The 56,862-nt window shown below is 68.7% G+C and carries 54 protein-coding genes and 2 pseudogenes (2 of these 56 cut by a window edge); 12 read left to right on the top strand and 44 right to left on the bottom strand.

What is annotated here, in order from left to right; all coding sequences use genetic code 11:
• Window positions 1–417, top strand: the 3' portion of a protein-coding gene (locus OH735_RS32140) for a DedA family protein (protein ID WP_406385172.1). The gene continues 204 nt to the left of window position 1, outside the view; only the last 417 of its 621 coding nucleotides appear in the window; its start codon lies off the left edge, out of view; it ends in the stop codon at window positions 415–417.
• Here OH735_RS32140 and OH735_RS32135 read toward each other — a convergent pair.
• Together OH735_RS32135 and OH735_RS32130 are read right to left on the bottom strand one after the other, a co-directional pair.
• Window positions 407–1,465 carry an MBL fold metallo-hydrolase gene (locus OH735_RS32135; RefSeq protein ID WP_406385171.1) on the bottom strand — a complete coding sequence of 353 codons (1,059 nt, stop codon included), beginning with the start codon at window positions 1,463–1,465 and terminating at the stop codon, window positions 407–409. The genes OH735_RS32140 and OH735_RS32135 overlap by 11 nt on opposite strands.
• A 25-nt stretch (window positions 1,466–1,490) precedes the next feature.
• Window positions 1,491–2,768, bottom strand: a complete 1,278-nt coding sequence (locus OH735_RS32130; RefSeq protein ID WP_406385170.1) for an aminotransferase class I/II-fold pyridoxal phosphate-dependent enzyme — start codon at window positions 2,766–2,768, stop codon at window positions 1,491–1,493.
• 507 nt (window positions 2,769–3,275) lie between these two features.
• Here OH735_RS32130 and OH735_RS32125 point away from each other — a divergent pair.
• Entirely contained in the window at window positions 3,276–4,085 is an 810-nt protein-coding gene (locus OH735_RS32125; RefSeq protein WP_406385169.1) for a methyltransferase domain-containing protein, read from the top strand.
• A gap of 24 nt (window positions 4,086–4,109) precedes the next feature.
• Window positions 4,110–4,463, top strand: coding sequence for a VOC family protein (locus OH735_RS32120; protein WP_406385168.1), 354 nt, complete (start codon window positions 4,110–4,112; stop codon window positions 4,461–4,463).
• A gap of 127 nt (window positions 4,464–4,590) precedes the next feature.
• Here OH735_RS32120 and OH735_RS32115 read toward each other — a convergent pair whose 3' ends face one another.
• Window positions 4,591–6,618 (bottom strand): DUF5107 domain-containing protein, encoded by a 2,028-nt coding sequence (locus OH735_RS32115; RefSeq protein ID WP_406385167.1) that lies wholly within the window; start codon window positions 6,616–6,618, stop codon window positions 4,591–4,593.
• Window positions 6,619–6,889: 271 nt separating this feature from the next.
• Here OH735_RS32115 and OH735_RS32110 point away from each other — a divergent pair, with 271 nt between their 5' ends.
• Window positions 6,890–7,225 carry a DUF6204 family protein gene (locus OH735_RS32110; RefSeq protein WP_406385166.1) on the top strand — a complete coding sequence of 112 codons (336 nt, stop codon included), beginning with the start codon at window positions 6,890–6,892 and terminating at the stop codon, window positions 7,223–7,225.
• Window positions 7,226–7,267: 42 nt separating this feature from the next.
• Here OH735_RS32110 and asnB read toward each other — a convergent pair whose 3' ends face one another.
• Window positions 7,268–9,115, bottom strand: coding sequence for an asparagine synthase (glutamine-hydrolyzing) (asnB, locus tag OH735_RS32105; RefSeq protein ID WP_406385165.1), 1,848 nt, complete (start codon window positions 9,113–9,115; stop codon window positions 7,268–7,270).
• 690 nt (window positions 9,116–9,805) lie between these two features.
• On the opposite strand from asnB, the gene OH735_RS32100 reads away from it, so the two are divergent.
• Window positions 9,806–11,197, top strand: a complete 1,392-nt coding sequence (locus tag OH735_RS32100) for a hypothetical protein (RefSeq protein WP_406385164.1) — start codon at window positions 9,806–9,808, stop codon at window positions 11,195–11,197.
• Here OH735_RS32100 and OH735_RS32095 read toward each other — a convergent pair.
• From OH735_RS32095 to OH735_RS32055, 9 genes are all read right to left on the bottom strand, one after another.
• Complete coding sequence (locus tag OH735_RS32095; RefSeq protein WP_406385163.1) at window positions 11,194–11,784, bottom strand: GNAT family N-acetyltransferase; 591 nt, start codon at window positions 11,782–11,784, stop codon at window positions 11,194–11,196. The genes OH735_RS32100 and OH735_RS32095 overlap by 4 nt on opposite strands.
• A gap of 167 nt (window positions 11,785–11,951) precedes the next feature.
• Entirely contained in the window at window positions 11,952–12,311 is a 360-nt protein-coding gene (locus OH735_RS32090; protein WP_406385162.1) for a hypothetical protein, read from the bottom strand.
• Between the two features lie 90 nt (window positions 12,312–12,401).
• Complete coding sequence (fdxA, locus tag OH735_RS32085; RefSeq protein ID WP_406385161.1) at window positions 12,402–12,734, bottom strand: ferredoxin; 333 nt, start codon at window positions 12,732–12,734, stop codon at window positions 12,402–12,404.
• Window positions 12,731–14,074: an FAD-dependent oxidoreductase gene (locus OH735_RS32080; RefSeq protein WP_406385160.1), complete on the bottom strand. Its 1,344-nt coding sequence runs from the start codon at window positions 14,072–14,074 to the stop codon at window positions 12,731–12,733. The genes fdxA and OH735_RS32080 overlap by 4 nt, the downstream gene beginning before the upstream one ends.
• Window positions 14,067–15,269 (bottom strand): NAD(P)/FAD-dependent oxidoreductase, encoded by a 1,203-nt coding sequence (locus tag OH735_RS32075; protein ID WP_406385159.1) that lies wholly within the window; start codon window positions 15,267–15,269, stop codon window positions 14,067–14,069. Before OH735_RS32075 ends, OH735_RS32080 begins: the two co-directional genes overlap by 8 nt.
• The gene (locus tag OH735_RS32070) at window positions 15,266–15,454 is read right to left on the bottom strand and encodes a ferredoxin (RefSeq protein ID WP_406385158.1); all 189 of its coding nucleotides are present in this window, start codon (window positions 15,452–15,454) and stop codon (window positions 15,266–15,268) included. The genes OH735_RS32075 and OH735_RS32070 overlap by 4 nt, the downstream gene beginning before the upstream one ends.
• A gap of 36 nt (window positions 15,455–15,490) precedes the next feature.
• A complete protein-coding gene (locus OH735_RS32065; RefSeq protein WP_406385157.1) occupies window positions 15,491–16,675 on the bottom strand; it encodes a cytochrome P450 in 1,185 nt (394 codons plus the stop codon).
• A 186-nt stretch (window positions 16,676–16,861) separates the two neighbouring features.
• Window positions 16,862–17,104 (bottom strand): hypothetical protein, encoded by a 243-nt coding sequence (locus OH735_RS32060; protein WP_406385156.1) that lies wholly within the window; start codon window positions 17,102–17,104, stop codon window positions 16,862–16,864.
• Complete coding sequence (locus OH735_RS32055; protein WP_406385155.1) at window positions 17,043–17,510, bottom strand: aminotransferase class I/II-fold pyridoxal phosphate-dependent enzyme; 468 nt, start codon at window positions 17,508–17,510, stop codon at window positions 17,043–17,045. Before OH735_RS32055 ends, OH735_RS32060 begins: the two co-directional genes overlap by 62 nt.
• 192 nt (window positions 17,511–17,702) lie before the next feature.
• Here OH735_RS32055 and OH735_RS32050 point away from each other — a divergent pair, with 192 nt between their 5' ends.
• Complete coding sequence (locus tag OH735_RS32050; protein ID WP_406385154.1) at window positions 17,703–18,341, top strand: transposase; 639 nt, start codon at window positions 17,703–17,705, stop codon at window positions 18,339–18,341.
• Between the two features lie 96 nt (window positions 18,342–18,437).
• On the opposite strand, the gene OH735_RS32045 is transcribed toward OH735_RS32050, so the two are convergent.
• The 17 genes and pseudogenes from OH735_RS32045 to OH735_RS31965 form a co-directional block, all read right to left on the bottom strand.
• Window positions 18,438–19,229, bottom strand: coding sequence for an SDR family oxidoreductase (locus tag OH735_RS32045; protein ID WP_406385153.1), 792 nt, complete (start codon window positions 19,227–19,229; stop codon window positions 18,438–18,440).
• Window positions 19,226–20,896, bottom strand: a complete 1,671-nt coding sequence (locus tag OH735_RS32040; protein WP_406385152.1) for a thiamine pyrophosphate-binding protein — start codon at window positions 20,894–20,896, stop codon at window positions 19,226–19,228. Before OH735_RS32040 ends, OH735_RS32045 begins: the two co-directional genes overlap by 4 nt.
• A 296-nt stretch (window positions 20,897–21,192) precedes the next feature.
• Window positions 21,193–21,315 carry a hypothetical protein gene (locus OH735_RS32035; protein WP_406385151.1) on the bottom strand — a complete coding sequence of 41 codons (123 nt, stop codon included), beginning with the start codon at window positions 21,313–21,315 and terminating at the stop codon, window positions 21,193–21,195.
• A gap of 773 nt (window positions 21,316–22,088) precedes the next feature.
• Entirely contained in the window at window positions 22,089–22,310 is a 222-nt protein-coding gene (locus tag OH735_RS32030; protein WP_406385150.1) for a transposase domain-containing protein, read from the bottom strand.
• A gap of 69 nt (window positions 22,311–22,379) precedes the next feature.
• Window positions 22,380–23,274: pseudogene (locus tag OH735_RS32025) on the bottom strand (ISAzo13 family transposase); the annotation flags it as partial.
• Between the two features lie 85 nt (window positions 23,275–23,359).
• Window positions 23,360–24,007: a GntR family transcriptional regulator gene (locus OH735_RS32020; RefSeq protein WP_406385149.1), complete on the bottom strand. Its 648-nt coding sequence runs from the start codon at window positions 24,005–24,007 to the stop codon at window positions 23,360–23,362.
• A gap of 93 nt (window positions 24,008–24,100) precedes the next feature.
• Window positions 24,101–24,793 carry a hypothetical protein gene (locus OH735_RS32015; RefSeq protein WP_406385148.1) on the bottom strand — a complete coding sequence of 231 codons (693 nt, stop codon included), beginning with the start codon at window positions 24,791–24,793 and terminating at the stop codon, window positions 24,101–24,103.
• Window positions 24,790–25,644: an alpha/beta fold hydrolase gene (locus OH735_RS32010; RefSeq protein ID WP_406385147.1), complete on the bottom strand. Its 855-nt coding sequence runs from the start codon at window positions 25,642–25,644 to the stop codon at window positions 24,790–24,792. Before OH735_RS32010 ends, OH735_RS32015 begins: the two co-directional genes overlap by 4 nt.
• 8 nt (window positions 25,645–25,652) lie before the next feature.
• Window positions 25,653–26,300, bottom strand: coding sequence for a cyclase family protein (locus tag OH735_RS32005; protein WP_406385146.1), 648 nt, complete (start codon window positions 26,298–26,300; stop codon window positions 25,653–25,655).
• Window positions 26,297–28,225, bottom strand: a complete 1,929-nt coding sequence (locus OH735_RS32000; RefSeq protein ID WP_406385145.1) for a flavin-containing monooxygenase — start codon at window positions 28,223–28,225, stop codon at window positions 26,297–26,299. Before OH735_RS32000 ends, OH735_RS32005 begins: the two co-directional genes overlap by 4 nt.
• Window positions 28,226–28,394: 169 nt before the next feature.
• Window positions 28,395–28,643, bottom strand: a complete 249-nt coding sequence (locus tag OH735_RS31995) for a hypothetical protein (protein ID WP_406385144.1) — start codon at window positions 28,641–28,643, stop codon at window positions 28,395–28,397.
• On the bottom strand, window positions 28,598–29,278 hold the full coding sequence (locus OH735_RS31990) for an ABC transporter substrate-binding protein (RefSeq protein WP_406385143.1): 681 nt from the start codon (window positions 29,276–29,278) through the stop codon (window positions 28,598–28,600). Before OH735_RS31990 ends, OH735_RS31995 begins: the two co-directional genes overlap by 46 nt.
• Before the next feature lie 58 nt (window positions 29,279–29,336).
• A complete protein-coding gene (locus OH735_RS31985; protein WP_406385142.1) occupies window positions 29,337–29,972 on the bottom strand; it encodes an isochorismatase family protein in 636 nt (211 codons plus the stop codon).
• A 17-nt stretch (window positions 29,973–29,989) separates the two neighbouring features.
• Window positions 29,990–31,006 carry an ABC transporter substrate-binding protein gene (locus OH735_RS31980; RefSeq protein ID WP_406385141.1) on the bottom strand — a complete coding sequence of 339 codons (1,017 nt, stop codon included), beginning with the start codon at window positions 31,004–31,006 and terminating at the stop codon, window positions 29,990–29,992.
• A gap of 66 nt (window positions 31,007–31,072) precedes the next feature.
• A complete protein-coding gene (locus tag OH735_RS31975) occupies window positions 31,073–31,936 on the bottom strand; it encodes an ABC transporter permease (protein ID WP_406385140.1) in 864 nt (287 codons plus the stop codon).
• Window positions 31,929–32,759 (bottom strand): ABC transporter ATP-binding protein, encoded by an 831-nt coding sequence (locus OH735_RS31970; protein ID WP_406385139.1) that lies wholly within the window; start codon window positions 32,757–32,759, stop codon window positions 31,929–31,931. Before OH735_RS31970 ends, OH735_RS31975 begins: the two co-directional genes overlap by 8 nt.
• Window positions 32,760–32,789: 30 nt before the next feature.
• Window positions 32,790–34,286 carry an aldehyde dehydrogenase gene (locus OH735_RS31965; RefSeq protein WP_406385138.1) on the bottom strand — a complete coding sequence of 499 codons (1,497 nt, stop codon included), beginning with the start codon at window positions 34,284–34,286 and terminating at the stop codon, window positions 32,790–32,792.
• 172 nt (window positions 34,287–34,458) lie between these two features.
• On the opposite strand from OH735_RS31965, the gene OH735_RS31960 reads away from it, so the two are divergent.
• Window positions 34,459–35,598 carry a zinc-binding dehydrogenase gene (locus OH735_RS31960; protein WP_406385137.1) on the top strand — a complete coding sequence of 380 codons (1,140 nt, stop codon included), beginning with the start codon at window positions 34,459–34,461 and terminating at the stop codon, window positions 35,596–35,598.
• A gap of 312 nt (window positions 35,599–35,910) precedes the next feature.
• Here OH735_RS31960 and OH735_RS31955 read toward each other — a convergent pair whose 3' ends face one another.
• The 5 genes from OH735_RS31955 to OH735_RS31935 form a co-directional block, all read right to left on the bottom strand.
• On the bottom strand, window positions 35,911–36,855 hold the full coding sequence (locus OH735_RS31955; RefSeq protein ID WP_406385136.1) for an LD-carboxypeptidase: 945 nt from the start codon (window positions 36,853–36,855) through the stop codon (window positions 35,911–35,913).
• Window positions 36,852–38,840, bottom strand: a complete 1,989-nt coding sequence (locus tag OH735_RS31950) for a prolyl oligopeptidase family serine peptidase (protein WP_406385135.1) — start codon at window positions 38,838–38,840, stop codon at window positions 36,852–36,854. Before OH735_RS31950 ends, OH735_RS31955 begins: the two co-directional genes overlap by 4 nt.
• Window positions 38,841–38,862: 22 nt before the next feature.
• A complete protein-coding gene (locus tag OH735_RS31945) occupies window positions 38,863–40,260 on the bottom strand; it encodes a M20/M25/M40 family metallo-hydrolase (protein WP_406385134.1) in 1,398 nt (465 codons plus the stop codon).
• Entirely contained in the window at window positions 40,253–41,086 is an 834-nt protein-coding gene (locus OH735_RS31940) for a M55 family metallopeptidase (protein WP_406385133.1), read from the bottom strand. The genes OH735_RS31945 and OH735_RS31940 overlap by 8 nt, the downstream gene beginning before the upstream one ends.
• Before the next feature lie 558 nt (window positions 41,087–41,644).
• Window positions 41,645–42,484, bottom strand: coding sequence for a PucR family transcriptional regulator (locus tag OH735_RS31935; protein WP_406385132.1), 840 nt, complete (start codon window positions 42,482–42,484; stop codon window positions 41,645–41,647).
• Window positions 42,485–42,498: 14 nt separating this feature from the next.
• On the opposite strand from OH735_RS31935, the pseudogene OH735_RS31930 reads away from it, so the two are divergent.
• A pseudogene (locus OH735_RS31930) lies at window positions 42,499–42,726 on the top strand (transposase); the annotation flags it as partial.
• Window positions 42,727–43,643: 917 nt separating this feature from the next.
• Window positions 43,644–43,811 carry a hypothetical protein gene (locus OH735_RS31925; protein WP_406385131.1) on the top strand — a complete coding sequence of 56 codons (168 nt, stop codon included), beginning with the start codon at window positions 43,644–43,646 and terminating at the stop codon, window positions 43,809–43,811.
• A 52-nt stretch (window positions 43,812–43,863) separates the two neighbouring features.
• Here the strand turns inward: OH735_RS31925 and OH735_RS31920 are convergent, their stop codons facing one another.
• The 8 genes from OH735_RS31920 to OH735_RS31885 form a co-directional block, all read right to left on the bottom strand.
• Window positions 43,864–44,670: a carbohydrate ABC transporter permease gene (locus OH735_RS31920; protein WP_406385130.1), complete on the bottom strand. Its 807-nt coding sequence runs from the start codon at window positions 44,668–44,670 to the stop codon at window positions 43,864–43,866.
• 125 nt (window positions 44,671–44,795) lie between these two features.
• On the bottom strand, window positions 44,796–45,818 hold the full coding sequence (locus OH735_RS31915; protein WP_406385129.1) for an ABC transporter ATP-binding protein: 1,023 nt from the start codon (window positions 45,816–45,818) through the stop codon (window positions 44,796–44,798).
• A 2-nt stretch (window positions 45,819–45,820) separates the two neighbouring features.
• Complete coding sequence (locus tag OH735_RS31910; protein WP_406385128.1) at window positions 45,821–46,582, bottom strand: carbohydrate ABC transporter permease; 762 nt, start codon at window positions 46,580–46,582, stop codon at window positions 45,821–45,823.
• 89 nt (window positions 46,583–46,671) lie between these two features.
• Window positions 46,672–47,097, bottom strand: a complete 426-nt coding sequence (locus tag OH735_RS31905; protein ID WP_406385127.1) for a hypothetical protein — start codon at window positions 47,095–47,097, stop codon at window positions 46,672–46,674.
• A 14-nt stretch (window positions 47,098–47,111) separates the two neighbouring features.
• Window positions 47,112–48,383, bottom strand: a complete 1,272-nt coding sequence (locus tag OH735_RS31900) for an ABC transporter substrate-binding protein (RefSeq protein WP_406385126.1) — start codon at window positions 48,381–48,383, stop codon at window positions 47,112–47,114.
• Between the two features lie 119 nt (window positions 48,384–48,502).
• Window positions 48,503–51,322 carry a hypothetical protein gene (locus tag OH735_RS31895; RefSeq protein WP_406385125.1) on the bottom strand — a complete coding sequence of 940 codons (2,820 nt, stop codon included), beginning with the start codon at window positions 51,320–51,322 and terminating at the stop codon, window positions 48,503–48,505.
• A 441-nt stretch (window positions 51,323–51,763) separates the two neighbouring features.
• Window positions 51,764–53,743: a DUF4838 domain-containing protein gene (locus OH735_RS31890; protein WP_406385124.1), complete on the bottom strand. Its 1,980-nt coding sequence runs from the start codon at window positions 53,741–53,743 to the stop codon at window positions 51,764–51,766.
• Window positions 53,744–53,784: 41 nt separating this feature from the next.
• Window positions 53,785–53,940: a hypothetical protein gene (locus tag OH735_RS31885; protein WP_406385123.1), complete on the bottom strand. Its 156-nt coding sequence runs from the start codon at window positions 53,938–53,940 to the stop codon at window positions 53,785–53,787.
• 409 nt (window positions 53,941–54,349) lie between these two features.
• On the opposite strand from OH735_RS31885, the gene OH735_RS31880 reads away from it, so the two are divergent.
• From OH735_RS31880 to OH735_RS31870, 3 genes are all read left to right on the top strand, one after another.
• A complete protein-coding gene (locus OH735_RS31880) occupies window positions 54,350–55,303 on the top strand; it encodes a glycoside hydrolase family 16 protein (RefSeq protein ID WP_406385122.1) in 954 nt (317 codons plus the stop codon).
• 252 nt (window positions 55,304–55,555) lie between these two features.
• Window positions 55,556–55,957 carry a hypothetical protein gene (locus OH735_RS31875; protein WP_406385121.1) on the top strand — a complete coding sequence of 134 codons (402 nt, stop codon included), beginning with the start codon at window positions 55,556–55,558 and terminating at the stop codon, window positions 55,955–55,957.
• 44 nt (window positions 55,958–56,001) lie between these two features.
• Entirely contained in the window at window positions 56,002–56,406 is a 405-nt protein-coding gene (locus OH735_RS31870; protein WP_406385120.1) for a GntR family transcriptional regulator, read from the top strand.
• Window positions 56,407–56,475: 69 nt separating this feature from the next.
• On the opposite strand, the gene OH735_RS31865 is transcribed toward OH735_RS31870, so the two are convergent.
• Window positions 56,476–56,862 carry the 3' portion of a DinB family protein gene (locus OH735_RS31865; RefSeq protein WP_406385119.1) on the bottom strand. It continues 171 nt past the right edge of the window, so only the last 387 of its 558 coding nucleotides appear in the window; the start codon falls outside the window, past its right edge; the stop codon is at window positions 56,476–56,478.

The following is a 56,862-nucleotide window of genomic DNA, read 5'->3' as shown; positions in this document are numbered from 1 at the left end:
GCGCTCCTCGGTGACATCTGTCTGTACTGGCTCGGTCAGCGCGGGGTGCGGTCGAAGAACGGTTCGAAGTGGCTGCGGGCGATCAGCGACCGGGCCGCTCCGGAGCGGTTGGCGCAGGCACAGCGGAAGCTGGACGAGCACGGTGCGGTGGTGCTCGTGCTGTCGAGGCTGGTACCGGCGGGCCGGATTCCGGTGATGCTGGCCTGTCTGCTGGGCCGGATGCCGCTGCGCCGGTTCGCCCGCGGGGATGTGCCGGCCTGTCTGGCGTGGGCGGCGACGTACCAGCTGATCGGCGTTCTGGGCGGTTCGCTCTTCCCCGAGCCTTGGCAGGGCGTGGTGGCGGCGGTGGGTCTGACACTGCTGATCAGCGGGGCTCCCGCGGTGTGGCGCAGGATGCGGGCGCGGTTCAGCCACTGACCGTGCGGGGTACCGGGTCGAGCAGGCGGGAGCCGCCGATCGGCAGGTCCCAGAGCCGTGTCCGAGGGTGTCCGGCCCGCTGCCAGGCGGTACGCAGCCGGGCCAGCGGTTCCAGTACGGGCTCCGCGGAGAGCAGGAAGGTCGCCCAGTGCATCGGCGCCATCGCGCGGGCGCCGAGGTCCTCGTACGCCTGCACGGCCTCTTCCGGATCGGTGTGTACGTCACCGAGCCACCAGCGCGGTTCGTACGCCCCGATCGGCATCAGGGTCAGATCGATGCCGGGGTACCGGCGGCCGATCTCGCCGAACCAGTGCCCGTACCCGCTGTCCCCCGCGAAGTGGATCCGCTGCCCGTCGCTGCCCTCGGTGCCGATGATCCAGCCACCCCACAGGGAGCGGCAGGTGTCGGTGAGGGTCCGCTTGGACCAGTGGTGGGCGGGCACGAAGTCGAAGCGGACGCCGTCCAGCCGGGCCGATTCCCACCAGTCGAGTTCGGTGACGCAGGTGAAGCCTCGGCGGCGGCACCAGTGGCCGAGTCCGGCGGGGACGAACAGTGGGGTGTTCCGGGGCAGTCGACGCAGAGTGGGGGCGTCGAGGTGGTCGTAGTGGTTGTGGCTGATGACGACGGCGTCGACGGGTGGCAGGTCCTCCCAGCGGACGCCGACCGGCGTGATCCTGGCCGGGGTGCCGAGGATGCGCCGTGACCAGACGGGGTCGGTGAGGACGGTGAGACCACCGGTGCGGACGATCCAGCTGGCGTGCCCGGCCCAGGTGACGGCGGTGGCGCCGGTGGGGATGACGGGCAGGGGTTCGGGGGCGTACGGGAGCCGGTGGATGCCGCGCAGCCCTTCCGGGTTGGGCCGCAGGGCGTGTTCACGGGCCAGTCGGGACATGCTCATGACCCTCGGGAGCGGCGTGGTGAGCCGGTCGGCGAAGGTTCTGGGCCAGACTCGGACCTCGCCGAGCGGACGCGGTTCGACGACCTCGCCGCGAGAGACCTGGTGCGGGTGCGCGGTCCCGGTGCGGGAGCGCTCGGTGGGTTCCGTCATCGAGAGACTCCCGTCTCGCTGTTCCTCATCGGAGTTCGTCGAGTGCCGTCCCGAAAATGCTCAGCGCTTCGGCCACATGCGGCAATTCCAGGGGCTCCACAGCGGTGAGGGACTCCATCTGCTGTTCCGGGGTCGACCCGAGCAGCGTCCCGGTGCCCAGCCTTACGCGCAGCGCCCCCAGTTCGTCGCCGAACCGGTGGCCGCCCGGCGTCGGTGTGCCGAGACGTTCCGTCAGGTACTCCTCCAGCTCCAGGGAGTCCGTGACACCGCGGTTCGCCAGCCGCGATCGGAGCGGCCCGAGGTCGGCGTACAGATGGCGCCCCGCCTGCGGGGGCCTGGCCAGCGCGCCCGACGCGAGGACCGCCCGGTGGGCCGCCGCGGCGACCTTCGCCTGGAGCGCGGCGGCCCGGCGGACCCGGTCGGTGACGGATTCCGGTTCGCGCAGCGCGTGGGCGGCGGCCATGGCGACGGGCCCCGCGACGAGTGCGCCGAGCGCGGTGAGGATGTCGAGGGTACGGGCATGGCGCGCCGACGCCCGCTCGGTGTCCGGGAACCGGGCGACCGCGACCGGCCAGGCGGACGGGGTCAGCGCGCCGGCGAGATCGCTGACGACCGTGACGTCGTCGGGGCACATCTCGGCCGGACTGAGCAGGACCGTGTCGTGCGGCCGGTGCAGGGTGTCGCGCCACGTCTCGTCGCTGACGATGTGCATCCCCTCGGCGACCGCGGCCTCGCAGGCCTCGCGCACCAGTTCCGGCGGGGCGACGGTGGCGGTCGGGTCGTCGACGACGGAGATCAGCAGCAGCCGGGGCCGGCCGCCCTCGGCGCGCACCCGGCGCACGGTCTCCAGCAGCGCGTACGGATCGGGCACGCCGCCGCACTCGGCCGGGGTCGGCACGTGGTAGGCGGGCCGGCCCAGCAGCCGGGCCTGCGGGATCCAGGTGGCCGTGCAGGGGCGGGGCATGAGCACGTCGCCGCCGTGCGCAGCGATCAGTGCGAGCAGCAGCGGCGACGCGCCCGGGGCGGCAGCGACGTGCTCCGGGCCGCCGTGCAGTCCGCGTCGCGCCCAGTAGCCGGTCGCGGCCTCGCGCAGGGCCTCACCGCCGCCGGTCGGTTCGGGTTCGCCGCGTCCGGCCGCGGCGGCGAGCACCTCGGCCAGTTCGGGCAGGACGGGCAGACCGGGATCGAGGGCGGGCGGCCCGTACCGGACCGGTCCGCGGTCCTCCCGTACGGACCGCACACCGCCCCCGCCCTGCCGGCCGCGCCCCGCCAGTCCGGTCCGCCCGGTCCGCTTCCGCGCCATCGAGCCTCCTTCGCCGCCACCGCGTCGCCCTGTCCTGTGCGTCTCGCACCCAGGACCCGTCGGCACCCAGGACCCGTTGGCCGCTCAGGGCCCTTTGGTGCTCAGGGCCCTTTGGTGCTCAGGGCCCTTTATACGAGGGTTCGACCGACGGCGCCCGCCCGGCGGAGCATTCATCGGTACCGGGCGAGGGGCGGGCTCAGCCCGCGAAGGCCGTCCCGGACATCCCGTGCCCCGCGTCCGGCAGCACCAGCAGCGAACCGGACAGCGGGTGCGGGGCGGCAAGGCCCGTCCGGGCCGTGGAGATGTAGAGGTCGCGCAGGTCTGGGCGAACCAGGGGCGGCCGACGGCGAGTCGGCCGCCCTTCCGTGTACCGATCAACTCGAAAAAATGTCCACATATCAAGACGCGTATCTCAATATTCGACATAAGCGCGTACGGTGTCGCTGACGATCAGCCCTTCGCGCGGCTCGCGTTCGGGCTCCGCGCCCCGAGGAAGGATCCACCGCCATGCCGAAAGAGACCGCCGTCTACACCCACGGCCACCACGAGTCGGTGCTGCGCTCGCACCGCTGGCGCACCGCCGCCAACTCCGCCGCGTATCTGATCGACGAGCTCCGCCCCGGCATGAGCGTGCTGGACGTCGGCTGCGGGCCCGGCACCATCACCGCGGACCTGGCCGCACTGGTCGCCCCCGGCCGGGTAACCGCCGTCGACACCACCGGGGAGATCCTGGCCCAGGCGGCCCAGGTCGCGGCCGAACGCGGCCTGGACAACGTGGAGTTCACCACCACGGACGTGCATGCCCTGGACTTCCCCGACGACTCCTTCGACGTGGTCCATGCCCATCAGGTGCTCCAGCACGTGGGCGACCCGGTGCAGGCGCTGCGCGAAATGCGGCGCGTCTGCCGCCCCGGCGGCATCGTCGCGGCCCGCGACAGCGACTACTCGGCGATGACCTGGTACCCCGAGGTGCCGGGCATGGACGCCTGGCAGGAGCTGTACGGCCGGGTCGCCCGCGCCAACGGCGGGGAGCCGGACGCGGGCCGACGGCTGCTGTCCTGGGCGCGGCAGGCCGGCTTCACCGACATCGCACCGACCGCCGCCAACTGGTGCTTCGCCACCTCGGAGAGCCGCGCCTGGTGGAGCGGTCTGTGGGCGGATCGCACGGTCGGTTCGGTCTACGCGCAGCTGGCCGTGGACGGCGGCCACGCGAGCACCGAGGAGCTCGCCGCGATCTCCGCGGCCTGGCACGAGTGGGGCGCACGGGACGACGCCTGGTTCATGGTCCCGCACGGCGAGATCCTCTGCCGCGTCTGATCACGGCCAACTACCCTTGTCCGCATGGACATTCTGGGAACCACGCTGCGTATCTGCGTCGACGACCTGGAGGCCGCGGTGGCCTTCTACGAGGACCTCACGGCCAGTTCCGCGCTGCGCTTCGAGCGCGGCGGAGTCTCGGTCGCCGCGATCAGCTGCTTCTTGCTGATGAGCGGACCGGAGTCGGAGCTGGAGATCCTGCGCAAGGTGACGGCGACGATCGCGGTCAAGGATGTCGACGAAGCCCACGCCTCCCTCACCCGCGTCGGCGCCCGGATCCTCGCAGGTCCGGTACCGACGCCGGTCGGCCGCAATCTGATCGCGGTGCATCCGGACGGCTCGGTCTTCGAGTACGTCGACCGGACCCCGGCCGGCTGAGCCGCGGGACTCCCCACCCGACGGATCGGTCTCGCGGCCGTCCGGCCCGCGCCGGTATACGGCCGTCCGGCCCGCGCCGGTGAAGGTGGGCCCGGGGCGGACGGCCGTCGGCGTCAAGTCGTCGGCGTCAAGTCGCTGGCCGCATCCGGTAGTTGTACGTGTCCGGCAGTGGCTCGTCGGTGAGTTCGGCCCATACCTCGCCCAGGATCTCCGCGCCCTCGCGCAGATCCGCGACCTCGAAGCCCTCGTCGAACACGGCCCGGGCGGCGACCCGGTCGCCCTCGGCGATCAGCAGTCGGGCCTCCAACAGACGGAAACGGCCGCGCTGTCGGACCGCCGGAGGCAGGCCGGCCCACACCGTCCGGGCCGCTCCGGGACGTCCTACTGCCAGCATGGCCTCCATCGCCTCGCGGCCGAGCGCCGTCGCGGCGGGCGTCCAGGCGTCGTCACCGCCTTCGTCACCGCCTTCGTCACCGCCTTCGTCACCGCCTTCGTCACCGCCTTCGCCGACGGGGCGTTGCGCACACAGGTCGTCGAACGCCTCGGCGTGGAGATCGGCGGCCCGGTCCCCCTGTCCGCTCCCCTCCGCGGCGACGGCGAGGCAGCGCAACAGCGGCCACCGGGACGGGGCGAGAGCCAGTCCGCGTTCCCAGCTGCGGACCGCCTGGGCGCGGTCGCCGGCGTGCCACTGGGCGACGCCGAGGTGGTATTCGGTGAGGGGTTCGGCGACGGCCGTCTCCAGCATGTCGCGCCAGTGCGGCGAGACCAGGGAGGGGCCCGGCGGGGTCGCCCGGCGGGGTGCGGGGAAGGTGCCCTGGTCCAGCAACTCAAGCCAGGGTTCCTGCTGTTCACCCAGGGTGGACTCGGCGAACGGTGTACCGGGGAGCCGGTATTTTCCGCGCCGGACTTCCAGGGCGCCCCAGCCCGAGCCGGTGGCGAGCGACTCGCCGGGCTCGGTGTCGGCGCAGGGGCGCCAGGCGGCGTACGCGGCGTCGACATCGGCGCGCGGCAGCACCTCGGCGAGCCGTCGCTCCGTCTCGGCGCGAGCTGCCGCCCAGTCGTCGCCGTGCACGGCCCCGGGTTCCGCGGACAGCGGTCCGTACGACTCCAGCCAGCTGAACTCGGCGCCCGGTTCGAGCGGAATGTGTTCCAGCTGGGTACGGGCGAGTCCGGCCTGGATCTCGACGTAGCCGACGGTGCCGGGCTCGGTGAGCCACTTCTGCCAGCGCCGCCCGCCCGGGCCGCTGCCCCACAGGAACAGCTTCCGGCCCCGCAGCAGATCGGTCGACGTATGGACGAGTCCGTGCCCGTCCTCGTCGAGGGAGGCGATCCAGCGGCGCGCGCCGTCGGGCACCTCGTAGAAGTAGTCGGCGGGGAAGTCGCCACGCATTGGATACGTACGGTCGACGGAACCCGACTCGGGGACCGGGACCCGGGTCAGGGCGCGCTCGTAACCGAAGTGCCACGCCTCCTCGGCCGGGGCCAGGACGCGGGTGCGTTCGCCCTCGGGCACGGCGATGTTGGACCACCAGTAGACGGGTGCGGTGTGCTCGTGCGGATTGCGTATCCGCACGCCGACGTGCAGGAAGTCGGAGTCCTCGGGCAGCCAGAGGTCCACCTGGAACGGCAGGTCGCGCAGCCGCTCCCACTCCCAGAGGCGGACCATGTCACCGCCGTCGGGTGCGGGCACCCGGGCCGCGTGCACCGGGGCGCAGGACAGCGTGGTGTGGCCCGTGGCGCCGATGTTCCACTCGATGCCGCCGGAGAACCAGGCGCCGTTGAGCGCGAAGTCGGCGGGCTGGAGCACGGGGTTGGTGTAGAGGAGTTCGCGGCCGGTCGGCTTGTGGTGGAGGGAGTGGACGCGGCCGCCGAGCCCGGGCAGGACGGTGGCCCGCAGCCGGGCGTTCTCGATGATGATCGCGTCGAGCCCGGTGGGGACGCGCTCGCGCCCGTACCCGTCGAGGATGCGCACCGGCAGCACGGTGGCCAGTGGTTCGTAGCCGATCTGGCGTGCCATGTCACGTGGCAGTCCGGCCCGGTCGCGGTCATCGACGACATGCATCTCGTCGAGCGGCCGCAGTGCGGGCAGCGGGTTCTCCGGGCCCAGTGGTGCGGCGGGCAGAGTCAGTACGGCACGTCGTACGGTCGTGGCCAAGGCAACCTCGCTCCCTCGCGCGGGCCGCCGCAGGTCCGGGCGCCCCCGATGACCATGGAACACGCTGGACTGCGGCCCGGCCAGGGGCGTTGCCGTCAGACTTCGGCAAAAGACCGAAAGATCACGGAAGCGGCGCCGGAAACCGCCATCCCGGAGCCCCGGACCCGGTGGCCCCGAACCCGGTGGCCCGGATAATTCGTGTGCGTCCCACCCCCACCGCCGTAACCTTGCCCCTCGACGGTTCACGAGCGAAAAGCGGAGCGGGAAACAGATGAGCACGCAGCACACCTACCGAGTGATCGTGCGCGGCACCTGGGACGACCTGACGGAAGAGGCACGCGCCCGGCTCCTGTCCGAGGTGGACGAGCACGGCCTGAGCGCAATGCAGTTCACCGAGGAGGGCTCGCTGACGTACGACCGCGTACTCAAGCACTTCAGCTTCCGGTTCGTGGTCGTGTCGGACGCCGAGGACGGCGAGGAGATGGCATCCGCGATCGCCGAGGAACGGGCCGAGACCCTGTTGCGGGACCAGGGTTATGGTCATGGCGAACTCCGTTCCAAGGCAACGGACATGGACACCATGAAGATCAATTACAAGGGTCGGTGAGCGGCGGGGCGGCCGCCGCACGCCCTGCCGACCGCAGCCCGCTCAGCCGAGGTCCAGCTCCGGCTCGTACATGTCCAGCCACATCGCGAGGTCCAGGGTGCGTTCCAGCCCGCGCCGGGACGCCGAGGTGATCCCGGGCGCGTCGTGTTCGGCCACCCTGCGCAGCCGGTCGCGGTCGACGAGGTCGAAGACCCGGTGTCCGGGGCTCGCGAGCAGGGTGCGGGCGTGCTCCTGGAGGGCGACGGCGTACTTGGGGTCCTGGGTCGACGGATAGGGGCTCTTGGTCCGCTCGTACACGGAACGGGGCAGCAGATCGGCGGTGGCCTCGCGCAGCAGGCTCTTCTCCCTGCCGTCGAAGGACTTCACGTCCCAGGGGGTGTTGTAGACGTACTCGACGAGCCGGTGGTCGCAGAACGGCACCCGGACCTCCAGACCGACGGCCATGCTCGCGCGGTCCTTGCGATCCAGCAGGACGCGTACGAACCGGGTCAGGTGGAGGTGGCAGATCCGGCGCATGCGGTACTCGAAGTCGCTCTCGCCGGTGAGCCGTTCGATGCCGGCGACCGCGGAGTCGTAGCTCTCGCGGATGTACTTCTCCAGGCCGAGGGCCTGGTTCACGTCGGCGCGGAGCACGCCCGCGTCCTCGCCGAAGTGCTCGGTGAACCGGACCAGCCAGGGGAAGGTGTCGGCGCTCCGGGCCTCCTCGTCGAAGAACTGGAGGTAGCCGCCGAAGACCTCGTCGGCGGATTCGCCGGACAGGGCGACCGTCGAGTGTTCGCGGATGGCGCGGAAGAGCAGGTAGAGCGAGGCGTCCATGTCGCCGAGGCCCATGGGGATGTCCCGGGCCCGGATCATCCGGGCGCGCACATCGGGGTCGGCGAGGGCGTCCGGGTCGAGCACGATGTCGCGGTGGATGGTGCCGGCCCGCTCGGCCACGGCGTGGACGAACGGTGTGTCGGGGGTGGTGCGCAGCTCGTCGGCGACGAAGTTCTCGGTGCGTCCGACGAAGTCGACGGCGAAGGTGCGGACCTTCTCGCCGGTCTCGGCGAGCTGCCGGGCGGCGAGGGAGGTGACCGCGGAGGAGTCGAGGCCGCCGGAGAGCAGGATGCACCGGGGCACGTCGGAGATCAGCTGGCGGCGCACGATGTCGTCGAGCAGTGACCGTACGGTGGCGATCGAGGTGTCCCGGTCGTCGGGGTGCGGACGGGTCTCCAGCCGCCAGTAGACGTCTCGGCGCAGGCCGTCGCGGTCGACGGTGAGTACGGTGCCGGGCTCCACCTCGTACATGCCGTCCCAGACGGCGTGACCGGGGTTCTTGACGAAGCTGAAGAGCTCCCGGAGCCCGTCCAGGGTCACCCGGGGCCGGGACAGCGGGTTGGCGAGGATGGCCTTGGGTTCCGAGCCGAAGAGCACTCCGTCGGGCGTCGGCCAGTAGTAGAAGGGCTTGACGCCCATCCGGTCGCGGATCATGACGAGCCTGTCGTGGCGGCTGTCCCAGAGGGCGAAGGCGTACATGCCGTTGAGCCGTTCGGCGACGGACTCGCCCCACTCCAGATAGCCGTGCAGCACGACCTCGGTGTCCGAGTCGGTGAGGAAGCGGTGCCCGCGGGTGGTCAGTTCGGTGCGGAGTTCGGTGAAGTTGTACGCCTCACCGGAGTAGACGAGGGCGATGTCGCCCTCGGGGGTGGAGACGGTCATGGGCTGGCGTCCGCCGGGCAGGTCGATGATCGCGAGCCGGCGGTGTCCGAGCCCCGCGTGCTCGACGGTCCAGGTCCCCCGGTCGTCCGGGCCCCGGCAGGCCATGGTCTCCGTCATCGCGTCCAGCGTCGCGGCCTCCGCGGCGCCCCGCAGATCGCGGTCGAAGGAGACCCAGCCGACGATGCCACACATACGCGTCCTCCCGATTTCGGTCCCGGCCGGGAAGCGGTCGTACGCACGGTGCCGTCGCTCGGGCGGCTGCCGAAGGCGAAGGCCCGGCAGAACCAGTTGTATTTAGCAGCTATGTGTCGAGCCTGTGCCTGCGATTGCGTACGGTCAACACGATCGTCATCCCGCCGGGGGCGGACTCCCGATACTTTCGGCCGCTGCATTTCCCCCTTCCTGTACGGAGTACAGAGCTCCGCATCCCGTAGCGAGCGGGCCCGCGCGTCGGGGAGGCAGCCCGAATCGGCCACGGGCAAAGACTTGCCCGATCCGGCTTCGGCCAGTGGGGTGCACCCGGCGACTCGACACACGGGCCGATACGCCGGATCGGGCAGTTGCGCCTGCCATTCGTCCTCGCGGGTCCGCCCTCGAACGGAATTGATGGGCGCCGCCTGCCAGAGCTGCCCAGCAACACGGCGGACGATCGACTGAGCGAGAGACCCCCTCAGGACGGAGCACGTCATCTCTCTCATCCAGCACCCCGCACCCGCCGTCGATTCGGCAACGGAACATCGCCGGCCATCGCCCGCGACCCTGCCCCGGAGCGCGCTGAGCCGGGCGGTCCCGTGGGCCCCCGGTCTCGTCGCCCTGCTCGTCGGGTTCTGGGGAATCCGTCGCCAGGGCACCCTGTGGGGAGACGAGGCGGTCACCTACGCCATGTCACACCGGAGTGTGCCGCAGATATGGCACACCCTGCGCCACATCGACGTCGTGCACGGCCTGTACTACCTGATGATGCGCGGCGTGTTCGGCCTCTGGGACGGCGGGCTCGTGGCACTGCGGCTGCCCTCGGTACTGGCGGTCGCCGCGGCCGCGGTCGGCATCGTACGGCTCGGACAACGGCTCGGCGGGACCTGGACCGGGCTGCCGGCGGGCCTCGTCTTCCCGCTGCTCCCGCCGGTGCAGCGGTATGCGCAGGAGGGCCGGTCCTATGCGCTGGTCTGCGCGCTGATCACCTGGGCCAGTTGTCTCCTCGTCAGCAACCTCTCCCGGCCGGAGGGACCGGACGGGGCCCGGGGGCGAATGCGGGGGCGGGCATGGGGATGGGTGACATATGGCGTTGTCATGCTGACGGCCTGCCTGCTCCACGAGTTCGCCGTACTGATACTCCTGGCCCACGGTGTGACCGTCCTCGGGGCGCGTTCGGCGCGGCCCATGAGACGGGCGTGGAGCATCACGGCGGGCGGGGTCCTCGCCGGGCTCCTCCCGCTCGCCGTCTTCAGCACCACGCAGTCGGCGCAGGTGGACTGGATCGGTCCGCCGGACGCCGGGGAGGTGCTGGCCTTCGTCGTGACGGCCCTGCTGGGCATCGCCCTCGCCCGCTCCACCGGCCGTTCGCGCGGACCGGTCGCCCTGCCCGCACTCGCGCTCCCACTGCTGGTCCTGCCCACCACGCTGCTCATGCTGACGAGCCCGCTGCATCCGTTGTACGTGGACAGATACGTCCTGGCCTCCGCCATCGGCTTCGCGCTCCTGGCGGGCGCGGCGCTCGACCGGGTCCGGTTACTCCTGTCGGCAGGCGACGCGGGAACGATGAAACGTGTGACGTGTGCGGTGGCACTGGTCGCGGTGCTCGCCGCCCTCGTACCCGTGAGCACCGCACTGCGGAAGCCGGGGAGCCGCAGGAACGACGCGGTCGCGATCGCCCGGGCGGTCCAGGACATCGCCGAGCCCGGGGACGGGCTGCTGTTCATGCCGTCCCGCAGGCGCGTATGGACACTCGCCCGGCCGGACTCTTTTGCGGCGCTGTCCGACCTCGCCCTGGAGCGGACCCCCGTGGCGTCGAACACGCTGTTCGGCCGGGAGTGGCCACCGGAGCGGATCCGCGAGCGCATCCTGACCAGCACCCGTGTCATCGCCGTACGCGACCTGGAGGGCCAGCCCCTGGAGGCGAACGCGCGCGAGGCGGTCAAGCGCGCCACCCTCGACGCGTACTTCGAGGAGTGCGCGAGCCGGACGGTCACGCAGGCGCGCATCACCGTGTACGCCAGGCCGGGCCACTGCAGAACCCCGTCGTCGACGTCCACGGACCGAACGCAGAGGCGCTAGCCCAGCATCTCCACCGTGATCGCCCACCGTTCGTGGTCGCGCCAGGCTCTGTCGATGAAGAGGAAGTCCGGCGAGAACCCTTCTAGGCGGAATCCGGCCCGCCGGACAAGGGCGATCGACCCCTCGTTGGCGGGCTGGATGTTGGCTTCGAGCCGGTGCAGGCCGAGCGGCCCGAAGGCGTACCGCAGGACCAGTGCCAGCCCTTCGCTCATCAGACCGCGCCCCACCGCGTGGGCGAAGGCCCCGTATCCGAGCGCGCCGCAACGGAACCCGCCGTGGACGATGTTGTTGATGTTGATGAAGCCCGCGATCCCACCGCCGCCCCCGCCCTCACCGGCCCTGCCGTTGCCTGCTTCCCGGCCCCGTTCGCGTTCCGGCTCGCAGACCAGGAAGCCGACCTTGGTGGGGTCGTCGATCAGCCGCCCCGCGTAGGTGGCGTACGCGCGGGCGTCCTCCGGCGGGAAGAGCCAGGGGTGGTGTACGTCCCGGCTCTCCCTCGCCCGCGTGGTGAACTCTTCGGCATCCGCCGGGGTGTAGGCGCGGATCGCCACACGGCGTCCCTCGGCCAGATAGTCGAATTCAGACATCCGGCCAACTTAGCTAAGGTGGCGGCCATCGGGGGACTTGCTGGACACCCAGGCCGATCGGGTCCGTCGTCATGGAGGCCATGGCCGCGCGCGGCACAGGTGCGCGCCCCGGGTCCGAGCACGGGCCGGGGCGCGCAAAAGGGCGGTTCAGCGCCTGCGAGGCGGAGTCATACGAGCGTGGAGCAGCCAGCGCGGGTGAGTTCGGCGCCCTTTTTGTGTTCCTCGTTGAACAGAGCGGTCAGGCCCTTGGGAGCGCGCCAGTGCTGGTGCAGGTCGACGGTAGCGCCGAGGTCGTCGGGGAGCTGGTCGACGACGGCCGCGGCCTCGCCGGCCCGGTCGCCCCCGCCGTCGCCCCACCATAGGTGCTCGGTCGGCGTGCACGGCGCGGGGTGGACATGGCCGTCGCTGGTAATGTTGACGTCCAAGTCGTCGGCGCGGACGTTCTCCCAAGAAACTTTCTCTCGGGGCAGTGCCTGGGGTTCTGGCGCTCTGATGAGTGCGTCGAGGTCACCTCCGACGCCGTCCACCTCCGCAAGGTCGTCCTCGAAGCCAACGAGCGGGCGCGGGCCGCCGCGCGACTGCGCCGAGGCTGTGTTGACACCACACAAGAGGCCGCACTACGCCCAGTCCCTCACCATCGGGGTGTCCACGCCCAAGGGATCGACATCGCGCGCCCCACCCGGCATCCCCAGTTCGACGCTCTGCCCCGCAAGCGTGTCGTAGAAGAACACCTTGGCATCGTCCAGGTGTGCTGTCTCGGAGATGGGTGCACGAGGAGCGTAGAAGATGGCGTTCTCGGGGCAGACCGGTTCACATGCTCCGCAATCAACACACTCGTCTGGCTGAATGTAGAGCTTGCGCTTGCCCTCGTAAATGCAGTCGACCGGGCAGACCTCCACACAACTGCGGTCGGTCACATCGATGCAGCCAGCGCCAATCACGTACGTCATTCAGCTTCTCCCCTTCCATTGTCGGCGCGAGACAGTTCACGCAACGTGTGCCAGTCGGCGATCTTGACCCGTGGCCGGCCGACGGATGCTCCGCGCGAGAGCTCAGCCTCGTCAATGCGGATCCAGCCGTCGTAGCCGATCGCGTTTCCTAGGAAATGTGGGTCGCTGCGAGGTCCTTGCGGCTCGTCACGCTGCGCGAGGTCCAGCAGCAGCGTTCTGACCGTCTCGGCGGCGTCCGCGCGGTTGGTGCCGACCACTCCCGAGGGGCCTCGCTTGGCCCAGCCGGCCACATAGAGCCCGTCGATGGGAGAACCGTCGAGTTGACGTACCCGACCCGCGTCGTTGGGGATCGTTCCGGTCGATTCATCGAACGGAACGCCCGGTATCCTCGTGCCCCGGAATCCGACGGCTCCAACAATCACGTCAATCGGCAGTTCACTGACCTGGCCGGTGCCGACCAGCCGTCCGTCCGTGCCTGTCTGCGTGGTCTCGATCTGCACCGACTCTACGCGTTCGATTCCCAGGATCTCGACCGGTCGCGACCAGAAATGCAGGTGGAGTCGGCGCCGCGGCGCCTCGACGCGATGGTCGGCGAGCTCGCGGAAGATCGACAGGTTCTCCTCCGCGGCCCGGGAGATCTCGACTCCGGTGTCCTGCTCCAAGGTCGTCGGGTCGATCGCGATGTCGATGTCGTCGAGGCTGAGCAACTCAGCCAGCTCGCGCGCGGTGAACTTGCAGTCGGCCGGTCCCCGTCGGCAGAAGATGTGGACGTCACGGACCGTGCTCTGCCGCAGGACCCACAGCACCGAGTCGGGGATGTCGGTGTCGGCGAGGTCCTCGGCGTCCTTCACCAGCAACCTGGCGATGTCGAGGGCGACGTTGCCTGCCCCCACGACGCCGACGGAGCGCGCGGCCAGGTCGTGCGGTTGGGCGACATCGGGGTGCCCGCTGTACCAACCGACGAACTCCGCCGCCGTCAGGCTGCCCGGCAGCTTGGCACCCGGAATGCCCAGCCCCGCGCTCCTCGGCGCCCCCGTGGCCAGGACCACGGCATCGTAGGCCTCCGTGAGGTCGTCGGCCGTCAGGTCACGGCCCAATTCCAGGCCGCCGAGGAAGCGCACCTTGTGGTTCTCGAGCACTCGCTGCAGCGCCTTCGCGATGCCCTTGATGCTCTGGTGGTCCGGAGCCACGCCGTAGCGCACGAGGCCGTAGGGGGTGGGGAGCCGGTCGAGGACATCGACGGCGACCTCCGCCTCCTTGGCGCGAGCGAGGGCGTCGGCGGCGTAGATCCCGGCCGGGCCGCTGCCGACGACGGCGATCCGCAGGTGGGTCTTAGGCATGGAGTATCGAGGTTTCTCTGAGTACGTCGGGAGGTAGGGCGTCGAGCACCTCCGCCGGGGAGAGGCCCTGCACCAGCGCGCGACGCAGGGTCATGGCCATCCGCTGCCAGCCGATCACGGCAGCGCCCCGCAGGACCCCGTCCTGCACGGCCAGGGCAGCGACCTGGCCGCCATCGGCGCCGGACCGGAGCACGAGGTGCTGGTCAAAGTCCATGCTCCCCAGCACCTGCACGCGGGTGCCGAGCAGATCGCTCCAGACGTAGGACAGCGCCGAGAACCCGGTCTCGACCTCGCCCAAGATCGCCTGCGCGACGTAGGTGCCGTGCTCACCGGCCCGGGTCCAGTGCTCGGAGCGCTCGGAGGAGCCGTCGCCGTGACGGACCCGCGCGAGGTCTCCGGCGACCCAGACGTGGGGGGCGCCGGCCTGCAGCCGCTCGTCACAGACGACCCCGTCCTCGATCTCCAGTCCCGAATCGGCGAGCCATCCAGTGGCCGGCCGGTTGCCCACCGCGACCACCACCAGGTCCGTGGGCACGACCCGGCCGTCGGTTAGGGTCACCCGGTCCACCCGCGGGGCTCCGCCCAGCGACTTGACCGAGACCCCACAGCTGAGCGTCACGCCGTGGTCAGCGGCCCGTTGCCCGAGGTGTCGCCCGAAGGCGGCGGGGAGCACCCGGCCGAGCGGCTGGTCGTCCGCTTCAACGACGTCGACCCGGCATCCGAGCTCGGCCAGGCTGGTCGCGATCTCCATGCCCAACACGCCGCCGCCGACGACGACGACGTGGGCGGCCTGCGCAGCCGCGTCCCGCAGGACTTCGGCATCGTGCATCGTGCGCAGGGTGAGCACGCCCTCGAGGCCCTGCCAGGCTGCGGGCAGGTGCGCGACGCCTCCCGTGGCCAGCACCAGGTCGGTGTAGGCGAACTCACCGGCATCGGTGCGCACGACCTGACGGTCGAGGTCCAATCCCTGGGCTCGTACGCCGCACAGCCACTCGACGCCGTCGGGCACGTCGAGCACCGTGCCCTCAGCCTGTCGGGCACCGGTGAGGAATCCCGTCGACAGCACCGTCCGGTCGTAGGGCGCCTGCGCGTCGGCGTCGAGGACGGTCACGACCCCGTCGTAGCCACCTCTGGCGATTCCCGCCGCTGTCCGCATCCCGGCCGCCGACCCGCCGACAATCAGGCAACGCTTCATTCTTCGATACCGATGGCGCCGCCCGGGCAGTTGCCGATCACGAACTCCAACTCGCGGCGGCGGTCCTCGGAGGGCTGGCAAATCACCTTGGTCGGACCGACGTTCTGCACCTCGAAGACATCGTGCATGTCGGCCTCACAGTTGCCGGCTCCCACGCACTTGGCGCCGTCAATGGTCACCTTCATCGACTTCTCCTCTCCAGGTTGGGCGATCCCGGAGGATCAGGGCACCAGTTCCACCGGCAGCGACTTGGGACCACGGTGGAAGGCGTTCACGCGGTATTCGGGCACGAAGCCGTCGCCCAGCTTGAGCTGCGGATACTTGGCGACGACCCGCTGCAGGAAGGTGTTGAGCTCCAGCTTGGCCAGCGGCTGACCGAGGCAGTAGTGGGCACCGGCACTGAACGTCACGTACTGGCGACCGTCGGTGCGCTCCAGGTCGAAGGTCTCCCCGTTGCTCACCTTCGCCTCGTCCCGGTTGCCCGAACCCAGCAACAGCAGCAGCTTCGAGCCTGCGGGGATGCGCTGGCCGGCGATCTCCAGGTCGACGAGCGCGACCCGCCGCCAGGCCGGGACGCTGGTGTCCCAGCGCAGCATCTCCTCGACCGCGTCGGTGACCAGGCGCGGTTCGGCGCAGATCTTCTCCCACTGGTCGCGGTGGGTGAGCAGGGCCCACAGGCCGTTGCCCATGAGGTCGGAGGTGGTGGCGTGGCCGGCGTTCATCAGCGACATCAAGATGTTGAGCAGGTCGTCCCGGACCACGTTCTCCGGCTGCTCCTGCTTCCACAGCTGGATGACCTCGCTCATGTAGTCGTCGCCCGGGTTGGCCTCGAGCTCCGCGATGCGCCGGCGGGCGTACGCGTAGTAGTCCTTCAGCGGCTGAACACCGGCCCGCAACTCCTCCTCGGTGAGGTTGCCCTGCAGCATGTTCTCGCGGTTGTGCGACCACATCCGGATCTGTTCGCGCATCTCGTCCGGGATGCCAAGGAAGCGCATGAGGACGCGGATGGGGGCGATGTCGGTGAAGCTGTGGACCAGGTCGCCTTCGCCGTCGGCGAACAGCTCCTCGAGGCACTCATCGGCGATGCGCTCGATGTCGCCGCGGATCCACTCGAGGCGTCGCGGCGTGAAGGCGAACCGGAGGAACCGGCGGGCCTGGTCGTGGGTCTCGCCGTCGAGGTCCTTCAGCATGGGGCGGTCCGGGATGACCTTCGCCAGCTCGGCCTTCACGTCCTCCGGCCACTCAGTCATGGTCAGCAGCATGGTCTTCGACGACACCCGCTCGGAGTCCATCAGGATCTCCTTGATGGCGTCGTGGTGGCTGATCAGCCAGTAGTCCATCGCCTCGGAGTATGCCACCGGCCCGAGCGAACGCAGCCACGCGAAGGTCGGGTACGGGTTTTCCACGAACTCAGGAGCCCACGGAGTGAACTCCTTTGGGTTCGAAAAGGGGCACCCCGTAGGAGCATTGACCGTCTGTGCACTCATGTCTTCTCCAATCCCGGCGAAGGCCTCGTCCGAACGTCTTACCGTACTACGGTGTTACTGCCTGATCGTAGCACACGTCACACGCCCATGAGAAGGCTTTTCGCCTCAGGAGAAGAGCCGCTGCAGGCGGTCGATCCCCTCGGCCGGCGCGTCGTCGGCCAGGGCGATGGACAGGCGCAGGTAGCCGCTCGGCCCGAAGGTCTCCCCCGGCACCACGGCCACCTCGGTCTCTCCCGGGATGAGCTCCGCCAGCTCGACGGTGGTGGTCGGTCGCGCACCCGACCACTCACGGCCCAGCAGGCCGGAGACGTCGGGATAGGCGCAGAAGGCCCCCTGCGGTACCGGCACCTGCACGCCCTCGATGCCGGCCAGTCCCTCGACCAGGGAGCGCGGCGGCGACGGTCGAAGGCCGACCTGAACGACTCGATGCAGTCCTGCGGCCCAGTGATCGCCGCGAGCGCAGCGTGCTGGGAGATGTTGGCGACGTTGCTGGACAGGTGCGACTGCAGATTCGACACGGCGCGCACGACGCGGTCCGGGGCCACCATCCAGCCACCCGCCAACCGGTCATGGCGTAGGTCTTGACCACATCGTCCAGCACGATCACCTGCTCGGGCACGACGGCCAACGTCGAGGGGGACTCGACACCGTCGTGGAGCAGGTCCTTGTAGATCTCGTCGGTGACGGCCCAGACGCCGTGCTCCAGCGCCCACTCGCCGATGGCACGCGTCTCCCCGGGCCTTGTACACCGCACCGGTGGGGTTGGACGGCGAGACGAACACCACGGCCTTCGTACGCGGCGCCCGGGCCCGCTCGAGGTCGGCCGCGGTCACCTTGTAGCCCTGCTCGGCGACTCTGCTGCGCAATTCGGCTGGGTTCGCGTCGCGGGTTCGGCATGATCGCATCTGTGGTCCTGTGATGTCGTGGGCCGCAGAGGGTGGAGCACATGCCGTTGCAGCCGAAGGGGCTGCCGGAGATCCCGGAGGGGCTGCCGGAGATCCCGGCCCAGACCGTGGCGGTCGCCCGGGCGGCGTTCCCTTACGGAACGTTGGCGATGCGGGCGCGGGACCGGCTGGGTGAGGTGTCCGCGGACGAGCCGTTCACCGAGGCGTTCGGCCGTCGTGGGGCACCGGGTCTGCCGCCGGCGGTGTTGCAGTTCACGGAGAACCTGACCGACCGGCGGGCCGCCGCGATGGCGGTCCGCGCGATCGACTGGAAGTACGCGATCGACGCGGAGCTGACCGATACCGGTTTCGACGCGACGGTGTTGCCCCGGTTCCTGACCCGGCTGGCGGAACACGGCTTGGAGAGGGTGGTGTTCGACCGGTTCCTGGACCTCTGCCGCAAGGAGGGCCTGGTCGGGGCCGACGGCAAGCGGCGCACCGACTTCATCCATGTGATCAGCGCAGTCCGTGACCTGAACCGGACCGAACTCGCAGGTGAGAGTGTACGGGCGGCGTTGGAGGCCCTTGCGGTCGCGGCTCCGGGCCGGCTGGCCGGCGCAGTGGACATTCCCGAGCTCGCACACCGCAGGGCACCATCAACCAGGCCCTCGACAAGGGCTGCCAACCGGCGCGAGACCTGACGGCTCGCACCGCCGTGCGCCCCGTTGGCCGGGTGGTTCATGAAGCAGCTCCCGTTCTCTTGCGCGCTGGTGGACGCGGCCTCGTCGGGACGAGGCTCAGGTCAACATCGCTTCCCAGATGTCCTCGTGGCCCATCAGGGTCTCGCCACCACCGTCGATGAAGATGAGCTGTCCGGCGATCTTCGAGTTCCTGGCATCGGCGAGGAAGGCGATCAGCTCGGCGACCTCCTGCGCGGTGGCCATGCCACCCAAGGGCATCGGACGCTCGATGGCCAGGCGCTCCTGCTCGGCCGGGTCGCGCTGGGCGATCATCTCGGTCAGGACCGCACCGGGTCCGACCCCGTTGAGGGCGATCCCGGCCCCTGCCCACTCCGGCGTCGGGGCTTTGCGCCGGATCCAACGGGCGATCGCGCGCTTGCTGGTCGCATACAGCAGGTGGCGCTGGTCGGTCGCCCGGCGGGCGAGTTCGATCGCCCGCGCCTCGTCGCCGGCCAGGCACGCCTTGACGATCTCCTCGTTGACCGGCTTCAGTACTGAGCGGGAGGCGACGACCACCGCACGCGGGGCCTCCGGCCGCAGCATGGGCCGCAGCCGCTCGAGGGTCTCGACGGCACCGAAGTAGTTGACCTGCAGGCTCAGCTCGTCCTCGCTGAGCACCCCGGCGTTGCCCACGATGACGTCAATGCCGTCGGGGCAGCGCTCCCGGACACCGGCCTCCAGCGCCGCGCGCCCCTCCTCCTGCGACAGGTCGACGTTGATGTCGGCTCCGGCCAGGTCGACGCCGACGACATGGACTCCCTGGGACCTGAGCAACTCGACCGTCGCCTGCCCGATGCCCCGGCCCGAGCCGGTGACCACTGCTGTGCGCTGCATCGCGACCTCGCTCACTTGTACTTCTTGAAGACGTCCTTGCGGAAGCTGAACAGGATCGCCGGATTCACCCGTACGTCAATCACGGTCGGGACCCGCTCGGCGAACGCCTCCTTGATGGCGGCCTCGAGGCTCTGTGCACTGTCGGCGGTCAGCCCCCGGAGTCCGAACGACTTCGCGATCGCGGCGAAGTCATGGGTTGGCAGGTCCGTGCCGATGTAGCGCTTGTCGTAGAAGTCGTGCTGGTAGGCCTTCTCAGCACCCCATGCCGAGTTGTTCATGACGATCATCGTGACCGGGATGTCGTGCTCCAGCGCCGTGCTGAGCTCGGCAATCGTGTAGAGCGCCCCGCCATCGCCCAGCAGGGCGATCGAGGGTCGCTCCGGAGCGGCGAGCTGCGCGCCGATCGCCGCCGGGAACGCGAACCCCAACGAGGCGAAGTCGAGCGGGGTGAACAACGACGGCGTAATCCGGTGGTCGAGGGCCTCGGACGCCTTCAGGCACCAGGTGCCAGCATCGAGGGAGATGATCGCCTCCCGCGGCAGCGCCTGGCGCAGCGTGTAGAAGAAGGTCTGGTCGTCCATGGGGATGCTGTGGCGGGAGTCCGGAATGCTGGAGCGCTCCTCGCGGTGCGCCGCGGCGCGTTCCTGGACCGAGGCGAACCAGCCGGCCTCACTGCGCGAGGCGCCGCGCTCGGCCACCTCGGCCACCAGTTCCCCGAGGAAGGATCCGGCCTCGGCCATCGCGGCGAGGTCGACGGCCCAGTAGCGGTTCAGGGCCGAGGCGTCCACGTCCACCTGCACCAGTCGGGCGCCCTCTGCGAAGATCTCCGGCTCGAAGAAGGTCGAGTTGAAGCCCAGCCGGGTGCCCATGCCGATGACCAGGTCGGCCTCGGCGACGACTGCGGCCGGCAGCACTCCGCCGCGCGGACCCATCTGTCCCAGCATCAGCGGATGGTCGTTGTTGACCGCATCGCGGTGACCGGCAGAGGTGACGATCGGCATGCCGCACAGGTCACTCAGTCGCTCGACCAGCTCTCCGCAGCGGCTGCTCTTCACACCGCCACCGGCCACGATGACGGGGCGCTGGGCCGACTCGATCATCGAGACGACCTGCTCGACCGCGTCGCGGTGGCTGGGGTCCGAGGACTGCAGCTCCTTGGGCCGGGCACCCTCGGGCACCTCCCCCATGAGGACGTCGCGGGGCAGGTTGACGTGCACCGGACCCCGGGGGTGGCTCATCGCCAGCCGGGCGGCGTATTCGAGCGTCGGCAGCACGCGCTCCGGCTGCAGGACGGTGAAGACCGCCTTGGACACCGGGCGGAGCAGGGCTTCCTGGTCAACCTCCTGGAAGGCGTCCTTGTGCCACTGGTCGGTCGAGACAGATCCGCCGATGGAGAGCACCGGGGTGTGGGCGGCCTTCGCCGCAGCCAGGCCGGAGACCAGGTTGGTGACGCCGGGGCCGCTCTGGCCGGCGAGAACGACGCCGAGCGATCCGCTGGCGCGGGCGAACCCGTCGGCCATGCCGGTGGCTGCGCGCTCGTCGCGGGCGCCGATGTAGCGCACCTGTGGATGTGAGTGGAGGCCGTTGTAGATCTCCATCGTCGAGGACCCCACCACACCGAAGACACAACTCACGCCCAACTCGGCCAAGAGATCGCTGACACGTTCACCCGCTGAAGCCACTTGGGCCCCCTTCCAAAGCCGACGGCACCTGACGCGTCCGACCGTCATTCCTGCATCTAGTCATACGGTAATACAGTGGAGGTGAGTTTGTCAGCCGCCTCCCGGCTTTTCGCCGTGAATCGCTGACGCGATGGCCTCGCCACGGCCGGGGCGAGCACCCGGCCGGCGCCGACCACGAGCACGACTTCACCCAGAACGGCACCCAAGAATGCGCCAGCCCCGCTCCGGGCGACCTCGTCGACCGGAGCGGGGCTGGTCCGCCTGTGGAGCTGACGATTAACAACTCCATTGTTTGATCACGGTTTGGCGTGCAGGGTGTGTCCGGCGATGGCCGCGTGTGCTTGTGGGGTGGTGGCGCTGACGGCGCCGGGTTCGACGGTGTGTCCGAGGGCGTCGAGATCGGTTCCGGTCTCCTTCACGGCTCGGGAGCTTCGGCCGGTGCTGACCCTGCACGGGGCGGCCAGCGTGGTGCGGGGCGTCTTTCAGCGCCGGGTCAGGACACCGATCAGGACACGGTCGGCCGCGGAGTAGCTGGGTGCCGGCGCTTGGACCGTCGTCGGGGCGTTTGCCGGGGAGCAGGACCGGTGGGTGCGTGGTGCAGTAGTCGCGGTAGCGGGAGGCTGGGGTGTCACAGCCAGGCGGGTGCCTTGTCGTCGGCCGGAAACCGCCCGAACTCGGCGGGCCGTGCCGGGGGCGGCGGGGCGAGGGGTTCGGGGTGCAGTGTGTGGTTCCAGATGCCGTGCCAGTCGTGCGGGGTGAGGGGAGGCGGTCCATGACGTCGTCGGAGACGGTGACGCCGGGGTCGAGTTCGGCGTGGACGGCCAGTCCGGCGGCCGAGTCGGCCATCTTGATCGCCAACTCCGGCTCGCTGCCGTTGAACCCGCCCACCGCCGCGTCAATCTGCGCGTGCGTACCGCGCTCGGTCAGGGTCACCACCCGCGTCTGCGGGAACCCCGCGGGCTGGCCGTTCTTGACCGGCCCTCCGAAGGTGGCCCGGTTGGCCGTCGTATCCGGCGCATCCAGCACGAACCCGTCCACCGCAGCCAGACGCATCCCACGGTAGAAGGCTCTCCTCAGGCCGACAGGAGCCAACGGGCCAGCCAGCTCGCGGAACGTGGTTTCCAGGACCGGTGGACCCAGGCGCCTCCGCGCCCGCGTAAACGAGGACTTGTTGGGGATGCTCCCGCTCAACTCAGCAATCGCCGACCAGTTGCTCCGCCACGTCGTCGTAGGAATCCTGCTGGAACAGGGCCAGGGCGAGTGTGAAGTAGACCATGAACCCGGCCGGCAGGGCGCCGGGCTTCTTGTCGCGAACTCCGCACTTCTCCAGCACATCGGCGACGAGCTCCGGGGTCACCCATCGGGTCACCACTCCCAGCCGCACACGATCGGATAACCCCACCCACGGATGCATGCCGAGTCCAACGACCGCGCTCCTGCAACGTCACCGTGAACTGCTTGGCACACTCAAGCAACGGCTTTGAGTGCCTGGAGGGAAATGGCAGACGGTCACCTCCAGTCCGGCCGCGTGAGCGAAGTCGGCGAGCTCCTTCTTCCAGGCGCGGATCCGGTAGCCGTTGGAGCCACCGGCGTCGGCGGTGATCAGTAGCCGGGAGGCGTGCGGGTAGTGGTGTCGTCCCTCCCCGTCCCACCAGCGGCGCAGGGTAGCCACGGCGAAGGCGGCGGTGCCGCCGTCGCAGCCCACCGACACCCAGCCGTCGTCCGCGCCGATGTCGAGATCCCGTACGGCACCGCCTTCTTGGTTCCCTTCTCGGGAAAGTCGTGGGCGCGTACGCGGACCGGCTGCCCGGCCCGGTGCCACTCGCGCCAGGCGACCGCATACTCGCCCAGGGTCTCCTTCTTCTTGGCTTCCACACTGATGACCGGCTCGCCGACCGCAGTGAACTCCTTGACCTGGTCGTTGATGTAGTGGAGCTGGGCATCCCGGTCCGGGTGGCGGGCACCCTCGGCCCTGCGCGGGGTGCCCTGGAGGGAGAACCCCTCGGCCTTCAGCAGCGCGGCCACAGTTTCGTGGCCGACCCGGTGCCCCTGGCGGGACAGCTCCGCAGCCAGGACACGGGTGGACTTCACCGTCCACCGCAGTGGAGACTCCGGATCTCCCCGCTGATCCGGAGCGACCAGCGCCCGCCGCCCGAACCCGGCCATCGGGGTTCCCACCCCTTTCCAGCTCACGCAACCCGCGCGACACCGTGGACTCCGCCACTCCCGCAGCACCAGCCACCAGGCGAATCCCGCCGTGCCCCCCGTACACGGGCAGCGGCCCCGAGCACCAGCCGTCGCTGTCGCTCATCCAGATACGGCAGAAACAGCTCGAACGTCTGGGCCCGCCCCGCCTCGATTCCCTCCGACACACCCAAATCCTACGGGCCAACAGGCCTCAGAAACCGAGGAGTTGTTAATCGTCAGCTCCCTGGGTCCGCCTGCCGCACTGCCGCATGGACATCAAGCGAAGCGCTTGACCGCCTCGACCGCGGCCTCGCGCGCGTTTTTCATGTGGATGGCGTAGGCGTCCTGGGCCTCCTGCACGGAATTCGAGGCGATCAGCTTGTTCACCGTCCGCAGCTCCTCGATGCCGGCCTTGATCCGCTCGGCCGACAGCGAGGCCAGCCGCACCCGGGCGACCCGCCAGTAGATGCGCTGGGCCAGCACCGAGATGGCGTTGTTGTGGGCGCCTTCGAAGAGCACGTCGTAGAGGGCCTGCTTGCTCACCAGCACCTCGGCTGCGTCACCGCTCTCGTGGGCCTTCTCCAGCTGGCTGAACGCCTCGGCGAGCCGTGCCTTCTCGTCCTCGGTCGCACGCTGAGTGAACAGCATGATGGCGAAGGACTCCAGCACCTCACGGATCTCGTAGAGGTCACGGATGTCGTGCTCGTCGATCCGCGCGACCTGGGGTCCCTTTCCCGGGACGATCTCGACGAGGCCCTCGGTCTCCAGTTGCCGCAGCGCCTCGCGCACCGTCGTACGACTGGTGCCGAGGAGCTCGCAGACTGCTGCCTCGGTGATCCGCTCGCCCGGCTGGAACCTGCCCATCAAGAGGTTGCGCAGGTTGATGACCGCCTGCTCTCGGACTGGCGCGGCACTACGGGTCACCCGATACGCTTCCTGGACTTCTGTCATTCCTCTACCCTTTTAGTAACGACGATCATTCCTGAGGTATCGACTGTGACAATTCACACGATTCACTCAGGCCCCGTGACTCGGCTGGGTCATCGCCTCGAAAGTATGACGGACCGAGGCGCGGTGCCAAGCATTCTGCGACAGCCTCTCGCGCCACGGCGTGGCGCGGGCCCGTTCACGAGCCGGGCTCTTCATGGCGTCCTGGCTGCGCAACGAGTGGAACGCCACATGGGTCCACGAGTCCCGGGCCTGATTGCCCGGCGCTCCACTGCCGCGGTCACTCTTGATGCAGCGGTAGATCTGGCACCCCGCCCACAGCGGCTCCTGCAGCATGATCGGCAGGTGCTCGGTGGCATACCAGGCCTCGAATTCGTTCCAGTAGTCCTCAGGAACCGTGAAGGTCACTACGTAGGAAATCGTAACATCGATCGGGTGCCAGGTGTTACCCTGGGTGATGATTTCCTCACCGACGAAACGATCGAAGTCGACCGTATTTTTGATCACTCGACGTGATTCTTCGGAGGGATTGGTCCGCAGCTCCTTGAATTCCGCAGAATCGAAGACGGCCGTGTCCGAGACGTCGTAGCGAACCGCGAATTGTGCGGTTTCGCCAGGCTTGACGTTGGAGTAGCGCCGGGCACCCTCGATACCCGGCAGGTCCACCCGCGACGGGATGTGCTCGTTGTCGTACCAGTCATGAAACGCCTGCTCATGGCCTTCCTTGGGGGTTGACCACGCGAAGATGACTCCACTCGTCATGACTTGATCCTTCCTTCTGCATTCACGCTCTCGACAAATTCCATGATCACGTCCACGACACCCTCGGGACGGTCGATGTTGGGGCAGTGGGCGCCCGGGATCGTCACGGCCCGTCCATGCGGCGCCATCTCGGCCAGCTCCGCGGTCCATCCGGGCACCAGGAGCTGGTCGTCCTGGCCCTCGACGAACAACACCGGCGCCTCGGTCTTGGCCAACCGGTCGGCCAGCGGCGGCGGGCCGGCCGCGTCGCGCTGCGGGGCGCGCACCCGCGCCGCCGAAAGTGCTTCCCAGTGGCCCGGCAGCAGGCCGTTGGCGTGCCGCTCAGCGACGTGGTCGTCCCACCGGCTGGCGTCTTCGACGAGCAGGCCGGTGATCCGCCGGGCGTCGTCGACGGACTGGTCGTAGCGCTGCAGCTCGTCGAAGGCGCTGCCGTTACGGCCGTGCCCGAGCGAGCCACCGATGGAGACGGCCGAGGTCCACGGTTGTCCGTACCGGGTGCGCGCTGCCGTGACCGCGGTGCTGCCGCCGAAGGACGAGCCCACCAGGTGCACGCGGGCCGCCGGGACACTGAGCGTCGCGAAGAACGCCGAGACGACGTCACCGTGTGCCGCCTGCGGAGGGCGGTCGAAGAAGGTGACCTTGCTGGAGCCTCCGTAGCCGACGAGGTCGAGAGCGATCACCCGGAAGCGCTCAGCCAGGGCCGGCATGACACCCTCCCACGCGAGCTTCGCCGAGCTTCCGAAGGCGCCGTCGTGCAGCAGCACGATGGCGTCCTCCGCGTCACGCGGGCCCACGTCGTAGTACGCAATTTTGATGGCACCCAGTTGTGCCGACAACATCTGGTCATTCATCAGTCAACTCACCATTCCACGACGAAGTTGGTCCAGCCGGCGTCGCCGCCGGACATGGCCACGGGCGCGGCGACGACGCGTACCTGGCGCTCCTCCACGCGGGGGAAGAACAGGTTCTCTGCGATCAGGACGTCGGCTCCCAGCAGGCCCCGGTGGAGCTGGAATGCGAAAGACTCGTCGCGGTCCTGCGCTGGCAGCTCCGGGGTCAGCAGGTCCATGCCGATCAGATTGAGTTCGAGGTCGGCCGCCCAGGCAGCCACGGACTCGTCCAGGCTGGGGTGGCTGAGGTATTCGGGGTCGCCGAACTTCTCGCCCCACCCGGTGTGGATCAGCAGCATGTCGCCCCGCGACGGCGCCGGCCCCCCGGCGAGGATGTCGTCCACGGTGATCGTGGTGCCGTAGCTGCACGTGGGCGAGGAGATGACCGCGTTGCCGATGAACCGCTCCAGCGGGTACTCATCGATCGTCTTGCCGTCGGCGAAGGTGTGGCTCGGCGCATCGATGTGGGTGCCCATGTGCGAGGGGGCCGAGATGTGCTGCACCCGGATGGCGTCGCCGCGGTTGATGTTGAGCACATGGTCGGCCTCCACCGTGGGCAGGATGGGCACCCCCTGCATGCCCGGCACCCAGTAGTGCGACAGCGACAGGACACTCATGACGTCACCTCATGCTCGTCGGTGGTGGGGTTGATGGTGCGGAACTTCTCCGACGGGAAGACACGCGTGCGGGTCCAGTAGTCGACGACGCGCAGTGGCCAGTTCTGCGAGACCCGGCCTGAGGCGCCCTTGTACCAGGTGGACTCGTCCGAGGCGCCCCACGCGGTCAGGTCGCTGGCGGCGTCAATCTCCGCCACGAACTCCTCCAGTGACTCGGGCAGGCAGTCGACCGCACCGGCTCCGGTCTCCTGCAGCGTCTGCAGCGCCGACATCACGAAGTTGGCCGCGCTCTCGGCGAAGAAGAACAGGCTGCTGCTGACCACGACGTTGGTGTTGGGACCGTAGAGGCAGAACAGGTTGGGGAAACCCGTCACCGCGATGCCCATGAAGGCCTTCGGGTCCCCGGCCCACTCGTCGTGGAGCTTGCGTCCCTCGAGACCGGTGACGTCCACCGGCTCGAGGATCTCCGAGGCCTTGAAGCCCGTGGCGTAGATGATGACGTCGAAGTCCAGGTGCTCCTTGTTGGTCCTGATCCCGGTCTCGCCGATGGCCTCGATGCGGTCCGAGACCAGCCGGACGTTGGGCTGCTGCAGCGTCTTGGCCCACAGGCCGTTGTCACGCAGGAGCCGCTTGGAGTACGGCGCGTAGGAGGGGATCACCTTCTCCAGCAGGTCCGGGCGGTCGTGGTACTGACGCTCCAGGCCGTTGGTCAAGTGCTGGCGCAGCGCCTCGTTCTCCGCCGAGACCGATCCCGGCCGGTCCCAGCTCGGGTCCACGGTGTAGTAGGGACGCCGTGCATCGGCGGTGGTCCAGAACTGGTAGGCGCGATACCACTCGGAGTAGGTCGGCACGTTCTCGAACAGCCAGCGCAGACCGGGCTTGACCTCGTCGGTGTACGCCGGAGTCCACTCCATCCAGGGCGCACTGCGCTGGAAGACCGTCAGGCTGCCGACCTGCTCGGCGATCTCGGGGACCACCTGGTAGGCGCTGGCTCCGGTGCCGATGATGGCGACCCGCTTGCTCGTGAGGTCGACACCGTGGTCCCAACGGGCGGTGTGGAACGCCGGGCCGGCGAAGGTGTCGATGCCGGGCACGTCGGGATACTTGGGCCGGTTCAGCTGGCCGACCGCGGAGACCACGGCCGAGAACTCGGCTTCGTACGGGCCCTCCGGTCCGGTGAGCGTCAGCTGCCAGGTGCAGGTGTCCTCGACGAAGGTGGCGGCCTGGACCTCGGTGCCGAAGCGGACGTTGCGATCCACGCCGTACTCGTTGGCGACGTCGCGCAGGTAGCCGTGGACGGCCTGCTGCAGCGAGAAGTCGTGGGTCCAGTCGTCGCGGGTGGCGAAGCTGTAGCTGTAGATGTAGTTGGTGGTGTCGACGCGGCAGCCGGGGTAGCTGTTCTCGTGCCAGACGCCACCGAAGTCCTCGTTGCGCTCGAAGATCGTGTACGGGATGCCGGCCTGGTCCAGGCGTCGGGCCATCACGATCCCCGACATGCCGGCGCCGATGATGGCCACCGAGAGCGCGCGGTCCAACGATGCAGCAGCCGTCCAGGTGGGGGCGCCCTGGTCGTGGGGAATGCCGAGCTGGTAGCGCAGCATGTCCTCGGTGTCGTCGTCGATGGGTGCGCCGACGAGATATTCGATGAGTTCGCGGCCGGCCGAGCGGTCGGTGCCGGCCAGGCCCAAGTACGAGATCTCCTTCAGCCCCTTGACGGCCAGCGCCGTGGCAGCCGAGTCGTCGTTGGCCGATCCGGCCACGGCCCGTCCGAGGAACGTGGATGCCTGGGGCCGGACGGCAGTGTCGATGTACTGCGGATCGCCGGTCAGGTGGGTCAGCGCCGCCAGTAGCGGGACGAGCTCCCCCTGGCCGATAAGTTCGATCAACTCCGACTCGGTCAGGGAATCATTATCGAGGACGCTCACATCTTCTCCTATAAGGACAATTGCTGTCCACGCCGGCGACTGGGGGCGCGAGGGGGATGAGTAGTAACCGTAACATGATATTACGATCGCATGGTCTATGTGGTGGCCGCGAATCGTGGTCCCGGCCCATGCGGGCGGCGACGGCGCTCCCGCATGAGGGCCTCGGTGACTACTCGACCGAGGCCTCCGACCACACGAGGCTTTTGGTGTCCACGCTCCCCTTGAGCTGGCCCAGGTCCTGGAGCCGCTTCTGCGGCATCTCAATGTCGGACGGGTCCAACTTCGACAAGCCGAGGAACGTCATCTGCGACTTGTGCAGCAGGCTCGCGTACTTGTCCCCGTCGATGCCGGACGGAGCCGGATAGAACTTCTTCAGGTAGGCGACGACCGCTCTTCGTTCGCTGCGTCCTGGACCCACTCCTGCGTGTCGTCCATGGCCTTGATGAAGCGACGCAGGGCTTCGGGGTTCGCGTCTGCGAACTTGCCGGTGGTCCAATACATCTGCTTGTCGCCCTCGTAGCCGGTCGGGTAACCGTCCGTGGCGCAGTTGATGTAGGTGCCGCCCTTGCCGGCAGCCTCCAGGAGGTTGGCGACCTGGACGGTGTCGGAGGCAAAGTCGACCTTGCCGGCCAAGAAGGCTGCCACGGTCTTGGAGGCACCGGCGATGACATAGACCGGCTCGCCCGTGATGTCCACAGCATCGAACAGGAAGTCGACGAAACGGTCCGAGGCATTGCCACGGCCGTAGACCGCGACGGACTTGCCCTTCAACGCCTCGGTCCTGGCCTTGAGGTCACCGCCGGCATCGACGTGCTTGGAGCCGGCGATGATCTGGAACACGGTCTCCTGAGTGGTGGCTGCCACCGCCCGCAGGTCGCTGCCCTTGGCCTTCGCCAGGACGAACGGATCGGGCGTGCCCGGAGCCAGGTCGAGACTCCCGGACAGCATGGCCGACAGCGCCTGAGCTGAGGTCTGTACCGGCACGAGCTTGACCTGCAGGTCGTTGTCCTTGAACACCCCCTGCTCATCGGCGACCTGGGAGTAGAAGCTCACCAGGTTTTGGGGGATGGAACTGCTCGGCTTCGCGAGCTGGCCTGCCCGGACACCTCCTTCAGGAGCAGGACCGGAGATAGCGAGAGGCCGCATCCGAGTTGAGGACTTCGCCGTACTTGATGTGGATGTCAATGAGGCTCGCCAGGTGCTGCATCGGCGAACGGTCACCGCTGGCGTCCTCGACGACGACGGTGCGAAAACCGTGCGAGCACGCGTCCACGGCGGTCGTACGCACACAGCCGCTGGTCGTGGCTCCGGTGATCACCACCGTATCGACGCCCGCTCCGCGCAGGTACGACGCCAGGTCTGTCCCGACGAAGCAGGAGGCGTGGGCCTTGACCATCACCGGGTCGCCGGGCTTGCGCTCCAGCCGAGGATCGATCTCCACGGCCGGGGTGCCGGTGACCAAGGCGCGACCGCCCGGGATCTTCTCCAACCAGATGTCGGCCTCCGTGGAGTCCGACTCGTAGGCCACGGTGAAGAAGATCACCGGGGCCCCCACGTCCCGGGCGGGCCCAAGTAGCCTGTTGGTCGCCGCGATCTCAGAGGTGAGGTCGAAGCCGAGAGGTTCTTCGGGATCGGTGAAACCGACTTCCAAGTCCACCACCACCAGCGCCGGGCGTCGGCCCAGCCCCATGTGGGCGACGCGATCGCCGTCCCGGAGGTTCTCCCAGACCCGGCGATACGCGCTCACGAGCTCCGACTCAGCACTCACTTGACCGGGGCCTGCGACCACACCATGCTCTTGACATCGACCGGCTTCTTGAGCTGGCCCAGTTCGAGCAGGCGGTTCATCGAGGTCTTGATGGCAGCCGGGTCCAGCTCGGTGGAGTTGATGAAGTCCAGTTGCGACTGGTAGAGCAGGTTGGCGTACTTGTCGCCATCGATCCCACCCGGTGCCGGGAAGAACTCCTTCAGGTGGGCGATGACCGCGTCCTTGTTGGCCGGGTCGTGGACCCACTTGTTGGTCTCGTCCATCGCCGCGATGAACCGCTTCACGGTGTCGGGGTTCTTCTCGGCGAACTCGGCAGTTGTCCAGTACAGTTGCTTGTCACCCTCGGAGCCGGGTGCACACTTGTCGACCGCACAGTTGATGTAGGTGCCGCCCTTGCCGGCAGCCTCCAGGAGGTTGGCGATCTGGACGGTGTCCGAGGCGAACTCCACCTTGTCGGCCAGGAAGGCCGAGGTGGTCTTGGCCGCGCCCGCGATCACGTAGTCCGGCTGGCTCGCGATCTTGTTGGACTCGAACAGGAAGTTCACGAACCGGTCGGAGGTGCCACCACGGCCGTACACGGCGATGGGCTTGCCCGTGAGCGTCTCGGCCTTGGTCTGCAGGTCGCCGCCGGCCGCGACGTACTTGGAGCTCGCCACGATCTGGAAGACCGGCTGTGCGGTGTTGGCAGCGACGGCGACGGCGTCGGTACCCTTGGCCTTGGCCAGCAGGAAGCTGTCGGACGTGCCCGGTGCCAGGTCGAGGCTGCCGGCCAGCATGGCCGAGAGCGCCTGCGGTGAGCTGGCGACCGGGACGAGCTTCACGTCAAGCTTGTTGTCCTTGAAGATGCCCTCCTTGTCGGCGACCTGGGGGTAGAAACTCACCAGGTTGCTGGGGAAGAGCTGCATCCTCAGCTGGGGGACGTCCTTGCCACCGTCACTGGATCCGCCGCAGGCGGCCAGCAGCAACACCGACGACACGGCCAGCAAGCTCCGACCCTTCATACTGCACGACATCTGTTCAGCTCCTCTTGGGGAAGTGTGTGGAAGGCGGGAGCGCTCGGGATCGAGCGGACTACAGGCTCAGACCTTCTGCCATCGACAGAGCCGCGACTCGACAGCGCGCAGCAATTCGACCGAGATCGAGACGACCACTCCGAGCGTGAACAAGATTCCGAAGACCGCATCCATTTGCAGCAGGCCCGACTGCTTGGCAATCTCGGCACCTGCGCCGGCGTTGCCCGTCAGCATCTCGCCGGTCATGGCTCCCAGGAATGAATAGATCAGTGACAACCGCAGGGCACCGAAGATGCTGGGCACCGCATGGGGCCAGCGCACCTTGGTGAAGTAACTGCGGTGGTTGACGCCGAGCTGCTCCGAGAGCAGCTTTAGGTCAGGGTCGACACTGGCCAGGCCCACCATGGCGCCGTTGAGGACCACGAAGAAGCAGAGCGTGAAGACCAGGACGATCTGCGGCAGCTCCCCCAGGCCGAACCAGGCGATGAACAGCGGCGCGAAGGCGATGCGCGGCAGCGAGTTGAGGAAGTTCAACAGCGGGTTCATCACGTCGGTGACCAGCGGCGAGCTGCTCAGCAGAAAGGCGAAGAACACCGCCGCGACGGCGGAGAGGCCGAACCCGATGCCCGCCTCCTTCATGGTGACGCCGATGTTGGTCCAGTACTCCGAGGTCGGCAACTGTTCCCTGAGGTAGTCGAAGACCGCCCCGGGGCTGCTGATGGTGATGGCGCTGGATGCGGAGTCCGAGGCCAGCAGCTGCCAGATCAGCAGTCCGGTGGCCAGCAGGCCGATGCGCAGCGACCACACCCAGGTGCGGTGCCGGCGACGCGAACGCACCCGCCGGCCCTGTTCCTCGGTGGCCCAGGTGGCCAGGTCGGCTTCCTCGGTGCGAGGACGTGCCGCCGTGGCGGCAAGAGTGGTTTCAGTCATGGTTGAGGACCTCCCATATGCGCGAGTAGAGCGCGTGGAATTCCGCATCCGTCTGCAGATCACGGATGGATCGAGGGCGCGGAAGGCCGATCGGCACGTCTTCGGCGATGTGGCCAGGCCGCGGGTTCATCACGATCACCCGGTCGGCCAGGGCGATGGCCTCGTGCAGGTCGTGGGTGACGAACAGGATTGTGCGGGGCTCCTTCTCCCACAAGCCCAGCAGCACCTGGCCGAGCTGGATCTTGCGCTGCGGGTCCAGTGCTCCGAACGGTTCGTCCATCAGGAGTACGTCGCTGGGCAGTGCGAAGGTGCGGGCCAGCGCGACCCGCTGGCGCATGCCCTGCGACAACTCGGTGCGGTAGGCGTCGTGGAACCCCTCCAGCCCGACAAGCGACAACATCTCCCGGGCGCGCTCCTCGCGCCACTGGCGGTCGTTGATATTGCGGACCTCGAGGCCGAACATCACGTTCTCCATCGCGGTGCGCCACGGGAGGAGCGCGTCGCGCGCCAGCATGTAGGCGATGTCGCGGCGCCCCGACTTCGGCGGCTGCCCGAGCACGTCGATCGTGCCGGTGTGCGGGGTCAGCAGGCCGGCCACCATGTTGAGCAGGGTGGTCTTGCCGCAGCCACTGGGTCCCACCAGGGCGACGAACTGCCCGTCGGTGACCTCGAGATTGACGTCGTGCAGCGCCTCGATCGCTCGCGTGTCCCCCTGCTTGTCGAGCAGGAAGTTGTGCGTGACGTTGGTGACGTTCACAGCCAGGGACTGTCCTCCCGGGCTGGTGGGGGACACCGTCTGTGTCAATCCGCTGGTAATGCTCATCGATCAGTTCCCTCTCGCTCCAGCTGGTGCTCAGCCTTGGGCTTTCGCTTCGACCTTGGGCGCGACGAACGCGAACGGATCCCGGTTGACGCCCGAGACGTTGACCCAGATCGTCTTCTCCTCGGTGTATTCGTCGATGGCGTGGATGCCGTTCTCCCGACCGATGCCCGACTGCTTCACGCCACCGAACGGGGCGCTGGGGGCGAACAGTCGATAGGTGTTGACCCACACGGTGCCGGCCTGAATCCGCGCAGCCACCCGGTGCGCGCGACCGATGTCGTTGGTCCAAACACCGCCGCCGAGGCCGAACTCGGTGTCGTTGGCCAGCGCCACGGCCTCGTCCTCGTCGGTGAAGGTCAGGGCCGCCAGGACGGGGCCGAAGACCTCCTCGCGGACCACGGTGGAGTCCTTGGTCACCCCGGTCAGCAGCGTGGGCTCGATGAAGTAGCCACCCAGCTCCGGGTTCTGGCCGCCGCCGCAGGCAGCGGTCGCGCCCTCGTCCTTGGCGATGCCCAGGTAGTGCATGACCTTCTCGTACTGCACCTTGTTGGCCATCGGGCCCATCTGCGAGTTGACGTCGTGGGGGTCGCCCTGGCGGATCCGCCTGGCCTTCTCCACGATGCGTTCGACCAGCTCGTCGTGGATGTCCACGTGGGCGATCAGTCGGGTGCCCGCGATGCAGCTCTGCCCGGATGCGGCGAAGACCCCGGCGACGATGCCGTTGGCAGCCGCGTCCAGGTCGGCGTCAGGGAAGACCACCTGCGGCGACTTGCCGCCGAGCTCGAGAGTGGCCTTGTTGAGGTTGCCGGCAGCGGCCTTGGCAACCGATCGCCCGGTCTCGGTGGAGCCGGTGAAACCGACGCGGTCGACGCCGGGGTGCGCGGCAAGGGCGGCGCCGGTCTCACGGGATATCCCGGTCACGACGTTAAGCACGCCCGGGGGGAAGCCCGCCTCTTCGAACAACTCGGCGAAGGCCAGCGTGGCGGTCGGTGAGTGCTCCGAGGGCTTGACCACGACGGTGCAGCCTGCGGCGAGGGCGGGAGCCAGCTTCACCGAGAGCAGGAGCAGGGGTGAGTTCCACGGAGTGATCGCGGCGACCACGCCCACCGGCTCACGACGGGTGTAGATGAGGAAGTCCGAAGTCGGGCCCGGGATCTGGCGGCCCTCGACCTTGTCGGCCAGGCCGGCGAAGTAGTGGTACCACGCACTGAGTCCCTTGGCCTGGCCCACGGTCTCCAGATAGAGCTTCCCCGAGTCGTTGACCTCCATCCGGCCGAGTCGTTCGGCGTGGACCTCGATCAGGTCGCCGAGCTTGCGGAGCAGGCGGGCGCGAGTGAAGCCGGTCATCGAGCCCCATTCGCCGTTGAGGGCGTCGCGAGCGGCCTGCACGGCGAGGTCGACGTCCGCCGCGCTACCGTCGGGCACCGTCGCCCAGGGCTCTCGGGTGTAGGGGTTCTCGGACTCGAACGTCTTTCCCGACACCGCGTCGACGCGCTTCCCGCCGATCAACATCTGAAACTGCTCCACGGCCGTCCCTTCTCGATTCTCAACGAGGATATGATCCACATCTCACCTGCCCGTAGCATCGTATGCTCGCAGGGGGAACGCAAGGGTTTGACCAAGAGAACGTCGGTTGCCTTCGCACAGCCGTCCGGACGCGGCTCGCCGGGCCCGCCCACGACTTCCAAGGAGTTCGCAGATGACTGTTCCTTACCGTTCCGACGTGGCCCAGATCGCAGCGATCGCGACGTACGGCGAGGCACCCGTCGTCGAGACCGTGCCGCTGCCGAGCCCCGAGGCCGGGGCCATCGTGGTGAAGATGGACGTCGCCACCGTGTGTGGGACCGACGTCCACCAGTGGCAGGGCGCGTACGCCGCGGCCTTCGGGCTGCAGCCGCCCATCTGCATGGGCCACGAGGGCGTCGGGGTCATCCTCGAGCGAGGCAAGGGCGTCGAGACGGACTCCGCCAGCACTCCCCTGACGGAGGGCGACCGGGTGATCTGGACGCACCAGGCGTGCGGGCAGTGCCACGAGTGCTCCGTGCTCGGCGCGGAGGTGCTGTGCACCAACCGCACCATGGGCATGCACCAGTCCATCCACACCTTCCCGCACGTGTCGGCCACCTTCGGCACCCACAGTTACGTCTGGCCACGCGCGGGCCGGCTCCGCGTCCCCGACGGCGTGAAGAGCGAGTGGGCCTCGGCAGCCAGCTGCGCCCTGCGCACCGTGAAGAGTGCGCTGGAGAAGATCCCGACGCTGGGCACCCACGACACGGTGGTAATCCAGGGCGCCGGGCCGCTCGGCCTGTTCGCCACGGCCGCTGTCTCGGTGCACCGGCCCCGCAAGCTCATCGTGGTGGGCGCGCCCGACAGCAGCCTGGAACTGGCCCGGCAGTGGGGCGCGACCGACACCATCTCGATCGGCGACCTGCCCGACGCGGAGTCCCGCAAGGCCGCGATCCAGGGCCTGACCGACGGCCGCGGCCCCAACGTCACCCTGGAGTTCGCCGGTGTGCCGTCAGCGTTCGCCGAGGCCCTGGACTTCACGGCGCGCGGCGGCCACGTGGTGCTGGTCGGCTCGGCCGCCAACGCCCCCCACCCGACCTCGGCGCACCACATCGTCACCAAGCAGTTGAGCGTCAGCGGCTGCTACAGCGCGACGATCGGCCACTACGCCCAGGCGCTGGACTTCATCGACCGCTTCCAGGGCGAGTTCGACTGGGACCAGATGCTCGGCAACCGCTACCGGCTCGACCAGCTCGGCGACGCGCTCTCCAGGATGCGCTCGGGCACGGAAGCCAAGCCGATCATCGTGCCTGAAGTGGGGCCGTCCTACTGATCCCGGATCCACCGGCTCGGCTTCGGGGTGATCGTTCAGCGTGGTTCGGGCCGGTCGGTCGGTGGAGGGCATGTGGTAGCCGCTGGACTGCCCAGCTTTTCCACATGTCCACCGACGGACTATCGACCGGTGTATCGGGGCTAAGTGTGGGCTAAGGGGGTGTGGTCGGCTCGTCGCGCGCGCCTCCCTTCCCCCGGGTCGCCGACCACCGGTGCGGCGCCGGCCGCGTACGCGACCGTCTTCCACAACAATGCCAACGCCCCGGGCGGAGTTGCCTGACGGGTACTCAACTTCTTTGCGATTCGGCCCCGTTCAGACCAGCGCGGGCCCGTCGATCGTGAGCGTGGCGGGGCCGCCGTCGGCCGGCGCGTCCAGCACCGCGGGCACGCCGAGCGGAATCGTCAGCGCCGTCGGTCCGTGTCCGAAGCCCAGCTCCTCGACGACGGGCACGCCCAGTGTGCCGAGCCGGTCGGCGAGGACCGCGCGCACGCTCTCGTACGGGCCGCAGCCGGCCCAGGAACCGCAGGCCACCCCGGATATCCCGGCGAGCGCGCCGGCCCTCAGCAACTGGGTGAGGATGCGGTCGATGCTGTACGGGTCCTCGGTGGTGTCCTCGATCACCAGCAGCCCGCCCCGGGCCGATGTGCGGGCGTGCGGGGTGCCCAGGTCGGCGGCGAGCAGGCTCACACAGCCGCCGTAGGTGATGCCACGGGCCCGGCCCGGTACCAGTGCCCGTGCCGTGGGCAGGCCGAGGGTCCGTACCGTCTCGGGCTCGAACAGGGTGGCCCGCAGGGACTCCTGAGTGTCCGGGTCCTTGAGGAAGGTTTCGGCGCCGGCCAACGGACCGTGCAGGGTGGCGAGCCCCATGCGCCGGGCGAACGCCTCGTGGAGCACGGTGATGTCGCTGTAGCCGATGAACACCTTGGGCCCGGCCGCGCGCATCGCCGCCCAGTCGATCAGGTCGACCATGCGGTGCGCGCCGTACCCGCCACGGGCACAGATCACCGCGTCGACGGACGGATCGCACCAGGCTTCCTGGAGATCCCGGGCGCGCGCCTCGTCCGTACCGCCGAGGTAGCCCAACTCCGGGTGGACGTCCCGCACATGAGGAGCCTCGACGGTTTCCAGGCCCCAGCCCCGCAGTACGTCGAGGCCCGCCGCCAGACGGTCCGCGGGCACCGGCCCGCTCGGTGCCACGACGGCGATCCTGGCACCGGGACGCAGCCGGGCGGGGCGGGTCAGGGGTGCGAGGGTCACTTCTTCAGCTCCAGTCGCGGGACGTCGGGACAGTCGATGCCGAACGTCTGCCCGTACAGGGAGAGTTCGGCCTCCAGGGCACGGATCATCGTGTCGGCGCGCCGGAACCCGTGCCCCTCCCCCTCGAAGGTGAGGTACGCGTGCGGGACGCCGCGCCCCTCGACCTCGGCCAGGAACCGCTCGCACTGGACGGGCGGGCAGATCGGATCGTCCAGTCCCTGGAGCAGGAGGAAGGGGGTGGTCAGCCGGTCGGTGCGGCTGATCGGCGACCGTTCGCGGTAGCGGTCCGGGACGTCGGCGAGGGGGCCCACGAGGGACTCCAGGTACTGCGACTCGAAGTCATGGGTCTCGTCGGTGCCCCAGCCGGTCAGGTCGAGGATGGGGTAGATGATCGTGCCGCAGGCGTAGACGTCGGTGCCGGTCAGCGAGGCCGCGGTGGTCCAGCCGCCGGCGCTGCCGCCCCGGATGGCGAGCCGCCGCGGGTCGGCCGTGCCCTCTGCGGCCAGCGCCCGGGCGACGGCCGCGCAGTCCTCGACGTCGACGACGCCCCACTGTTCGCGCAGCCGGTTGCGGTAGCTCCTGCCGTAGCCGGTGGAGCCGCCGTAGTTCACTTCGGCGACGCCGATGCCGCGCGAGGTGAAGTAGGCGATCTCCAGGTCGAGTACGAGCGCGGCATGCCCGGTGGGGCCGCCGTGCGCCCAGACCACGTAGGGCGGCAGTTCGCCGTCGGGGCCGGTCCGGTCGGGGTTGCGGGGCGGGTAGATGTGGGCGTGGATCTCCCGGCCGTCGGGCCCGGTGAAGGTGCGGTCCTCGGGCCGCGGGTAGTACGCGGGGTCGACGGCGTCCTCGTGCGGTGTGCCGATGATCCGGGTGCGGCCGGTCGCGGTGTCCAGCTCGACGACCTCGTAGGCGCTGTACGGGCTCGCGGCGATGCCATAGACCCGACTGCCGTGCACGGCCAGCGACTCGGCCCATTCGGTCCAGGGGCCGGCGACGTCGACGAGGTCACCGGTCGCCGGGTCGAGGATGCCGAGCGTGGTGGTGCCCTTGCCGTGGACGGTGGCGATCAGGCCGTTCTCCAGCGGCCGGAACCAGCTGAGGCCGATCTTCCACAGGGGTCCGGCGAACTCCTGCTCCCGGGGGCAGAGCACGACCGCGCCCCGGTGCGGGTCGGCGCGGTACAGGTTCCACCAGCCGTCGCGGTCGCTGGCGAAGAGAAGCTGCCCGTCGGCGTCCCATTCGATCTGCGGCACCGATTCCTCTGGGCCGCCGCCGAAGCTCCAGGTGTGCTGGAACGTACCGTCGTCGGCGACGTCCGCGAGCATCACCTCGGTGCCGTCCCACGGCATGCGCGGATGGTCCCAGGCGAGCCAGGCCACCCGCCGTCCGTCGGGCGAGAGCTTCGGCCCGGTGACGAACCGGTGGCTGTCGTCGGTGAGTTCGCGTACCGCGGAGCGGTCCTCGGCGGCCGAGCCGTCCAGCGGTACGGCGGCGATCACCCGGCGCAGGTCAGTGGGCCGCTCGCCGGTGAACTCCTCCAGGACGCACCACACTTCGCCCCGGTCGCCCCGGTCGAGGTGCAGCTGCGGGTCGACCCACCGCAGCCCGCCGCCGACGGCCGAGACGGGGGTAAGCGGCCGGGGCTCGCCCGGCTCGTCGGGGGCGTAGGCGTACAGCCGCTGGTCGGCGAAGTCGACGAAGACGATCAGCGGTCCGCCCTCGGCGCGTTCGGCCCCGGCCCAGGGCTGTCCGCCGTATTCGATGACCCGGCTGCGTACGTTCCACGGAGCGGGCAGGACGCTGTCACCGGTCCCGTCCGCGCGGCGGCGGACCAGTGCGCGGCGGCCCGCCTCGGCGGGGCGCGGCTCCGTCCACCACACCTCGTCGCCGACCACGCCGACGTATTCCGGACGGCCGTCGCGTGAGGCTGCCAGCCGCGCGTCGATCGGCGAAGGCCACGTTCCGTAGGGCCCTGTGGACATCATGTTCGATTCCCCCCGTTCCGGGTCAGGCCGTGCGCAGATAGTGGTCGAGGACGCGGACACCGAAGTGCAGTGCGTCGACGGGGACGCGTTCGTCGACGCCGTGGAACAGCGCCTGGTAATCGAAGCCGACGGGCAGCTTCAGCGGTGAGAAGCCGTAGCCGGTGATGCCGAGCCGGGAGAACTGCTTGGCGTCCGTGCCGCCCGACATGCAGTACGGCACGACGTGGCCGGCCGGGTCGAAGCGTTCGATCGCGGCGCGCAGCTTCGCGAAGGTCGGCGAGTCGACGGGGGCCTGCAGCGGGACCTCGCGGTGGTGGAACTCCCAGTCGACGTCGGGTCCGGTCAGCCGGTCCAGGGTGGCGTGGAACTCGTCCTCGCCGCCGGGCACCATCCGGCCGTCGATGAAGGCGGTGGCGTGGCCCGGGATGACGTTGACCTTGTAACCGGCCTCCAGCATGGTCGGGTTGGAGCTGTTGCGGATGGTCGGTGCGACCAGGTCGGCGGCCGGCCCGAGCTTGCCGAGCAGCTCGTCGACGTCGAAGCCGGGGGCGTCGAGGTCGGGGTGGATGCCGTGCAGGGCGGCGAGCTCGGTGAGCGCGGCGCGGACCGTCGGGGTGAGCCGGACGGGCCATTCGTGCGCGCCGATCCGGGCGACGGCCGCGGCGAGCGTGCTGACCGCGTTGGCCTTGTTGACCTTGGAGCCGTGCCCGGCCTTGCCGTGTGCGGTGAGCTTCAGCCAGGCGGTGCCGCGCTCGCCGGCGGCGATCGGGTAGAGCGGCATGTCCGGTCCGGCGTGGAAGGTGAAGGCGCCGGATTCGCTGATGCCCTCCGTGCACCCTTCGAAGAGTGCGGCGTGCCGGTCGGCGAGGAAACCCGAGCCGTCCTCGGCGCTGGCCTCCTCGTCGGCGGTGTACGCGATCACGATGTCGCGGCGGGGCCGGACACCGGCCCGCGCCCAGCCGCGTACGACGGCCAGGACCATCGCGTCCATGTTCTTCATGTCGATGGCGCCGCGCCCCCAGACGACGCCGTCGCGGACTTCGCCGGAGAACGGGTGCACGGACCAGTCGTCGGCCTCGGCCGGGACGACGTCGAGATGGCCGTGCACGAGCAGGGCGTCGGCGGACGGGTCGGTGCCCTCGATCCGGGCCACCACATTGGTGCGCCCCGGGGTGCGTTCCAGCAGGGCGGGTTCCAGTCCGGCGGCGGCGAGCCGCTCGGCGACGTACTCGGCAGCCGGGCGTTCGCGGCAGTCGCCGCCGCCGCGGTTGGTGGTGTCGATCCGGATCAGTTCGGAGGTGAACGTCACCGATTCGTCGAGCGCCTGCCGGTCGACGCTCTCCCGAGGGTCGGTGCTCTCCCGAGGGTCGGTGCTCTCGCGGGGGTCGGCGCTCTCGCGGGGGTCGGTCGCCTCAGCCATACTGCTCCTCCACGGCGGACGACACGATCGTCGTCACCGCCTTGAACGTGCGGATACCTTCGTACATCGTCGCGCTGGTGTAGGCGACGCGCCGTTCGCCGCTGGGCGCCACGCCGGGGACGACGGTGGCCGCCGCGGCCAGGTGCTCGGCGTCGAACTCCAGCTCGATGGTGAAGGGGCCGCCCTCCACCGGGGTGTGCCGCACGGCCAGCACGGTCGCGTCCTTGGCCGCGGCACGGATGTCCGCGGCGGTACGGGCCGGGGTGCGGCACACCGCCGCGTACCGCGACACATAGTCCTTCACGGCGACCTTGCGGGCCTCGGGGGCGTACCCGTCCGCGTCCACGCAGGTCAGGTCGTCGCCGGTGACAAGGACCACGGGAACGCCGTACTCGGCCACGACATGCGCGTTGAGGAGCCCCTCGCTGGCGCGGGCGCCGTTGAGCCAGACCCCGGTGATGGAGTTCGCCAGATACGTGTGGGCGAGGACCCCCTCCGTACCGGCGCCGGTGTGGTAGCCGACGAAGGCGATGGCATCGACATCGCCGTGCTGGATGCCTTCGACCATGGAGAGGGACTTGTGTCTGCCGGTGAGCATCTGCACCCGGTCGTCGAGCCGCTCCAGCAGGAGGTTGCGCATGGACCAGTGGGCCTCGTTGATGAGCACCTCGTCGGCGCCGCCGTCGTAGAAGCCGAGCGCTGCCGCGTTCACATCGGAGGTGAACAGGGCACGGCACCGCTCCCATTGGGGGGTGCCCGGCAGCACATCGGCCGGCCAGGTGACGCCGGTGGCGCCTTCCATGTCCGCACTGATAAGGATCTTCATTGGGTCCGTCTTCTTACAGGTCAGGGACTGTCTGGGCCGGTCGTGACACCAGTTGCTGACATCAGTTCGTGAAGGCCATTAAGCAGGCACCCAACTCGGCGCCCCCATACAAGCATCTAGGCAGGCCAACCGTCTCCCCTCCTGCGTCACCGGGGTCAAGAACCCCTGTCTGACGAGCCCGAGTTCTCATGGTCGTCGCAACACCTGACCTTCGGGAACGCGATGGTCGAGATCCGCAAGATCCGCTCGGCGCAGGGACACAAGAAGCTGACGCGCGAGCGGGAGGCATACTTTCTGCTCATGCGGCAGGGAGTCCAGCAGCTCACAGGAACGCGAGATCGTCGGCGGCCTCTACGTCTGGCTACGAGGAGATTCTGACGATTCGGGGTCCGGCGAACGCCTCATCGTCGCCCACCCGCCGCAGCTGTCTCGTCAGGCGGTTGATCCTGACTGCACGAGCACGGCATCCATCTGTCGTGGGCGCATTCCGCAACCTTACCCACAAGCCCCGTCCCTCGGGGCCGGGTCAAGTTGACAGCTACGTCGAGGCCGTAGGATTCAGCTGACAGGCCGGTAGCGGCCGGTGAACCGCGCCAGTTTCAGTCCGAGGTGCAGGCAGAGACGCTCGTTGCCGTCTTTGAGGTTGGCGCCGGCCAAGCGCTCAAAACGCTGAATGCGGGAGTACAACGACGTACGATGCAGCTTCAGGCGTTCGGAGGTCGCGAGTGCGTTCCCGGAGAGATCCAGGTAGGTCTCCAGCGTCTGAAGCAGAGGCAGCGCCTCCGGATTGGTGAAAAGTCGCTCGAGCCCGGGATGAAGCACAAAATCGCCGAGGTCTTGACTGAACATCTGCGCGAGTACCCGATAGATGCCGAGCTGGGACCATCGGGCAATCCGGCTGACGTCGGGCATGAATGCGGCGATACGAGCGGCTTGGCCGGCCTCGAGATAGGAGTCACGTGCCTGCGCCAACTCCGACCGTGGCTGCCCGACGCCAATCACGAATGACGACACCTGCTCGAGTGCGGACAAGGCGGTCTGCAGGGCGAGGTCGAGGTGGGACACACAGCGGTTCACCGTTAGCTCGTCGACCTCCCCCTCCGTACCGAAGAGAAGCAACCCGTCGCTGTAAGAGACGAGGTGGACGGCGTGTCTTGCGGGCAGCACGTGGCGGGTGTTGACGAGCGCATGTTCGACGGCGAGCCGCACCTGGTCATCCGGCTCGGCGTCGGGGGTGAGCACCGGCCTGACCACCAGCACGACGACGCCGAGGGAGGGGACGAAGTGCCCGCCGTCGATAAGGGCGCGCGCCGCATAGGCCTGGACATCACTGCCACAAAGCAGCAGGTTCGTAATCGCCTCTGTCTCCCGGTCTGACGCGAGCTCGCCGACCAGCACCTCACGATGCGGCGGTCGCCGCCGCCGCGCTGGACCTGCTGGCCTGGATGCCCATGCTCGCGCTGACCGGAAAGGCCAGACTCTGGGAGCCCCGCCGCCTGCGGCTCCGCCTGTTCACCGCGGCCGGACAGCTCGTGAGCACCGGCCGTCGGCGGATCCTCCGCCTGGCCCGGCACTGGCCCTGGACCAGCCACATCACCGCCGCACTTGACCGGCTCACCCAGCTGCCGGACCCCGGCTGACCGACGGATTCCCCGTCCCTTCAACAGCACCTCAACACCCGGAGCAGTGGAACCCGGCGCCATCCCGAGGCGACACTCGGGCCTGGACCCTGCCCAGCCTCAGCCCAGAACGCAAAAACGGTCCACCGGCTTCGTCGGCGGACCGTCACGAAACTTCGAGGTTAACGCGACCGGACGCGACCTGCGGCGGGATGGTCTCGCGACATGGGGATGAGACATGTACACCTCTCCTACTGGGTGCATGCAAACCCGAATCGTAAATTCCTCATCAGGCAGATCTCGGCTCAGCCGTACTTCTTCAGCTGCGACTCGTTTCCGCGGCCCAGCGTGCTTTAGTACGGAATGGGGTCCGTGATCACGGGGAGCTTGAGGCCCTACTCGGTCTCTTTCGGCCGGATGATGTCAGCCGCGATCATGTCGGGCCTTCCGTCGCCGGCATTGTCCAAGGCAGATCCACGCGCACGTGCTCACAAATCGCATCCTGATAGGAGAACGCGGCTACCTGAGGCCGTTTTCGACGATGGGGCCAGCAGGTTTCTGTGCCTGAGCGGCCGTTGCCGGCAGGAAACCGGATACACGGCCGTTGTCGCTCCGAATACGATGACGAAACGCTCATTACCGTGCTTCCAGAAGATGGATCAGCCGGACGGGTTCGGCACTTTCCGGCCTCGAGGTGGTGCTCTGGAACGCGAGGGGTTCAACAGGATGCGGTGCACGAGACTCTGTTCGTCCCTTCTGCCGGATGACAGGTTTGCGCGGACTTTATGGCCGGCGGCACAGCTCCGTCATCGGCTGAATGTCGGGACGATCCCAGCGCGAGCCCGACGAATGTCGAATCGTGGTCGTCTTCACGCCGGACGGTGTCGCGGGGCGATGCTCGAGATCCGGGCACGGGCGGAGATCTCGGCGGCCGACAGGTGGGCACGACTGGTGACGACGATCGCGACAACACCGCACGGCCTCACCGAGCCCTGCAACTTCGCGCACCCGCCGACGACCCGGGCGTCATCCCGTTCCGCGCGCAGCGCATCCAGCGCCACGACGTCCTCGGCGGACTCATCCACGAGTACCGCAACACCGCCTGACGAAAATCACGACAGCTGACGAAACCTCAGTTCAGCCGTCACATCCTCACTGTCAGAGCAGCTCGAGAAGGCGCGTACGGTGAAGAACGATCAGCTGAGCGGCCGCGACGGCGGCAGCGGTGATCAGCAGCGTGATCGAGAGGGTGCTGGCATACCCGAGCTCGCCGTACAGGAATGCGCGGCGGTAGACGTAGAGCGGTGCCACCAGTGTCGCGGAGTGCGGTTCGCCGGCTGTGATCAGCAGGGCCGGGATGAACGTGGTGTGCAGGAGGAGGACGACGTCCCGCAGTGCGAGCAATGTAAGGACCGGTGCCATCAGCGGCAGTGTGATACGTCTGAAGGTGAAGATGCGTCCCGCGCCTTCCATGGCGGCGGCTTCGTACAGGGAGTCCGGCAGGAGGCGGCGGGCTGCGAGGGCGACGAGGAAACCCTCGCCCATCTGGAGGGAGACGACGAGCGCGAGTCCGCCTCGTGCGGCAGCGGGGTCGGTGAACCAGCCGGGTGAGGGGAGACCGAATGCTTCGAGGGTGAGAGGCAGCGGCCCGTAAAGAGGGTTGAGCAGCCAGAGCCACAGGAGAGCCCATGCCGCGTCAGGAATGATGGACGGCAGGAATACCGCGGTGCGGGCGGCGCTGTTCACGCTGCTGCGGCGGTGGAGCAGGAGCGCGCAGCCGACTGCGAGTGCGGTTCGCAGGGGTATGGCTATGGCCGCGATCTTGGCCGAGTTGGCGAGAGAGTGCCAGAAGGTTTCGTCGGTGGCGAGCCGGTGCCAGTTGTCGAGGCCGGTGAATGAGGGGGCGCCGAAGCCGTAGTAGTCGGTGAAGGCGAGCCATACCGAGCCGATGAGTGGGACGCCCACCAGAAGGGCTGTGGCGGCGAGCCATGGCAGGGCCAGTGCTGTCGGCCGATGTCTGAGTGAGGGTGTGCGCGCCCTGTCCCATCTGCGGTGAGGGGCGGGCCGAGTGGGTTGGCTGTCTTGTTCGTTCATGCGGTGCGCGGTCCTTCGGCCGAAGCGAAGTGGTGCTCGTCGGCATTGCTCCAGGTGATGCCGGTCTCGCTTCCGGGCCGGGGCACATCGGTCGAGGACGGCACCCTGACCAGAATGCGCGTGGTGTCTGGGCACACGATGTGAAGGACCGTCTCTTCGCCGTTTGGCTCCACGGTGGTGACGCGTCCCGTCAGATGCCCGTGTCCGGCCTGTGCCAGGTGTGTGCGCTCAGGTCGGATGCCGGTCACGGGACCGTTCTCGCGGCCCAGCGCTTCGGGTGGCAGCAGGTTCATCGGCAGAGTTCCGATGAAGCGTGCGATGAATGCCGTGCTCGGGCGCGAGTGGAGCTCGTCAGGTGTGCCCACCTGCTCGATGCGGCCTGCTCGCACGACGGCGATACGGTCGCCCAGAGCAAGTGCCTCGGTCTGGTCATGGGTGACGTAAAGCATCGACACGCCCAGACGGCGCTGGAGTTCGCGGATTTCGGCTCGCGTGCGCAGTCGCAGGTCGGGGTCGAGGTTGGCGAGAGGTTCGTCGAGGAGGAAGGCCTTGGGTCGGCGGATCAAGGCCCGGGCGAGTGCTACGCGTTGGCGTTCTCCGCCCGACAGTTCGCGGGGGTACCGGGCCAGAGCATCGGTGAGGCCGAGCATGGTTGCGGCCTGGGCGACGTCGGTGGTGATCTGGGTCTTGGGCACGCCTCGGGCGCGCTGGCCGAAGGCGATGTTCTCGGCGACGGTGAGATGGGGGAAGAGTGCGTAGTCCTGGAAGACCAGGGAAATGTCTCGATCGCCCGGTGCGGCCGTCGTGACGTCGCGTCCGCCGATCTCGATTCGGCCGGCGTCGAGTGCCTCGAGTCCGGCGGTCGCTCTGAGCAGAGTGCTCTTTCCGGAACCTGACGGTCCTACGACCACCATGAGCTCGCCCCTGGCCACGTGCAGATCGACCTCGGTCAGGGCGGCGATGGGCTGCTTACGGCGTGAACGGTAGGACTTGTGCGCACCGTGGATTGCGATGCCCATGGTCATGTCTCCAAGTTGCGGCGGGGGGCGAGCGATCGTTGTGCGGCGAGGAAGGCGAGCGCGGCGGGGGCGGTGGCCATGACGGCTGCTGCCATGTAGAGCGGATGCAGTGTCGGCTCAAGTGCGGAGAGGGCGCGCAGGCCGAGTGCGAGCGGCCAGTCCTCCTCCGTGGTGAGCAGGATGAGCGGGTCGATGAAGTTCCCCCAGTAGGAGGCGAAGGCGAGCGCGGCCACGGCGAACATGGTCGGCCGGGCGAGTGGGAATGCGACCGACCTCCAGATACGGAACACCGATGCCTGTTCGACTGCCGCGACCTCATACAGGGACCGTGGAATGCGGTGGTAGGCGAATGCGAAGAGCAGCACGTAGAACGGTGTGGTTCCCATGACCGCGGGCAACGCGACGACGAGGGCGTGGTCGGTCAGCCCCAGCTGCTCCAGCATCACCTTGCGCGGCACCCACATGGCGGACGCGGGCATGCTGAGCACCACCAGCGCGATGCCGATCAGCAGGCGTCGTACGGCGGGGCGCGCCATGGCGATCGCGAACCCGGCCCAGGAAGCGACAAGTACGGTGACCGGTACCGCGGTTGACACGACAAGGACCGAGTTCAGCAGCTGTTGGCCGAGCGGGATCAGCCCGGCAGCGGTCTCGTAGTTCCCCGACCAGAGCACGTCCGGCAGGAGTTCGAGCCCGCCAGGAGGCGGCAGTCCGGGCTTGCGCAGCGAGCCGACGGCCATGATGGCCAGCGGGAAGGAGAACACGACCCCGACCATGCAGGCTGCCAGGGCCCGTCCTGCCGTGCTGCCACGAAGTCGGGCTCGTCGTCGTACACGCGCCTCCTGATGCACTGTCATTTCGGGGGCTCCGGTAGTTCCACGATCGCGATTACCTGGCCGCACGACCCCTCGCTCATGCCGACGAACCCTTGACCGTGGGGCGTTTTGACGAAGATCTCCGCGTCGATACCGTCATTCTGCGAGCTGAGGACGGTGAAGCCGGCCTGGTCCGCCAGCTTGTGCACGTGTCCGAAGGCCTCCCGGATCGATTCCCGGGTGGAGATCACCATAGAGGTGAAGTCGTGCTGCTTGCGGACGGTGGTGACCACGCCGAGGTCGCCGACCTTGAACCCGGATGGTAGGTCCGAGATATTGGCTGCCGGGCTGGGAACCGGGCAGATGGCAGCGTCTTCTGCCGAGCCGGGCCCGGATTCGGTGTTTGCCGTGGTAGGGGTGCAGGCCGTCAGCAGGGCTACGCAGGCCCCTGCGGTGATCAGCACTGCCCGAAGCCTTCTCACCGGGTGCCGTCACCGGAGGTGAACAACGGCCGGGTGCGCTCGTCGATCCGCTTGATCACGTCATCCAGGTGTGCGCCGTCGTGGAAGGCGCGGGCCAGTTCCTCGTCGGCTATGTCCTCGATCTCCGGCCAGGTCGCCAGGACCGGGAGGCTCTTGAGATACGGAAGGACGTCGAGGAACGCCTGGGAGTTGGCCGGCTTCTTGACAGGGGCGAGGAAGGCCGACGAGTTGGCGACCTCGCGCAGGGACGGCACCACACGTCCGCTCAGCGAGGTGATCCGCTGGCCGTCCTTCCCGGTGGCGAAGGCGATGAAGCGGGCGGCTTCACTGTGGTGCTTCGACTTGCGGGCGATGCAGTAGGCGTCCGAGTGCAGGACGCCGGCCGGCTTGCGGGTCACCGGCAGGGCGGCAACGTCCCAGTCGAGACCCTGTACTTCGCGCAGGGCCGGGGTTTCCTTACGGGAATCGAGGAACATCGCGAGCTTGCCGGAGGCGAACCGGGCCTGCAGGTCCTGACCCGCGAGCTCGGTTCTGTCCGGTCCTGCACCATCGTTCCGCACAAGCTGCACCAGCGACTCCAGGGCCTGCCGAGCAGCAGGCGTGTTGAGCGTGAGTCGCGTCGGGTGCTGGGGGTCGTCGACGATGTCGCCGCCGTTGCTCCAGACGAACGGAGCAAGGCGAACGATGGAGGGATCCATTCCCAGGCCATGGACGCCGTCGCCGGTGAGGCGGGTGGCCGCTTCCTTGAACTGCTCGAAGGTCCACCCCGGCTTCGGGGCTTGCACACCCGCCTCGGCGAACAGCGTGCGGTTGTAGTAGACGACCAGGGATGAGAGGTTCTGGGGCATGCACTGCACCTGCCCGTCGTACGTGAACGCGCTGATCGGCTGCTGGTAGTAGTCCGCTGTGTCCACGCCGACGCCGGCCAGGCGGGGGCCGATCGGTTCGATGGCGCCGCGGGCCGCGAACTGGGCGTACTCCCGGTAGTTGATCAGGAAGACATCCGGCGGCTCGCCGCCGGCGAACGCCGTCGACAGGCGGGTGAGGTGATCGGACTTATTCGCGACGGGTACGAGTTGCACCTTCGTCCCGGGATGGCTCAGCTCGTAGGACTTCGCTATCGCGCTGTATCCGGCAGTCTCCTCCGGCTCGCCCGAGACCTGGACACGGATGGTCGTGTCGCCGCCGGTGGCGGGCGCGGAAGTGGTTCCGCAGCCGACCAGAAGGGCAGCGACACCTGCCGCGAGGGCCATTCGACGCTTGATCATCTTTCTCACTTTTTTCTCTGTACGCAGCTGCACATCAGCTGAGCCTTGCCACCTCCAGGAGGTGATGGGGCAGGACGAGGGGCCGCGGGTGCGGCCCCTCGCGTGGTATTTCCTCGGTGTCATTCGGAGCCGAGATTGAGCCTCCAGGCTCCGAGTCCGTGGGTCGCGGCGTAGAGGATCCGCTTGCCCGGCACGACGGTCAGGCCCGCCACCTCGACGTTGGGTATCCCGGGGGCACTCTTGGCCCACGTCGTGGTCCCGGCTGCGAGCCGCAGCACGCCGAAGTCGGTTGCCGCGTAGAGGTCACCGTTGGCGTCGTCGCGCACCAGGTCATTGGCCGGCAGGTCACCGAAGTCGTACGAGCGGTCCGTCCAGCTGGCCTTGCCGGTCGCCGGGTCGAACCGGACCTCGAACACGTGCCCAGGGGTGGTCGGCGTGACCGAGTCGAAGCCGCTGTAGGAGATCCAGGCGTGGTTTCCGTCAGCGGGGTCGACGTGGATGCTGCTGATGAACCGGTTCGGGGTCACCGCGTCGTCGTCGATCCGGGTCCAGGAGACCGAGGTCGCCGACTCCGCGTCGACGTTGTGGGAGATGAACAGACGGCCGGTGGCCGTCGCCGCCCAGGCGGTGGCGGTGTCGACGGTGGTGCGCTCGACGGCCACCACCCCGAGCCCGGACCGGTCGCCCCAGGAAGTGGAGTTGAGCGGTTCGGGCCCGAGTTCGACCCAGTCGCCGCACACCACGGTGCGGTCGCGGGTCCTGGAGTTGCAGAGCCGATTGGCCTCCTCGAGCGTCCGGTCACCGAGCCCGAACGTCTTGGTCCGGTAGACCGAACGTCCCGCGCCGGCGAACATCGTGCCGCTGACCTTCGGGTCGCTGATGACCGGCGGGTAGAACTCGCTCCAGCCCTTCCCGTTGATCGGGTCGCCGGTCCAGATCCAGTCGGCGTTGTTCCCGTTGTTGAAGTTCACCTCCACAGACGCGCTGTTGAAGGTGTGGAAGCGGAACTCCGGCCGGCCGACGTCGAAGCCCGACTGGCCGCCGTCGCCGATCGCGGTGTTCCGCCACAGGTTCGGGCTGCCGTCGGTCTGCCAGGTGCCGTTGTCCTGCGTCCCGCCCTGTAGCACGTTGCTGTTGTGCGGGCTGACCGACAGACTGATGAACTGCAATGTGGACAGACCCTTGTTGATGCTGCGCAGCTCGGCCGGGATGCGGGAGAGCATCTGCCTGCAGCGGGATTTCGATTTCTCGTCCAGGTTCCGGCGAGGGTCGTCGCACCACGCCGAGCGGTCGACGAACGTGCCGCTGGACCGCATCATGCCGCCGTCGCTGGCCTCGAAGAACTGGAACGGGTTGTTGGGGTTCGTCGCCAGGGCCTGCTGGTCCGGGTGCAGGCCGTTCGGATGCAGCTGGTCGGTGCCGTCGAACGTCATGTCGGTGCCACTCACCCCGGCGTCGGTGGAGAGCACCAATCCCCGCTTGTTGGCGATCCTGTCGCCGTAGGCGTAGGAACCGCCGACGTAGACCATGTCCGGGTGCCCCTCCGGGCTGTGGACGAAGATGTCGTACCAGCACAGCTGACCGCAGAGGCCGAGCCAGGCGTACCCGGGTTTGGTGATGTCGGAGCTGGTCAGATCGGTGAAGGCCGGGGTGTCGGTGGCCGCGTCATCAGTGCGGAACAGCCGGGAGGCCGGCTGGCTCATGTTGCCCTCGTAGACGTACATCCGGGTCTTGCCGTTCGGCAGCCGGGTCACGTCGAAGGCGGGCCGGGTATAGGCGTTCGCCGCATTGAGCGACGGCTTGATCTGCTTCCAGGTGGTGCCGCCGTCCGGCGACCGCCAGATGCCCCGCGCCCACGAGCCCGCGTACACGATCTCCGGGTCGCTGGGGTCCAGTTCGACGCCCTGGACACCCCCCGGCGAGCAGGCGGTCTGGTTGGCGTACTCGGCTTGGCTGCCGGCGCAGGCCGCGGCGTCGGCCGACCCGTTGTGGACGAAGGCCCAGGTGGCTCCACCATCGGTGGACTTGTAGAGGCCCCACTTGGCCGAGTCGGGCACCGGACGGGTGATCCCGGAGCAGCAGGTGCTCGACATACCGCGGATCGCGGTGGAGGTGGCGACGTAAATCGTCCGGGGGTCACCCCGCTTGACCGCGATCTGGCCGATGCCCTTGCCACCGAGTTCCGCCTGGCCCAGTGGCCCGGTCCAGGTTTCGCCGGCGTCGGTGGACCTGTAGATGCCCACGCCGGCCACGCAACCGGAGGAACAGCCGTTGGCCTCGCCAGTGCCGACGTAGATTGTGTTGCCGGTGGCGTCGTTGCGGTCGATGGTCACCGTACCGGCGGCGTTGATGCCCAGCGGCCCGCCGAGGTACCGCCAGCGCAGATCGTCGGCGAGTGCGTTGTCGGTCCGCCAGATGCCGCCACCTGCGGCCGTGATCCACATCTTGCAGCGACCCGGTACGCAGGTGGGGCTGATCGCTACTGCGGTGGTACGGCCACCCGCGACGTACTCGTTGGGCAGATAGCTGGACGAGTCGCGGTACGGGGCGTACGGGTAGACCGCCTCCTTGGGTCCCACCGTGACCCAGGTGCCCTTCTTTCCCTTGCCCGTCGGCAACGGGCGGCCCTTGGCCGTGCGGTAGGCGGCGCGCGCGCCGTTCATCTGCGCCACGGTGATGGTGTCACCGGGGTAGGCGCGCTGGAGGAATGCGGCTTGCGCGGCGGATCCCGGGTCTTCCTCGCCTTCCTCGCCTTCCTCGCCGGATTCCGACCCTTCCTCGAGCGGGTTACCAGGGTCGGCTCGGTGCAGCTTGTCCAGATCCTGGCCCAGCGCGACCTGTGCTGCGGTTCCTGACGGATAAGTTGCCACGACACAGGCCAAGATAGCGAGCATCCCGGCCACGAGTGCGGCGAGCAACTGGCGACGTCTGCGCGTCACGTGAATTCCTTATCTGCGTTATCTGCGTTCACTGTCGACCGGCGGCCCGGCAAGGCAGCCATCGCCGACCGGGCGAGGATTGCGGAGGCATGTCGATCGGACAATGGGCGACCGCGCGCTGGCGGTCTTCACCGTCGCGGGGCGCCAGGTGGCACCGTCCTCGGTGGACGCCTCCGCCTCGGCCTTGTCGGTGTCCGCAGGGGCACCGGACTGGGTCGCGAAGGCCAAGTCGAAGTGGCGCCGCCCTTGGCGGTGTTCTCGGCGTGCAGGTCGAAGCCGTGCCTCGGCCAGAGCAGCGCTGGGTTCTCCTTACCGTTCTCCGGACGGGCGGACTTGGACGTCCACGCGGTGCTGGTCTTTGTGGACAGAGGGAACCACGCCAGGTGCTCGGTGTCCATAGTGATCCGGTAGGTCGCCGGGGCGGGGCTGACCGGCAGGTTTCTAGCGAAACACAGTGATGGAGCACTGAGCAGACGTCAGTTTCCCGCCATCGGCGCCAAAAGCGACAGTGACGGCGTAGTTCCCGGGTGCGACGTCGGTCCCGGCACTCAGGCGGACCGTTTCCGAAACCTCGAGCGGGCCCGATGCCCGCAGACGGCCCTGGGTGCGCTCGGCGGTGAGTCCCTGGGGCGTGATGAGTGTCCACTCCACGTCGTGCCCCTGGAAGTCGACGTCCTGCGCCGTGATCGTCATATCGACGGAGGCCCCCTGGCGCACGGTGAACCGGATCTGCGGCAGGTAACCCCATGCCGGGGAGCGGTACTGCTTGGCAATCTGCGCCCGGGTGACCTGTTCGCCGTAGCGCGGGGTGGTGTAGACCGACTCGAGCTGGATGCCGTTGAAGCGGTGCCGCTGGGTCAGCTGGCGGTAGCGGGCCATCGCCTGCTGCTTGCCTGCCTGATCGTTGGCCTGGGCGCACAGGGTGATATCGATGTCGGCCAGGGCGAGTTCGCAGCCCCAGGCGAGCCGGTCGAGGACGATCGCGGCGGCGCTGGTCCCGACGGTCTTCGCTCGCGCCGCGGCGACATCGGCCGCTGCAGCCTGGTACTTGCTCCGAAGGGCCGCCCCTTGGCCGGGTGTGTTGAGGACGTCCGGGTCGTCCGCGGTACGCAGCAGGTAGTCGGCCACCTCCTGCGCTGCCGGCCCGAACCGCGTGGGCAGATAGCTGCTCATGAAGTCGTCGTAGGTCAGCGTCGGATTCCATGCACTGCGGGCGCCGAACAGATGGATCGCCTCGAACTGCAGCCAGTTCGCCGGTTCGGAGTACGCTCCGATGCCGTTGACGCCGACGCTGCGGTACACGTCCGCGTCCTGGGCGAGGACACCGATCGGATTGCCCAGCTCGCGCCAGCGGTAGCGGCGCGAGTAGTCGTAGATCGCCAGTGTGCCCGGGTGGGCCGCGCGCCACCGACGCAGCACGTCCAGGTGGTGCGCGTTGACGGCCGAGGACGGATCGCCCAACGGGACGGAGTACGTGCGTCCGTAGGCGGCGAAGTCGATGAGCACCTTCGGGTCGAATGTGTACCCGGCCGTGGGCGTGTCCAGCCCGGCGCCATACGCGATGCGTTCGACCTGGACGTGCAGTCCGGCGTCGGCGAGGGCGGATACGAGCTTGTTCACAACGTGAACTTCGGCGTTGGTGGCGGTGCCGAACTCGGCGAGGGTGGCCTTCGGCCACGTCGCCCCGTCCGGCGGCCAGCAGTCGAAGATGGCGATCTCGGGCCGGGCCCGCAGATAGGTGACGACGTTGGCGATGTACTGTGATACCGCCGCGTCGTCGTGCACGTTGAAGACGTTGACCCCGGGAGTGTAGTACTGCGGGTAGTCGGCCCGGCGGAGAAATGCGTCGTACCCGTGGCCGCCGACTTCAACCATGATGCCGCGCTTGGCGAGCTCTGGTGCCATCCCTGCCGCGAAGTCCTCGTAGCGAGTGACTCCGGCCCCGTAGTAGTCATACGGAAAGACCAGGACGTTGAGCCGCTGCTTGCCCATCCAGTCGATCAGCGCGGTGAGGCTGGACTGGCTGATGCTCCAGCCCTCCTCGATCGCCTTGCGCCGCACCGGCCAAGGTGGGGTGACCAGGCTGGTCTGGGCGCGGACCGTGATGTCGACGGTCTGCGGCAGGGTCTCGGCGGCACCCTGGTAGTAGCTGAACTGCGGTGCGAAAGAACCGACTCCGAACTGCTCCAGCAGCGCGTATGTCGCGTACACCACGCCGCGGTCGCCCACACCGCTCAGCAGCACGCCGTGCGGGGTGGCGCTGACCAGGTAGTCGGCCGCGGTCACCTGATCGCCGACCGCCTCCAGTAGCCGCCCGAGGCCACCATCGAGGCCTACCTCACCGACAAGACCCCCGAGTTGCTGGACCGCTACGCCGACGGCTGGCACACCGCCGCCAAGCCGTTCATGCTGTCCTGTCACTGGTTCGGTCCTCACCTGCCCTACCTCATCCCGGACGAGTACTACGACATGTACGACCCGGTATCGGTACCGCCGCCGGCCTCCATGTCCGAAACCTTCGCCGATAAGCCCAACGTGCAGCGCCACCACTCCGCGTCCGATTCCTCCGGGTGGGCGCTGATCCAGTCGTCCGCCTGCCGCAGCACGGTGGTGAGCACTCGAAGCGCTCGGCCTCCGCGACGTACCCGGTGGCCTTGATGAAGTCGGCGCCCCCGACAGCTCCGCCGGTCACATCTGATTCCGGTGCGCCTACTCCGGCTGACCGCATACGCCCAGATCCCTTTCGCCGAGTCGCCCGATTCCGTCTCTCGGTGCCGCCGAGCGCCGAAAGACGACAGCCAGATCCGGTCCACCCGGGTGGACCCCCGCCGACGAGGAGAGTCCAAGGCCTCGGCACCCGAACGTCCACACCGTGCCATCCATGGACTTGGCAAGCGGGCCTTCGTCGGTTCCCAGCCGAGTACCTGCCGCCGACGTCCGCCGACCGGCCGGACCGACCCCGCGGCACCTCAAGTCGCGATAGCACCACCTGTCGCACCGTCTCCACATCACAACAGGAGGAACTCCATGTCGCACCGCCCCTCCCGCCTGCGCATCGCAGCCGTCCTCGCCGCTGGCGCCGGCCTGTTCACCAGCCTTCTCACCACGCTGCCGGCAGCCGCAGCCGAGGACAGCGTCGAGACGCAGCACGGCATCAGCGCCGGCCCCACGCCGGAGCAGGCATTCTTCGACGACTTCTCCTACACCGGCTCGACCGACCCCCGCCTGGCAGAGCGTGGCTGGAGCATCAAGACCGGCACAGCCCGCCCCGGCGACCCGGGCGCGACATGGTCGGCGAGCGGGGTGACCTTTCCCACCTACGGCAGCCGCCACCTGCTCCAGCTCAGTTCCAGCACCAACGGCACCCCGGCCGGCACCACTCAGGCGCAGCTGAGTCAGCAGCAAAAGTTCTTCTCCGGCACCTACGCCGCACGGGTCCGCTTCAGCGACGCGCCCATCAAGGATGGCCCGGACGGCGACAAGGTGGTGCAGGCCTTCTTCACCCTCTCCCCGCTCGCCTCCCCCATGGACCCGAAGTACAGCGAATTGGACTACGAGTACTTGCCCAACGGCGGCTGGGGCTCTCCGGGGAGCACCATGTACACGACCTCTTGGTACACCTACCAGCTGTCGCCCTGGGTCGCCGTCAACACACACACCGAACTCGCCCAGAGCTACGACGGCTGGCACGACCTGGTGATCCAGGTCGGCGACGGGCATGTGAAGTACTACATCGACGGCGCGCTGTTCGCCGACCACAGCGGGAAGTACTACCCGCGCACCCCGATGGCGATCGACTTCAACCAGTGGTTCATCCCTGGCGGCCTCCTGGCCAACAGCACGCCGCGCACCTACCACGAGCAGGTCGACTACGCGTACTTCGCGAAGGACACCATCCTGACCCCTCAGCAGGTGCACGCCCAGGTCGTCGCCTACCGCAAGGCGAACGTGGACTACACCGACAACGTGACGTCCCCCTGACCTCCCAGGTGGTGAAGCCCGCGAGCGGTAACCATATCCGGGAGCGCCTGGAAGCAGTCATGTCGTGATCCCCCGGTCAGGGAACACACCACCGGCCGGCTCACCGGCGTCGAAGCCGTGGTGGACCGGGACCTCACTGCCGCCCTGCTCGCCGAGCGGTCAGGGACGACATGCCGCTGATCCTCACCGACACCCCCCACGTCCTGCTCGACTACGGCATCACCGAGGCTTGTCCGCTACACAGCACCTCTCATGCCAACTGCGCACGCCAGCACGGTGATCGGGCGCGTCGGCAAGCTCTTCCGGATCGGCGACGTGCTGCTCGTCGCGTTCGCTGCACGAACTGCGCCGTCGCGCCTCGTCACCTACCCGCTCGCCGCCGACCTGCCCACACGGCTGAGCGAGTCGCACGAGATGGACCGCTGGATCGGCTCGGCCGACGGCCATCTCTACGGCTGGGGCCTGTGCGCCAAGTCCACCGAGGCGGTCTCGAACGCCTGCAACAAGGAACACGGCATCGTCAACAACGTCGTCGAGTACCTCGGTTACGACCAGATGCCGGCCATGCAGTGGACCGCGGCGGGCATCCTGCTCGCGGCCACCACCGTACTCACCGCGTTCACAGTGTGGCGGGTCTCCGGGAGGCCCCTCTAGGACCCGCACCGCAGGTGCATATTGTTTCGGCAGTCCAACGGGAGGTGAAGTCGGCGGTCGTATTCCGCATCGACAGACGCAGCGGAGTGGCAACGTACCTCCAGATCGTGCGACAGGTCGAACAGGCGCTGCGGATGGGCGCCCCGGAGGAGGGCGACCGGCTGCCCACGGCGGCGCAGGTCGCGGCGGAGACCAAGGTCAACCCGAACACGACCCTCAAGGCGTACCACGAGCTGGAGCGCGCGGGCCTCGCCGAGGTACGACAGGGAGCGGGCACCTTCATCACCCGCTCCCTCGCCCCGGCCCAGGAGGGCCCCGACTCCCCGTTGCGCACCTCGCTCGCCGCGTGGCTGGACGAGGCACGGTCCCAGGGCCTCAGCGGCCAGGAGGTCACCGCCCTCATCCGGTCGGTCTACGCGGCGGTGTATCCGTCCGGGACCGACGACTGAGAGCCGGTTCCGTACTCCTCTTCCACGAGGTACGGACGTACTCCTCGCCCACGGAGTGCGGAACCGTGCTCAGTCCTGTTCGGGGTAGTCGCCCGTGGCGCCGTCGGTCCGCTCGCGCAGCAGGTCCGCGTGGCCGTTGTGGCGGGCGTACTCCTGGATCATCACCAGGTACACCCAGCGAAGGCTGACGAGCCGGCCGCGGGTCTTCAACCGGAACGTCTCGTCGAGACCGCGCCCCGCGACCGCGGCGTCGCACGCCTCGACCTCGGCGCGGTACGCGGCGAAGTCCCGTTCCACGTACGCGGCGTCGACGCCCTCGATGCCTTCGTCCCCGTCCTGGGGACCGGCGAAGACGTCACCGATCGGCTCACCGGCGAAGCTCCGCCGGAACCACCAGCGTTCGATCTCCGCCATGTGCCGCACCAGGCCGAGGAGTGTGAGGTTCGACGGTTCGGC

Origin of the sequence: Streptomyces sp. NBC_01618 (assembly GCF_045209435.1) — a bacterium.
In the GTDB taxonomy this organism is placed as follows: domain Bacteria; phylum Actinomycetota; class Actinomycetes; order Streptomycetales; family Streptomycetaceae; genus Streptomyces.
This window is presented reverse-complemented; position numbering and strand designations above follow the sequence as displayed.

What these genes read in the sequence shown, in the direction of transcription:
- OH735_RS32135 (WP_406385171.1), bottom strand. Translation starts at nt 1,465, where the DNA reads ATGACGGAACCCACCGAGCGCTCCCGCACCGGGACCGCGCACCCGCAC.
- OH735_RS32130 (WP_406385170.1), bottom strand. Translation starts at nt 2,768, where the DNA reads ATGGCGCGGAAGCGGACCGGGCGGACCGGACTGGCGGGGCGCGGCCGG.
- OH735_RS32125 (WP_406385169.1), top strand. Translation starts at nt 3,276, where the DNA reads ATGCCGAAAGAGACCGCCGTCTACACCCACGGCCACCACGAGTCGGTG.
- OH735_RS32120 (WP_406385168.1), top strand. Translation starts at nt 4,110, where the DNA reads ATGGACATTCTGGGAACCACGCTGCGTATCTGCGTCGACGACCTGGAG.
- OH735_RS32110 (WP_406385166.1), top strand. Translation starts at nt 6,890, where the DNA reads ATGAGCACGCAGCACACCTACCGAGTGATCGTGCGCGGCACCTGGGAC.
- asnB (WP_406385165.1), bottom strand. Translation starts at nt 9,115, where the DNA reads ATGTGTGGCATCGTCGGCTGGGTCTCCTTCGACCGCGATCTGCGGGGC.
- OH735_RS32100 (WP_406385164.1), top strand. Translation starts at nt 9,806, where the DNA reads ATGTCACACCGGAGTGTGCCGCAGATATGGCACACCCTGCGCCACATC.
- OH735_RS32095 (WP_406385163.1), bottom strand. Translation starts at nt 11,784, where the DNA reads ATGTCTGAATTCGACTATCTGGCCGAGGGACGCCGTGTGGCGATCCGC.
- fdxA (WP_406385161.1), bottom strand. Translation starts at nt 12,734, where the DNA reads ATGACGTACGTGATTGGCGCTGGCTGCATCGATGTGACCGACCGCAGT.
- OH735_RS32080 (WP_406385160.1), bottom strand. Translation starts at nt 14,074, where the DNA reads ATGCCTAAGACCCACCTGCGGATCGCCGTCGTCGGCAGCGGCCCGGCC.
- OH735_RS32075 (WP_406385159.1), bottom strand. Translation starts at nt 15,269, where the DNA reads ATGAAGCGTTGCCTGATTGTCGGCGGGTCGGCGGCCGGGATGCGGACA.
- OH735_RS32070 (WP_406385158.1), bottom strand. Translation starts at nt 15,454, where the DNA reads ATGAAGGTGACCATTGACGGCGCCAAGTGCGTGGGAGCCGGCAACTGT.
- OH735_RS32050 (WP_406385154.1), top strand. Translation starts at nt 17,703, where the DNA reads ATGCCGTTGCAGCCGAAGGGGCTGCCGGAGATCCCGGAGGGGCTGCCG.
- OH735_RS32030 (WP_406385150.1), bottom strand. Translation starts at nt 22,310, where the DNA reads ATGCATCCGTGGGTGGGGTTATCCGATCGTGTGCGGCTGGGAGTGGTG.
- OH735_RS32015 (WP_406385148.1), bottom strand. Translation starts at nt 24,793, where the DNA reads ATGACGAGTGGAGTCATCTTCGCGTGGTCAACCCCCAAGGAAGGCCAT.
- OH735_RS32010 (WP_406385147.1), bottom strand. Translation starts at nt 25,644, where the DNA reads ATGAATGACCAGATGTTGTCGGCACAACTGGGTGCCATCAAAATTGCG.
- OH735_RS32005 (WP_406385146.1), bottom strand. Translation starts at nt 26,300, where the DNA reads ATGAGTGTCCTGTCGCTGTCGCACTACTGGGTGCCGGGCATGCAGGGG.
- OH735_RS31980 (WP_406385141.1), bottom strand. Translation starts at nt 31,006, where the DNA reads ATGTCGTGCAGTATGAAGGGTCGGAGCTTGCTGGCCGTGTCGTCGGTG.
- OH735_RS31975 (WP_406385140.1), bottom strand. Translation starts at nt 31,936, where the DNA reads ATGACTGAAACCACTCTTGCCGCCACGGCGGCACGTCCTCGCACCGAG.
- OH735_RS31970 (WP_406385139.1), bottom strand. Translation starts at nt 32,759, where the DNA reads ATGAGCATTACCAGCGGATTGACACAGACGGTGTCCCCCACCAGCCCG.
- OH735_RS31960 (WP_406385137.1), top strand. Translation starts at nt 34,459, where the DNA reads ATGACTGTTCCTTACCGTTCCGACGTGGCCCAGATCGCAGCGATCGCG.
- OH735_RS31950 (WP_406385135.1), bottom strand. Translation starts at nt 38,840, where the DNA reads ATGATGTCCACAGGGCCCTACGGAACGTGGCCTTCGCCGATCGACGCG.
- OH735_RS31945 (WP_406385134.1), bottom strand. Translation starts at nt 40,260, where the DNA reads ATGGCTGAGGCGACCGACCCCCGCGAGAGCGCCGACCCCCGCGAGAGC.
- OH735_RS31940 (WP_406385133.1), bottom strand. Translation starts at nt 41,086, where the DNA reads ATGAAGATCCTTATCAGTGCGGACATGGAAGGCGCCACCGGCGTCACC.
- OH735_RS31915 (WP_406385129.1), bottom strand. Translation starts at nt 45,818, where the DNA reads ATGGGCATCGCAATCCACGGTGCGCACAAGTCCTACCGTTCACGCCGT.
- OH735_RS31900 (WP_406385126.1), bottom strand. Translation starts at nt 48,383, where the DNA reads ATGATCAAGCGTCGAATGGCCCTCGCGGCAGGTGTCGCTGCCCTTCTG.
- OH735_RS31880 (WP_406385122.1), top strand. Translation starts at nt 54,350, where the DNA reads ATGTCGCACCGCCCCTCCCGCCTGCGCATCGCAGCCGTCCTCGCCGCT.
- OH735_RS31875 (WP_406385121.1), top strand. Translation starts at nt 55,556, where the DNA reads ATGCCAACTGCGCACGCCAGCACGGTGATCGGGCGCGTCGGCAAGCTC.